51 protein-coding genes, 2 tRNA genes and 1 pseudogene (2 of these 54 only partly in view) are annotated in these 56855 nt (G+C 65.1%); 33 read left to right on the top strand and 21 right to left on the bottom strand.

The window, feature by feature from the left end; all coding sequences use genetic code 11:
* The 3 genes from P1K30_RS03480 to pdxR all read right to left on the bottom strand — a co-directional run.
* Positions 1 to 285, bottom strand: the 5' end (the start) of a protein-coding gene (locus tag P1K30_RS03480; protein WP_275631564.1) for a polyamine ABC transporter substrate-binding protein. It extends 756 nt beyond the left edge of the window; only the first 285 of its 1041 coding nucleotides appear in the window; it begins with the start codon at positions 283 to 285; the stop codon falls past the left edge of the window.
* A gap of 98 nt (positions 286 to 383) precedes the next feature.
* Complete coding sequence (locus P1K30_RS03475; protein WP_275631272.1) at positions 384 to 1700, bottom strand: NAD(P)/FAD-dependent oxidoreductase; 1317 nt, start codon at positions 1698 to 1700, stop codon at positions 384 to 386.
* A 139-nt stretch (positions 1701 to 1839) separates the two neighbouring features.
* Positions 1840 to 3315, bottom strand: a complete 1476-nt coding sequence (gene pdxR / locus P1K30_RS03470; RefSeq protein ID WP_275631271.1) for a MocR-like pyridoxine biosynthesis transcription factor PdxR — start codon at positions 3313 to 3315, stop codon at positions 1840 to 1842.
* 115 nt (positions 3316 to 3430) lie between these two features.
* Between pdxR and P1K30_RS03465 the strand changes: the two genes are divergently transcribed.
* The gene (locus tag P1K30_RS03465) at positions 3431 to 4531 is read left to right on the top strand and encodes a mandelate racemase/muconate lactonizing enzyme family protein (protein WP_275631563.1); all 1101 of its coding nucleotides are present in this window, start codon (positions 3431 to 3433) and stop codon (positions 4529 to 4531) included.
* 15 nt (positions 4532 to 4546) lie between these two features.
* On the opposite strand, the gene grxB is transcribed toward P1K30_RS03465, so the two are convergent.
* Positions 4547 to 5185, bottom strand: a complete 639-nt coding sequence (gene grxB, locus P1K30_RS03460; protein ID WP_275631270.1) for a glutaredoxin 2 — start codon at positions 5183 to 5185, stop codon at positions 4547 to 4549.
* 281 nt (positions 5186 to 5466) lie between these two features.
* Between grxB and P1K30_RS03455 the strand changes: the two genes are divergently transcribed.
* The 26 genes from P1K30_RS03455 to P1K30_RS03330 all read left to right on the top strand — a co-directional run bounded on the left by P1K30_RS03455 (position 5467) and on the right by P1K30_RS03330 (position 35190).
* Positions 5467 to 6789: a sensor histidine kinase gene (locus tag P1K30_RS03455; RefSeq protein ID WP_275631269.1), complete on the top strand. Its 1323-nt coding sequence runs from the start codon at positions 5467 to 5469 to the stop codon at positions 6787 to 6789.
* Positions 6786 to 7778 carry an NADH-quinone oxidoreductase subunit B family protein gene (locus tag P1K30_RS03450; protein ID WP_275631268.1) on the top strand — a complete coding sequence of 331 codons (993 nt, stop codon included), beginning with the start codon at positions 6786 to 6788 and terminating at the stop codon, positions 7776 to 7778. The genes P1K30_RS03455 and P1K30_RS03450 overlap by 4 nt, the downstream gene beginning before the upstream one ends.
* Positions 7775 to 9208 (top strand): nickel-dependent hydrogenase large subunit, encoded by a 1434-nt coding sequence (locus P1K30_RS03445; protein ID WP_275631267.1) that lies wholly within the window; start codon positions 7775 to 7777, stop codon positions 9206 to 9208. Before P1K30_RS03450 ends, P1K30_RS03445 begins: the two co-directional genes overlap by 4 nt.
* On the top strand, positions 9208 to 11475 hold the full coding sequence (gene hypF / locus P1K30_RS03440) for a carbamoyltransferase HypF (RefSeq protein WP_275631266.1): 2268 nt from the start codon (positions 9208 to 9210) through the stop codon (positions 11473 to 11475). Before P1K30_RS03445 ends, hypF begins: the two co-directional genes overlap by 1 nt.
* A 221-nt stretch (positions 11476 to 11696) precedes the next feature.
* Complete coding sequence (locus P1K30_RS03435) at positions 11697 to 12797, top strand: hydrogenase small subunit (RefSeq protein ID WP_275631265.1); 1101 nt, start codon at positions 11697 to 11699, stop codon at positions 12795 to 12797.
* Between the two features lie 3 nt (positions 12798 to 12800).
* Complete coding sequence (locus P1K30_RS03430) at positions 12801 to 14594, top strand: nickel-dependent hydrogenase large subunit (RefSeq protein WP_275631264.1); 1794 nt, start codon at positions 12801 to 12803, stop codon at positions 14592 to 14594.
* Positions 14595 to 14607: 13 nt separating this feature from the next.
* A complete protein-coding gene (locus P1K30_RS03425) occupies positions 14608 to 15180 on the top strand; it encodes a HupE/UreJ family protein (RefSeq protein WP_275631263.1) in 573 nt (190 codons plus the stop codon).
* Positions 15181 to 15190: 10 nt separating this feature from the next.
* Positions 15191 to 15970, top strand: coding sequence for a Ni/Fe-hydrogenase, b-type cytochrome subunit (gene cybH, locus P1K30_RS03420; protein WP_275631262.1), 780 nt, complete (start codon positions 15191 to 15193; stop codon positions 15968 to 15970).
* A gap of 289 nt (positions 15971 to 16259) precedes the next feature.
* Complete coding sequence (locus P1K30_RS03415) at positions 16260 to 16868, top strand: HyaD/HybD family hydrogenase maturation endopeptidase (protein WP_275631261.1); 609 nt, start codon at positions 16260 to 16262, stop codon at positions 16866 to 16868.
* A gap of 4 nt (positions 16869 to 16872) precedes the next feature.
* Positions 16873 to 17193, top strand: a complete 321-nt coding sequence (locus P1K30_RS03410) for a HypC/HybG/HupF family hydrogenase formation chaperone (RefSeq protein ID WP_275631260.1) — start codon at positions 16873 to 16875, stop codon at positions 17191 to 17193.
* Positions 17194 to 17206: 13 nt separating this feature from the next.
* Entirely contained in the window at positions 17207 to 17590 is a 384-nt protein-coding gene (locus P1K30_RS03405) for a thioredoxin domain-containing protein (RefSeq protein ID WP_275631259.1), read from the top strand.
* A gap of 48 nt (positions 17591 to 17638) precedes the next feature.
* Positions 17639 to 18484 carry a hydrogenase expression/formation protein gene (locus tag P1K30_RS03400; RefSeq protein ID WP_275631258.1) on the top strand — a complete coding sequence of 282 codons (846 nt, stop codon included), beginning with the start codon at positions 17639 to 17641 and terminating at the stop codon, positions 18482 to 18484.
* Positions 18481 to 19269, top strand: coding sequence for a [NiFe]-hydrogenase assembly chaperone HybE (gene hybE / locus P1K30_RS03395; RefSeq protein ID WP_275631257.1), 789 nt, complete (start codon positions 18481 to 18483; stop codon positions 19267 to 19269). Before P1K30_RS03400 ends, hybE begins: the two co-directional genes overlap by 4 nt.
* A 12-nt stretch (positions 19270 to 19281) precedes the next feature.
* Complete coding sequence (locus P1K30_RS03390; protein WP_275631256.1) at positions 19282 to 20184, top strand: hydrogenase expression/formation protein HupK; 903 nt, start codon at positions 19282 to 19284, stop codon at positions 20182 to 20184.
* Positions 20177 to 20518, top strand: coding sequence for a hydrogenase maturation nickel metallochaperone HypA (gene hypA, locus P1K30_RS03385; protein WP_275631255.1), 342 nt, complete (start codon positions 20177 to 20179; stop codon positions 20516 to 20518). Before P1K30_RS03390 ends, hypA begins: the two co-directional genes overlap by 8 nt.
* Before the next feature lies 1 nt (position 20519).
* Positions 20520 to 21368 (top strand): hydrogenase nickel incorporation protein HypB, encoded by an 849-nt coding sequence (gene hypB, locus P1K30_RS03380; protein WP_275631254.1) that lies wholly within the window; start codon positions 20520 to 20522, stop codon positions 21366 to 21368.
* Positions 21365 to 22846 carry a sigma-54-dependent transcriptional regulator gene (locus tag P1K30_RS03375; protein ID WP_275631253.1) on the top strand — a complete coding sequence of 494 codons (1482 nt, stop codon included), beginning with the start codon at positions 21365 to 21367 and terminating at the stop codon, positions 22844 to 22846. Before hypB ends, P1K30_RS03375 begins: the two co-directional genes overlap by 4 nt.
* 3 nt (positions 22847 to 22849) lie before the next feature.
* Positions 22850 to 23164, top strand: a complete 315-nt coding sequence (locus tag P1K30_RS03370; protein WP_275631252.1) for a HypC/HybG/HupF family hydrogenase formation chaperone — start codon at positions 22850 to 22852, stop codon at positions 23162 to 23164.
* Positions 23161 to 24303 carry a hydrogenase formation protein HypD gene (gene hypD / locus P1K30_RS03365; protein ID WP_275631251.1) on the top strand — a complete coding sequence of 381 codons (1143 nt, stop codon included), beginning with the start codon at positions 23161 to 23163 and terminating at the stop codon, positions 24301 to 24303. The genes P1K30_RS03370 and hypD overlap by 4 nt, the downstream gene beginning before the upstream one ends.
* A 2-nt stretch (positions 24304 to 24305) precedes the next feature.
* The gene (gene hypE / locus P1K30_RS03360; protein WP_275631562.1) at positions 24306 to 25349 is read left to right on the top strand and encodes a hydrogenase expression/formation protein HypE; all 1044 of its coding nucleotides are present in this window, start codon (positions 24306 to 24308) and stop codon (positions 25347 to 25349) included.
* Positions 25350 to 25401: 52 nt separating this feature from the next.
* Entirely contained in the window at positions 25402 to 25929 is a 528-nt protein-coding gene (locus P1K30_RS03355) for an ATP-binding protein (protein WP_275631250.1), read from the top strand.
* Between the two features lie 81 nt (positions 25930 to 26010).
* A complete protein-coding gene (locus P1K30_RS03350) occupies positions 26011 to 29016 on the top strand; it encodes a BPTD_3080 family restriction endonuclease (RefSeq protein ID WP_275631249.1) in 3006 nt (1001 codons plus the stop codon).
* A complete protein-coding gene (locus P1K30_RS03345) occupies positions 29013 to 29939 on the top strand; it encodes a hypothetical protein (RefSeq protein ID WP_275631248.1) in 927 nt (308 codons plus the stop codon). Before P1K30_RS03350 ends, P1K30_RS03345 begins: the two co-directional genes overlap by 4 nt.
* Positions 29936 to 32821 carry a site-specific DNA-methyltransferase gene (locus P1K30_RS03340; RefSeq protein WP_275631247.1) on the top strand — a complete coding sequence of 962 codons (2886 nt, stop codon included), beginning with the start codon at positions 29936 to 29938 and terminating at the stop codon, positions 32819 to 32821. Before P1K30_RS03345 ends, P1K30_RS03340 begins: the two co-directional genes overlap by 4 nt.
* 3 nt (positions 32822 to 32824) lie before the next feature.
* A complete protein-coding gene (locus tag P1K30_RS03335) occupies positions 32825 to 33172 on the top strand; it encodes a hypothetical protein (RefSeq protein WP_275631246.1) in 348 nt (115 codons plus the stop codon).
* Positions 33169 to 35190, top strand: coding sequence for a 3'-5' exonuclease (locus tag P1K30_RS03330; RefSeq protein WP_275631245.1), 2022 nt, complete (start codon positions 33169 to 33171; stop codon positions 35188 to 35190). Before P1K30_RS03335 ends, P1K30_RS03330 begins: the two co-directional genes overlap by 4 nt.
* Before the next feature lie 96 nt (positions 35191 to 35286).
* Here the strand turns inward: P1K30_RS03330 and P1K30_RS03325 are convergent.
* The 4 genes and pseudogenes from P1K30_RS03325 to P1K30_RS03310 form a co-directional block, all read right to left on the bottom strand.
* Positions 35287 to 36510 (bottom strand): annotated as a pseudogene (locus P1K30_RS03325) (IS3 family transposase).
* A gap of 45 nt (positions 36511 to 36555) precedes the next feature.
* Positions 36556 to 37083, bottom strand: a complete 528-nt coding sequence (locus P1K30_RS03320; protein WP_275631244.1) for a hypothetical protein — start codon at positions 37081 to 37083, stop codon at positions 36556 to 36558.
* Positions 37084 to 37317: 234 nt separating this feature from the next.
* Positions 37318 to 37392 (bottom strand) — tRNA-Asn (locus P1K30_RS03315).
* A 60-nt stretch (positions 37393 to 37452) separates the two neighbouring features.
* Positions 37453 to 38358, bottom strand: a complete 906-nt coding sequence (locus P1K30_RS03310; protein ID WP_275631561.1) for an MBL fold metallo-hydrolase — start codon at positions 38356 to 38358, stop codon at positions 37453 to 37455.
* Between the two features lie 55 nt (positions 38359 to 38413).
* Here P1K30_RS03310 and P1K30_RS03305 point away from each other — a divergent pair, with 55 nt between their 5' ends.
* Positions 38414 to 39739, top strand: coding sequence for an ATP-binding protein (locus P1K30_RS03305; protein WP_275631243.1), 1326 nt, complete (start codon positions 38414 to 38416; stop codon positions 39737 to 39739).
* On the opposite strand, the gene P1K30_RS03300 is transcribed toward P1K30_RS03305, so the two are convergent.
* The 5 genes from P1K30_RS03300 to P1K30_RS03280 all read right to left on the bottom strand — a co-directional run bounded on the left by P1K30_RS03300 (position 39736) and on the right by P1K30_RS03280 (position 45975).
* Complete coding sequence (locus P1K30_RS03300) at positions 39736 to 40590, bottom strand: ATP-binding cassette domain-containing protein (RefSeq protein WP_275631242.1); 855 nt, start codon at positions 40588 to 40590, stop codon at positions 39736 to 39738. The two genes, P1K30_RS03305 and P1K30_RS03300, sit on opposite strands and share 4 nt — an antisense overlap.
* On the bottom strand, positions 40587 to 41606 hold the full coding sequence (locus P1K30_RS03295) for an ABC transporter ATP-binding protein (RefSeq protein ID WP_275631241.1): 1020 nt from the start codon (positions 41604 to 41606) through the stop codon (positions 40587 to 40589). The genes P1K30_RS03300 and P1K30_RS03295 overlap by 4 nt, the downstream gene beginning before the upstream one ends.
* Positions 41603 to 42796, bottom strand: a complete 1194-nt coding sequence (locus P1K30_RS03290) for an ABC transporter permease (RefSeq protein ID WP_275631240.1) — start codon at positions 42794 to 42796, stop codon at positions 41603 to 41605. Before P1K30_RS03290 ends, P1K30_RS03295 begins: the two co-directional genes overlap by 4 nt.
* Positions 42793 to 43809 carry an ABC transporter permease gene (locus P1K30_RS03285; protein WP_275631239.1) on the bottom strand — a complete coding sequence of 339 codons (1017 nt, stop codon included), beginning with the start codon at positions 43807 to 43809 and terminating at the stop codon, positions 42793 to 42795. Before P1K30_RS03285 ends, P1K30_RS03290 begins: the two co-directional genes overlap by 4 nt.
* A gap of 126 nt (positions 43810 to 43935) precedes the next feature.
* Complete coding sequence (locus tag P1K30_RS03280) at positions 43936 to 45975, bottom strand: ABC transporter substrate-binding protein (protein WP_275631238.1); 2040 nt, start codon at positions 45973 to 45975, stop codon at positions 43936 to 43938.
* A 252-nt stretch (positions 45976 to 46227) separates the two neighbouring features.
* On the opposite strand from P1K30_RS03280, the gene P1K30_RS03275 reads away from it, so the two are divergent.
* Positions 46228 to 46944, top strand: a complete 717-nt coding sequence (locus tag P1K30_RS03275; RefSeq protein WP_275631237.1) for a YoaK family protein — start codon at positions 46228 to 46230, stop codon at positions 46942 to 46944.
* A 93-nt stretch (positions 46945 to 47037) separates the two neighbouring features.
* Complete coding sequence (locus tag P1K30_RS03270) at positions 47038 to 48456, top strand: TrkH family potassium uptake protein (protein WP_275631236.1); 1419 nt, start codon at positions 47038 to 47040, stop codon at positions 48454 to 48456.
* A 162-nt stretch (positions 48457 to 48618) separates the two neighbouring features.
* Here P1K30_RS03270 and P1K30_RS03265 read toward each other — a convergent pair.
* From P1K30_RS03265 to P1K30_RS03255, 3 genes are all read right to left on the bottom strand, one after another.
* Positions 48619 to 48695 (bottom strand) — tRNA-Ile (locus tag P1K30_RS03265).
* Between the two features lie 51 nt (positions 48696 to 48746).
* Positions 48747 to 49667 (bottom strand): DMT family transporter, encoded by a 921-nt coding sequence (locus P1K30_RS03260; protein ID WP_275631235.1) that lies wholly within the window; start codon positions 49665 to 49667, stop codon positions 48747 to 48749.
* 78 nt (positions 49668 to 49745) lie between these two features.
* Entirely contained in the window at positions 49746 to 50462 is a 717-nt protein-coding gene (locus P1K30_RS03255; RefSeq protein WP_275631234.1) for a winged helix-turn-helix transcriptional regulator, read from the bottom strand.
* Positions 50463 to 50613: 151 nt separating this feature from the next.
* Between P1K30_RS03255 and P1K30_RS03250 the strand changes: the two genes are divergently transcribed.
* The 3 genes from P1K30_RS03250 to P1K30_RS03240 all read left to right on the top strand — a co-directional run bounded on the left by P1K30_RS03250 (position 50614) and on the right by P1K30_RS03240 (position 52250).
* Positions 50614 to 50829 (top strand): tautomerase family protein, encoded by a 216-nt coding sequence (locus P1K30_RS03250; RefSeq protein WP_275631233.1) that lies wholly within the window; start codon positions 50614 to 50616, stop codon positions 50827 to 50829.
* Positions 50830 to 50904: 75 nt separating this feature from the next.
* Positions 50905 to 51423 (top strand): OsmC family protein, encoded by a 519-nt coding sequence (locus tag P1K30_RS03245; RefSeq protein ID WP_275631232.1) that lies wholly within the window; start codon positions 50905 to 50907, stop codon positions 51421 to 51423.
* Positions 51423 to 52250: a class I SAM-dependent methyltransferase gene (locus tag P1K30_RS03240; protein WP_275631231.1), complete on the top strand. Its 828-nt coding sequence runs from the start codon at positions 51423 to 51425 to the stop codon at positions 52248 to 52250. Before P1K30_RS03245 ends, P1K30_RS03240 begins: the two co-directional genes overlap by 1 nt.
* A 79-nt stretch (positions 52251 to 52329) precedes the next feature.
* Here P1K30_RS03240 and P1K30_RS03235 read toward each other — a convergent pair whose 3' ends face one another.
* The 5 genes from P1K30_RS03235 to guaA all read right to left on the bottom strand — a co-directional run.
* Positions 52330 to 53439, bottom strand: coding sequence for an OmpP1/FadL family transporter (locus P1K30_RS03235; protein ID WP_275631230.1), 1110 nt, complete (start codon positions 53437 to 53439; stop codon positions 52330 to 52332).
* A gap of 149 nt (positions 53440 to 53588) precedes the next feature.
* Positions 53589 to 54521: a DMT family transporter gene (locus P1K30_RS03230; RefSeq protein WP_338052343.1), complete on the bottom strand. Its 933-nt coding sequence runs from the start codon at positions 54519 to 54521 to the stop codon at positions 53589 to 53591.
* Between the two features lie 66 nt (positions 54522 to 54587).
* Positions 54588 to 55211, bottom strand: coding sequence for a peptide-binding protein (locus tag P1K30_RS03225; protein ID WP_275631229.1), 624 nt, complete (start codon positions 55209 to 55211; stop codon positions 54588 to 54590).
* Positions 55212 to 55307: 96 nt separating this feature from the next.
* On the bottom strand, positions 55308 to 56093 hold the full coding sequence (locus tag P1K30_RS03220; protein ID WP_275631228.1) for a hypothetical protein: 786 nt from the start codon (positions 56091 to 56093) through the stop codon (positions 55308 to 55310).
* A gap of 9 nt (positions 56094 to 56102) precedes the next feature.
* Positions 56103 to 56855, bottom strand: the 3' portion of a protein-coding gene (guaA, locus tag P1K30_RS03215) for a glutamine-hydrolyzing GMP synthase (RefSeq protein WP_275631227.1). It continues 810 nt past the right edge of the window; only the last 753 of its 1563 coding nucleotides appear in the window; the start codon falls outside the window, past its right edge; the stop codon is at positions 56103 to 56105.

Below are 56855 nucleotides of genomic sequence, written 5' to 3'. Positions count from 1 at the left end.
CAGCAGCCCCTCGGCCCCCGCGCGCGCGGCAGAGCCCGAGCCAGAGGCGACGATGTCCAGCGTCACCGCGCCGGTCGACACCTGAAGCCGCACGTCGGCCATGCCGCCATAGGTTTCCTGACTAACGTCGATCCCGGTCGCCTCGGCGGCGGGCTCGAACAGGGCCATGCTTTGCGCATCCTGATACGAGCCGCCCCACGATGCGATCGTCAGGGACTTGTCCTGCGCCGCGGCCGCGGTCGCCAGCAGCGAGACGGTCGCGATAAGTGTCGCCTTGGTCTTCATGGTCGGTACCTCCTTGTTGGTCGTGGCCGCATTGGGCGCGGCGTCTTGCCGGTTGTGCTTCGCCCCCTCGACCCGGCAGTCGCCGAAGGGGCTGTCGTTCAGGCGGACGCGGCGGCGCGTCGGCATTCGCGGGTGTCGCGCCAGCGGTACCAAGCCACCGCCGAGGGCAGGAACCACGGCGTGCCCGAGTACAACGGGCGCGTGGGGTGTGGCAGGTCATCGAAGGCGGTGCGGCCCTCGGGCCGTCCCAGCACCTTCTGCCCCGTGCGCATTCCAAGATAGCTGGCCATCGACACGCCGGACCCACAGTAACCAAGGGCGTAGTGGACCCCGTCGTGCACGCCGGTGTGGGCCATCTCGTCGAAGCTGTAGGCGACCGTGCCGCTCCATGAATGGGACAGGCCGCGGCCTTTCAGTTGCGGAAAGATCCGGCACATGGCGTCGGTGAGGCGGACAGCACTTTGCGCCGTGTCCGTCTCGCGGGCCGACACGCGGCCACCGAACAGGATGCGCGTGCGGTCTGGCGTGGCGCGGTAGTAATAGACGACTTTGCAGGTGTCGGACGCGATGCGGTCTGTCGGGAACAGTTCGTCCACCAGCGATGGCGGCAAGGGGTCGGTCGTGATGATGTAGCTGCCGATCGGAATGACCCGGCGGCGCAGCCACGGGGTCAGAGGGCCGGTATAGCCGTTGGTAGCCACGATCACGTCGCGCGCCTCGATCGGCCCGTGCGGGGTCACGACGCTGTGGCCGTTGGCGGTGCGTTCGATCGCAAGGGCAGGGCAGTCCCCCACCACCGACGCCCCCGCGTCCAGCGCCAGATCCAGCAGGCCGCGATGGTATTTCGCCGGGTGGATCGAGCAATGTTTGGGAAACACCACGCCGCCGTGATACACGTCCGACCCCATTTCGCGCCGCTGCTCGGCGCGGGGCACGGCGAAGCACTCGGCATCCTCTTCGGTGCGCAGGGTCTCTGCCTCGCGCGCCAGCGCCTCGTAGTGCTGCGGCGTGTGCGCGGCGTGATACCGGCCGCAACGGCGGAAATCGCAGTCCAGACCCTCGTCGGCGACCATCGTGCCGATCCAGTCCAGCGCGGCGCGGCCTTCGTCCCGGATCGCGCGGGCGCGGGCATCCCCGAACTTTGCGGCAAGCTTCGCGCGCGAGGGTTTGACGCTGGTGCTGATCTGGCCACCGTTGCGGGTGGAGCACCCATAGCCGGGCGCGTGCGCGTCGATGACCAGCGTGGACCGTCCGCCGCGCGCGGTCTGGATCGCCGCGTTCAGCCCGGTGTATCCGGCGCCGATCACCAGCACGTCCACCCGCGCGGGCGGCACCTTTGGCAGGGCCGGCATCGGGTCGATCTGGTCGAGCCAATAGGACTGTTGGCGAGGGCCCAATGCCACGTCGCGCGCCATCTTTCATCTCCGGTTCAGCCGCGGCAGGCGGCGGCCCGCGCGGTGGTCTGCGGAAAAGCTAAGATAGCATTGGCCTGCGCATCATATCCATTTTGGCAATCGGTCCAGACCAATTTGGCGCGCCAATGGACCCGGTGGCCTAGCGCAGGGACGGAAGGTCGCGGATCGTCTCGATCCCGCGCGCGATGTCCTCGGGCGTCGCGCTGCCGAAGCCGAACACCAGCCCCGCGCGCGGGATCGGGCGCATGCAGTAGCGCGACAGCGGGGCAAGGATGACACCCTTGGCGCCGGCCTCGTCCACCACCGCCTGTTCATCGCGCCCGTCCTCCAGATCGCCAAGGGTGTGAAAGCCGCTGCTGGTTTCCTGCAGGCGCAGACTGTCCGGCAGCGACCGCCCGGCGTCCATCAGCGCGTCATGGCGGGCCTTGTACAGCCTGCGCATCAGCCGGATGTGCGTCGCGAAATGCCCCTCGTCCATGAAGTCCGCGACGATGGCCTGTGTCGCGGTCGACGGCCCGCTGGCCCACGACTGGAACACCCGGTCGAACACGTCGACCATCCGCTCGGGCACCACGACGTAGCCCAGCCGAAGCGACGGGAACAACGTCTTGGAAAAGGTCCCCACGTACAGCACCCGACCCCCGGTATCGGTGCTGCACAGCGCAGGCTGTGGAGTGCCATCGTGGTGGAACTCTCCGTCGTAGTCGTCTTCGATCACCAGCGCGCGGGCGTCGGCGGCGGCCTGCAACAGCTCGAACCGCCGGTGCAGCGACATGACATGGCCCAGCGGCTGCTGGTGGGACGGGGTGACAAAAGCCAGCCGGAACGACGGCGACTTGGCCAGCCCGTCGGCCACCACCAACCCGTCGCTGTCGACATCGACCGGCACAAGATCGGCGCCTTCGGACAGCAGCGCGTTCCGCGCACCCGAGGCGCCGGGGTTCTCCATCCACACCCGGTCGCCAGGGGTCAGGAACAGCTTGCCGATGATGGAAAACGCCTGCTGCGCGCCGCTGGTCACGAAGACCTGCTCGGGGCTGCACCGGATGCCTTTCAGCGCGCCAAGGTGGGTGGCGATAGCCTGCCGCAGGGGCGCGAAGCCCTTGGGCTGACCATAGCCCATCACCATGCCGCGCCCGCCCCGCAGGTGCCGGGCCGACAGGCGGGCCCAGTGCGCCATCGGAAATGCGTCCAGCGCGGGCAGGGCGGTGATGAAGGCGCGCGCCTCGTGCGGCAGCCACGTCCTCCGGGCATAGTCGGGCGCGTCCAGCGACAGGGCGTCGGACAGGCGAGGTTGCGGCTCGGCCGGCTGGCCGGACGGCGCGTCCCCCGCCGCGACCCGTGCTTCCAGCGTGTCGGTGATATAGGTCCCGGCGCCGACGCGGGATTCCGCCATGCCTTCAGCCACCAGCCGGTCGACGGCGTCGATGGCGGTGGTCCGCGACACCCCGGCTTCGCGGGCGAGGATGCGGGTGGCGGGCAGTTTCTCGCCGGGGCGCAGGCCGCCCGACAGGATGATGTCGCGCAGCGCCATGTATAACTGCACGCTCAGGCTGCGCCGCGACGTCCGGTCCAGCCGGATCGCGCTCAGCAAGGCGCCCGATGCCTGCTTCATCCCGCTTCCTCCCTGGATTGGCCTGATCAAGATCAGGAAATGGATATACTCACCGGGCCAATTAATCTACAGCCTCGGCACGGCAGGAAGAAGCGGACGCCCGGCGATGAAGACGATGAAACTGACACGGCTTGAAACCTTCACCGACGAATTCGTCTGTTTCGTCCGGGCCACGGCAGAGGACGGGGAGCAGGGCTGGGGGCAGGTCGCGCCCTACAACGCCGATATCACAGCGCAGGTCCTGCACCGGCAGGTCGCACCCTTCGCGCTGGGGATGGACACGACCGACATCGACGAGATGCTGGATACCGTCCGCGACCGCGAGCACAAGTTTCCCGGCGCCTACCTGCGGCGCGCGATGGGCGGTGTCGACACGGCGATCTGGGACATGCGCGGCAAACGCGAAGGCCAGCCGGTGTGCGCGCTGATCGGCGGAACGCCGGGCCGGGTCCGGGCCTATGCGTCGTCGATGAAGCGGGACATCACCCCGGCGGATGAGGCCGACCGTTTCGCCCGGTTGCAGGACGCGCACGGCTTCGATGCCTTCAAGTTCCGCGTCGGCATGGAGGTCGGCCGCAACCGCGACGAATGGCCGGGCCGCACCGAAGAGATCGTGCCGCTGATCCGCAAGCGGCTGGGCGACAGCCCTGCGCTGCTGGTGGACGGAAATTCGTGCTATTCGCCCGACCGGGCCATCGAGGTCGGCAAGCTATTGGCCGACAACGGTATTTCCCATTTCGAGGAACCGTGCCCCTATTGGGAGTTCGACCAGACCAAGCAGGTCACTGACGCGCTGGACATCGACGTCGCCGGGGGCGAACAGGACTGCATGATGGCGAACTGGCGCCTGATGATCCGCGACCGCGTGGTCGACATCGTGCAACCCGACATCTGCTATATCGGCGGCATATCCCGCACGCTGCGCGTGGCCCGCATGGCGGCAGAGGCTGGTCTTCCCGTCACGCCCCATGCCGCGAACCTGTCGCTGGTGACGATGTTCACCATGCACCTGCTGCGGGCGATCCCGAACGCGGGCAAGTATCTGGAATTCTCGATCGAAGGCCCGGACTATTACCCGTGGCAAGAGGGGCTGTTCACCTCGAACCCCTATCCGATCGAAGACGGGTTCGCGACGGTGACCGACGCCCCGGGCTGGGGCGTCGAGGTGTCGCCGGACTGGCTGGCCCGGTCGCGTTATGCGGTCAGCGAGGTCTGAGCGAAGCGCCCCAGTTCAGGCCGCCTTGCGCAGCTCCGGCACCAACGCCAGCCCCGTGCGCTCCGACATCCGCGCGGTATAGGCCGCGACCGGCTCGGGCATCGTCAGCCCCGGCACGATGGTCAGCCCGCGCAGGATCGGGAACAGGTAGATGTCGTCGATCGACGGCGCCTCGGGGTCCGGCAAAAGCGGGATCAGCCGGTTCAGCGCGGCCTCGACCTCGCGGATCTTCTCGTCCGTCTTGGCCAGAAGCCCGTCGAAATCCCCGAAGTTCGCCTCTTTCTTCTCGGTGAAATAGGCCACGGCGTCTGGGTCGCGGAACTCGGGGTAGACGGGGTCGGGCGCACGCGGAATGACCAGCGTGTTGATCGCCGGTCCGGCCTCGCGCAGCCAGTCGGTCAGGTCCTTTCTTGGCTCGCCGTCGAACAGACGGGGCTCGGACAGACCATCCAGTTTGTGCACGATATCAAGGCTTTCGCCAAGGTGGCCGTCGCCGTCTTCAAGGATCGGCAGCATCTTCGCCCCGATCATCGAAATCGGCGTCGTCTCGTCGTGGTTATCAAGAAAGACGGTCTCTGCCTCGATCCCTTTCAGCCCCAGTGGCATCCGTGCGCGGACGCAGAAAGGGCAGTGGTCATAGACGTAAAGCTTCATGTCGGTCTCCGGTCGGTTCGGGACCTCGGCTATCGCAACCGGCCGGTGGTTGAAAGGCTGACGGCGGGAAGACCGGCGCCCGCAGCGGGGCGCGCGCGGGCAAGCGCCGCTTTTGCAGGCAGGGTGGCGCGGCGGGCGGCAGGCCATCCGGCAGACCCGCCGATGCGGTCGCGCCGCGCCGATCCGTTGGGTTCGCCGGGCGCGGTTCTGTCCGTCCGGGCGACGCGGGCTTCTTGTGTTTTCCGTTCGGGGCCTTAGCCTGCCCAAGGCAGGAGGCCAGAATGACGCCAAGCACCGTCGATGATCCACTCAAAAACCTTAGCGAAGACGCCTGGAAAGACGTCATCGACGCGATGGACCGTACCTATTCCGAATTGGTCGATTATCAGGAACGGCTGGAAAAGCAGAACCGGGAACTGGACGACATGCGCCAGTTCATGTTTTCCGTTCTGTCTTCGGTGTCGGACCTTCTGCTTGTCGTCGACAAGACCGGAACCATCGAACGCACCGGGGGTGCCATCACCAAGATCCTTGGCGCCGACACGCGGGCCGAGGCGGGCGTGCCGCTTGTGACGCTGTTGGAAAAGCCGGAAGAGAACGCGCTTCCCGTGGCCATCGAAACCGTTATGCGCACCCGCGAGCCGACAATGGTCGAGGCGGAATTCGCCACGTCAGAGGGGCCGACGCCGCTTGAGATAAGCGTCAGTCCGCGGCTGGATCAACGTGGCCGCAGCCAAAGCGTGGTGTTGCTTGGGCGTCCGCTGGGCGAGCTGCGAAGCGCCTATTCCGAACTGGAAGCCAGCCACGTCGCCCTACAGCAGGCGCAGACCCAGTTGGTCAGGACCGAAAAGCTGGCCTCGCTTGGGCGATTGGTCGCCGGTGTCGCGCACGAGCTGAACAACCCGATCAGCTTTGTCTATGCCAACACGCACGCGCTTCAGAAATACACCGAACGGTTCGAGACCTATTTCGACGCGGTTCAATCGGGCGCAAGCCGACCCGAACTGGCGGCGATGCGCGATGAATTGCGGCTGGACAAGACGGTTCGCAACCTGCGCACCGCCATCGAGGGGGCCAAGGACGGGGCCGAGCGGGTCCGCGACATCGTCGAGGATCTGCGCCGCCTGAGTTCCGAAGGGGCCGGGAAGCTGGTCAGCTTCGACTTGATGGAGACAACGCGCACGGCGGCCGACTGGGTGGTGCGCACCAGCCCGCAGCCGCTGGACATCGCGTTCGAGGACGCGTCGCACCGGCAGGCGCGCGGCAACCCGGGCCATGTGCAGCAGATCGTCATGAACCTTGTGCAGAACGCGATCGACGCTTTGGCCGACACGCCCTCGCCGTCGCTGACGCTGCGGGTGAAGGACCGGGACGATCATGTCGTGCTGCAGGTGGTCGACAACGGGCCGGGCATCGCCGACAAGGACGTCGCGGCGATCTTCGACCCGTTCTTCACGACCAAGCCCGTCGGCAAGGGCACCGGTCTGGGACTTTCGATTTCCCACAAGATCGCCGAAGAGCATGACGGCGCGCTGACGCTGGCATGGACGGGGCCGGATGGCACCTGTTTCGAGTTGAGCCTGCCGGTCGAGGAGGGGGCATGAACATACTCTGGCTGCAATCGGCGGGCTGCGGGGGCTGCACGATGTCCCTGCTGTGCGCCGAAGGCCCCGGCGTCTTCGATCTGCTGGGCGATGCCGGTCTGAACTTCCTTTGGCATCCCTCGCTGTCGGAACAGACGGGCGGCGAAGTGCGCCGCCTTCTTGCGGCGATCGAGGACGGGTCGCAGCCGCTGGATATCCTGTGCATCGAAGGCTCGATCCTGACCGGTCCGAAGGGGACGGGGAAATTCCAGATGCTGGCGGGCACCGGGCGGTCCATGCTGGACTGGGTCCGGTCTTTGGCGCCGCTGGCCGGTCACGTCGTGGCCGTGGGCACCTGTGCGACCTATGGCGGGATGACATCCGCCGGCGGCAATCCGTCGGGCGCCATCGGGGTGCAATACGACGGCAGCTATCCCGGCGGCGCCTTGCCGGCCGAGTTTCGCGGACGGGCGGGATTGCCCGTCATCAACGTGGCTGGCTGCCCGACGCATCCCGACTGGGTGACGGAAACGCTTTTGCTGATCGCCGCCGACAGCTTGGGAGCGGCCGATCTGGACGGGCTGAACAGGCCGCTGTTCTACGCCGAGAACCTTGTGCACCATGCTTGTTCGAGAAACGAGTTCTATGAATACAAGGCCAGCGCCGAAAAGCCCGGCCAACTGGGCTGTATGATGGAGCATCTTGGCTGCGTCGGCACGCAAGCGGTGGGGGATTGCAACATCCGCGGCTGGAACGGCGGCAGCTCGTGCACGAAGGCGGGGTATGCCTGCATCGACTGCACCGCCCCCGAGTTCGAAGAGCCGCATCATCCGTTCTCGCAGACGCCCAAGTTCGCGGGCATCCCCGTCGGGCTTCCGTCGGACATGCCCAAGGCGTGGTTCATGGCGCTGGCGTCGCTGTCCAAGGCCGCGACGCCCAAGCGGCTTGCCGAGAACGCGGTGGCGGACCGCGTACAGGTCACGCCCACGTTGCGGCGGGACAAGAAATGACCGAACGCAGCCTGCTGGTCGGGCCGTTCAATCGGGTCGAGGGTGACCTTGAGATCCGGCTTGCGATCGAAGATGGCCGGGTGGCGCAGGCCTATGCCAACTCGCCGATGTTTCGCGGGTTCGAGATGATGATGGTCGGCAAGGCCCAGATGGATGCGTTAACCGTCACGCCGCGGATCTGCGGCATCTGTTCGATCAGCCAGTCGGCGGCGGCCTCTGCCGCGCTTGGGGCGTTGGCCGGGCGCACGCCCGCACCGCAAGGCGCGCTTGCCGCCGCGATCCTGCACGGGGTCGAGAATCTTTGCGATCACCTGACCCATTTCAACCTGTTCTTCTGTGCCGACTTCGCGCGGGCGGCCTATAAGGGGCGCGACTGGCACGACCGCGCCGTCGCGCGGTTCACCGCGATGGAGGGGTCCGCCGTGCGCGCGGCGGTCGAAGCGCGGGCGCAGATCCTGCACATCGTCGGCCTGCTTGGCGGCAAGTGGCCCCATACGCTGGCGATCCAGCCGGGCGGCGTGACCCACGCGCCGTCGGCGCGCGATCGCATCCGGATGCAAAGCACCTTGGCGGCGTTCCGCAGGTATCTGGAAGGCACGCTGTTCGGCGCCCCGATCGAGGCGTTCGCGGATCTCACGACGGCCAGCGCGCTGACCGGCTGGGATCGTGGCGACGCGGGGCTGTTCATGGAGATCGCGGCGGATCTGGACCTTGCCGCGCTTGGCGCGGGGCCGGGGCGCTATCTTTCTTTCGGGGCCTATCCGCTGGCCGAAGGGCGCGCCCTGGCATCGGGCGTTTGGGAGAACGGCGCGTGCCGTCCGGTCGAGACCGACGCCATCCGCGAGGACATCAGCCACAGCTGGATGCTGGGCGAAGCCGCGCACCCGTCGCGGGGCCGCACCGACCCCGACGAGGATATGTCGGACCCGGCCTATAGCTGGTGCAAAGCACCGCGTCTGGCCGGGCGCACCGTCGAAACCGGCGCATTCGCGCGGCAGGTAGTCGATGGCCATCCCGCCGCGCTTGACCTTGTTGCGGGCGGGTCCAACGTTCGGGCGCGGGTGGCCGGGCGGCTGCTAGAGATTGCCCGGACGCAGTTGCTGTTAGAGCAGTGGGTGACGGCGCTTCGGCCGGAACAGCGGTTCATGGACGACGTGACCCTGCCGTCTGAAGGCACGGGCGAAGGGCTGGTCGAGGCGGCGCGCGGGGCGCTTGGCCACTGGATCAGCGTTCGCAACGGCCAGATCGAGAATTACCAGATCGTCGCGCCGACCACCTGGAATTTCAGCCCGCGCGATGCGAACGGCACACCGGGCCCCGTCGAAGCCGCGCTGGAAGGCGCGCCGGTGGGCGAGGACGAAGACACGCCGCTGTCCGTCCAGCATATCGTGCGCAGCTTCGACCCCTGCATGGTCTGCACGGTGCATTGATGCGCGGCCAACGTGTCCGGGTGCGGGGGCAGGTGCAGGGCGTCGGGTTCCGTCCCTTCGTGTGGCAACTGGCGCGGCGGTTCGACATTCGCGGCACGGTCCTGAATGACCCCGAGGGTGTGCTGATCCACGCCGTCGGCGCGCAGCTTGACGGGTTCATGGCCGCCTTGTCGGCAGAGGCGCCGCCACTGGCGCGGATCGACGCCGTCGAAAGCGCCGAGCACGCGTTTGCAGAAATCCCGGAAGGGTTCGAGATCGCGGCCAGCGAAGGCTCTGGCGCTGAAACGCGGGTGACGCCGGATGCCGCGACCTGCCCGGACTGCCTTGCCGACATCCGGGGCGAGAACCCCCGGCGGCGCGGCTATGCCTTTACCAACTGCACCCATTGCGGGCCGCGCTTCACCATTCTGCGCGGGCTGCCCTATGACCGCGCGCGCACGACGATGGCGCCGTTTAAGATGTGCGCCGATTGCGCCCGCGAATATGCCGATCCGGCAGACCGGCGGTTCCATGCCCAGCCGGTCGCCTGCGCTGTCTGCGGGCCGCGTGTCTGGATCGAGCCCGAGGCGACGGGAGATCCGATTGCCGTGGCCGCCGATCTGCTGCGCATGGGCAAGATCGTGGCGATCAAGGCGCTTGGCGGTTTCCATCTGGCGTGCGACGCCACCGACGCGGTGGCGGTCGAGACGCTGCGCCAGCGCAAGAACCGCCCGGCCAAGCCCTTCGCGCTGATGGGCACACTGGAAATGATCCGCCGGTATAGCCGCGTGTCCGAAGCCGAACAGACGCTGTTGGAAGATCCGGCGGCACCCATCGTTCTTCTTGGCAAAGCCGGGGCCAGCTTGCCCGAGGGGCTGGCGCCGGGGCAAGGCACGCTTGGCTGGATGCTGCCCTCGACACCGCTGCATCACCTGCTGATGGACGCGGTGGATCGTCCGCTGGTGATGACGTCCGGCAATCTGTCGGGCGAGCCGCAGGTGATCGGCAACGACGAGGCGCGCGTGGCGCTGGCGGAGTTTACCGATGCGTTTCTGATGCATGACCGCGACATCGCGCGCAGGCTGGACGACAGCGTCGAGCGGGCCGATCCGCCGATGGTGCTGCGCCGCGCGCGGGGGCGCGTTCCGGGGACGTTGCCGCTGCCCGAGGGGTTCGGCGACACGGCGCAGGTCGTGGCCTATGGCGGGCAGATGAAATCGGCGATCTGTCTGGTGAAGAACGGCCAGGCGCTGCTGGGGCATCACTTGGGCGAGTTGGACGAGGCTTTGACCTACGACGCCTTCCTGCAGGCCGACGCCGATTACGCCGCGCTGTTCGATCACGCGCCGGGGATCGTGGCGGTCGATGCCCACCCGGAGTTCCGCGCGACGCGTCACGGCACCGACCGCGCCATGGCCGAGGGGCTGGCACTGGTTGAGGTTCAGCATCACCACGCGCATCTGGCCGCTTGCCTTGCCGAAAACGGCTGGCCGCTGCAAGGCGGCAAGGTGGCCGGGATCATTCTGGACGGGCTCGGCCTTGGGTCGGACGGCACGATCTGGGGCGGCGAGATGCTGTTGGGCGACTACCGGGGCTTTTCGCGCGAAGGCTGGCTGCGGCCCGCGCCCCTGATCGGCGGCGACCGGGCATCGGGTCAGCCGTGGCGCAACACGGTCGCGCGGCTGGATCAGGCGGGCCTTGGGCAATGGGCAGAGGCGCGGATGGGCGATTTCGGTCCGGTAGAGCAGCTGCGTCAGGCTGCCGCGAGCGGGATCAACACGCCGCTTTCGTCCAGCGCCGGACGCCTGTTCGACGCGGTGGCGGGATGGCTGGGCCTCTGCCCGGACCGGCAAAGCTATGAAGGCGAGGCCGCGATGCGGCTAGAGGCGCTTGCCCTGACCGCCGATCGCGCGCGGGCGGCGCGCTTGGGCCGGGGCTGGGTGGCCGCGCCGGACGCGGACGGGCCGGATATCCCGACGGACGCCCTGTTCCAGAACCTTGTCGAGGCCGGGTCACAGGACCTGCCCCCGGCAGAGTGCGCCTATGCCTTTCATGTCTGGCTGGCGGCCGTCTTCGCGCACAAGGCGCGGGCTTTGGTCGCAGCGGGGGCGGCGAGGGCGGTCGTACTGTCGGGCGGGTGTTTCCAGAATGCGCTGCTGTTGGATCTGACCTGCCGCGCGCTGGACGGGGTGCCCGTCCTGACCCATCGCAAGACGCCCGCCAATGATGGCGGGCTGGCGCTTGGGCAGGCGGCGGTGGCTGCGGCGCAGAGTTTGTCCCAGCGGTAAGACACCGACCACCGGCGCAGCAAAGCGGTAAGCAGGCAACCGTCCGGTATGCCAATGTATGCGCCGAAACGCGCGCTAACATCCTGATATAAATCTTGAAATAGTTTCGCGGCCCCGCGGTCGGAATCTTGCACCCTTTCCTCGGCAACCGGGCCATCAAAAGGATGGAGACATCCGGTGCGCGACTGCGGTCGCCCGGCGCAAAGGCGGAGGAGACAGATTTGGCCGATATCGAAACCTTCTATGACGTGATGCGAAGTCAGGGGATCACCCGGCGCAGCTTCATGAAATACTGCGCGCTGACCGCCAGTGCCCTTGGCCTTGGTCCGGCCTTCGTGCCCAAGATCGCGCACGCGATGGAAACCAAGCCGCGCACGCCGGTGATCTGGGTGCACGGGCTGGAATGCACCTGCTGTTCGGAAAGCTTCATCCGCTCGGCGCATCCGCTGGCCAAGGACGTGGTGCTGTCGATGATCTCGCTCGATTACGACGACACGCTGATGGCCGCCGCCGGACATGCCGCCGAAGCGGCGTTTGAAGAAACCATCGAACGATACCGCGGCCAGTACATCCTTGCGGTCGAGGGCAACCCGCCGCTGAACGAGGACGGCATGTTCTGCATCTCGGGCGGGAAGCCGTTCGTCGAAAAGCTGAAATACGCCGCCAAGGATGCCAAGGCGATCATCAGCTGGGGTGCCTGCGCGTCCTATGGCTGCGTTCAGGCGGCCAAACCGAACCCGACGCAGGCCACGCCGGTGCACAAGGTCATCACCGACAAGCCGATCATCAAGGTGCCGGGCTGCCCGCCCATCGCCGAGGTCATGACCGGCGTCATCACCTACATGCTGACCTTCGACCGCCTGCCCGAGCTTGACCGTCAGGGCCGCCCGGCGATGTTTTACGGCCAGCGCATTCACGACAAATGCTACCGCCGCCCGCATTTCGACGCCGGTCAGTTCGTCGAAGCGTGGGACGACGAGAACGCGCGCAAGGGCTATTGCCTGTACAAGATGGGCTGCAAGGGCCCGACCACCTACAACGCCTGTTCCACCGTGCGATGGAACGAGGGCGTGTCGTTCCCCATCCAGTCCGGCCACGGCTGTATCGGCTGTTCCGAGGATGGTTTCTGGGATCAGGGCACCTTCTACGATCGCGTGACCGACCTGACCCAGTTCGGGGTCGAGGCGAACGCCGACAAGGTCGGCATCGCGGCAGCCGGGGTCGTCGGTGGCGGGGTCGCCATCCACGCCGCGATCACCGCCCTGAAAGCGGCTCAGAACAAGGCGCAGAAAAAGCCTACCCACACCAACGAGGAGGCCTGACGCATGGTCATCCAGACACCCAACGGCTTCAACCTCGACAACAGCGGCCAGCGCATCGTCGTGGACCCGGTCACCCGCATCGAAGGACACATGCGCTGCGAGGTGAACGTCGACGAGGACGGGTACATCCGCAACGCGGTTTCGACCGGGACCATGTGGCGCGGGCTTGAAGTCATCCTGAAGGGGCGCGATCCGCGCGACGCTTGGGCCTTCACCGAGCGGATCTGCGGCGTTTGCACCGGCACGCACGCGCTGACCTCTGTCCGCGCGGTCGAGGACGCCCTTGGGATCACCATCCCCGACAACGCGAACTCGATCCGCAACATCATGCAGCTGAACCTAGAGATCCACGACCACGTCGTGCATTTCTATCACCTGCATGCGCTGGACTGGGTCAACCCGGTGAACGCGCTGCGCGCCGATCCCAAGGCCACGTCCGAGTTGCAGCAGTCGGTGTCGCCGTCGCACCCGCTGTCCTCTCCGGGCTATTTCCGCGATGTGCAGAACCGCCTGAAGCAATTCGTCGAAAGCGGCCAACTGGGTCTGTTCAAGAACGGCTACTGGGACAACCCGGCCTACTTGCTGCCGCCCGAAGCCGACCTGATGGCGACGACGCATTACCTAGAGGCGCTCGACCTTCAGAAAGAGATCGTCAAGGTCCACACGATCTTCGGCGGCAAGAACCCGCACCCCAACTGGCTGGTCGGCGGGGTGCCGTGCCCGATCAACGTGCACTCGACCGGGGCGGTCGGCGCGATCAACATGGAACGCCTGAACCTTGTGTCGTCGATCATCGAGAAGTGCATCGAGTTCAACAAGAACGTCTACCTGCCGGACGTCGTGGCCATCGGCGGGTTCTACAAGAACTGGCTGTACGGCGGCGGGCTAAGCTCTCAGGCGTGTCTTGCCTACGGCGACATCCCCGAGAACCCGAACGACTTCTCGCCCGAGCAGTTGCACTTGCCGCGGGGCGCGATCATTGGCGGCGACATGTCCACCGTGCACGACGTCGACACCCGCGATCCCGAGCAGGTTCAGGAGTTCGTCGATCACTCGTGGTACGACTACGGCGAACCGGGCAAGGGTCTGCATCCGTGGGACGGCATGACCGAGGCCAAGTTCGAGCTGGGTCCGAACCTCAAGGGTACCCGCACCAACATCCAAGAGATCGACGAGGGTGCCAAATACTCGTGGATCAAGGCGCCGCGCTGGCGCGGCAACGCGATGGAGGTGGGACCGCTGGCCCGCTACATCGTCGGCTATGCCAAGGGCCACGAAGAGATCACCGATCAGGTCGACCGCTTCCTGCGCACGATGGACCTGCCGACCGAGGCGCTGTTCTCGACCCTTGGCCGCACCGCTGCGCGGGCGCTGGAAAGCGAATACTGCGGGCGGCTGCAAAAGTACTTCTTCGACAAGCTGGTCACCAACATCAAGAACGGCGACGAAAGCACGGCCAACGTGGCGAAGTGGGATCCAAGCAAGTGGCCGAAAGAGGCCAAGGGCGTCGGCATGACCGAAGCGCCGCGTGGGGCGCTGGGGCACTGGGTCCGCATCAAGGATGGCCGGATCGAGAACTACCAGTGCGTCGTGCCGACCACTTGGAACGGCTCGCCACGCGACAGTCAGGGCAACATCGGGGCCTTCGAGGCCAGCCTGATGAACACCAAGATGGAGCGCCCGGAAGAGCCGGTCGAGATCCTGCGCACGCTGCACAGCTTCGACCCGTGTCTGGCCTGTTCGACCCATGTGATGTCGCCGGACGGCGAGGAGCTGACAACCGTCAAGGTACGCTGAGGGAGGAAGAACCATGAAGAAGATTGCGATTTCAGTCGCCGCGTTGCTGTTCGCCGGTCCAGCCTTCGCGCATACCGGGGCCAGCGGCACAAGCGGTCTGGTGCACGGTCTGGCGCACCCGGTCTTGGGGCCGGACCACCTGTTGGCGATGCTGGCGGTGGGCCTGTGGTCGGGCTTCGTCCTGACCCGACGGGTCTGGGCCGGGGCGCTGACGTTCATGGCCGCCATGACGGCCGGCGCCGGACTGTCTTGGGTCGGTGTGGGGTTTGCGTTGGCGGAACCGGCCATCGTCGCCTCGGTCGTCGTTTTCGGTCTGCTGACTCTTCTGTCGCACCGGGGGCAGCCCCGCGTGTTGACGGCGGCCACGCTGGGCGGCATCGCGGTCTTCGCGCTGGCGCACGGCCATGCCCACGCGACCGAGGCGGCGGGGAACACGGTCGCCTATCTTGGCGGGTTCCTCGTCTCGACCGCGCTGCTGCACGGTCTGGGCATCGTCTTGGCGCGCGGCATCGCCTCACGCCCCGTGGTTCAGCGGTCGCTTGGGGCAGGGATCGCGGCCTCTGGCCTTCTGCTGATGGTCGGATGAGGGCGATGTCATGAACGAGCCCAACATCCATAGGCCAAATCCATCCGTCGAACCGCTGCCGACCTCTCGTCTTGCGGGTGATGCGACGTCGGCGGACATCGACAGCATCCGCAGGCGGACGTCCGTCTATGTCTACGAGGCGCCGGTGCGCCTGTGGCACTGGATCAACGCGGCGGCGATCTTCGTGCTGGTGATCACCGGCTTCTTCATCGGCTCGCCGCCGCCGTCGATGCAGATCGGAGAGGCGACGCACCAGTTCGTCTTCGGTTACATCCGCTTCGCCCATTTCGCAGCGGGCTGGATCATGACCGTGGGCTTTGCCGCACGCATCTACTGGGCCTGCGTCGGGAACCACCATTCGAGACAGCTGTTCTATCTGCCGCTTCTGAACCGCCACTGGTGGTCAGAGCTGTTCTTCGAGGTGCGCTGGTATCTGTTTCTGGAACGCGAGCCGAAGAAATACGTCGGCCACAACCCGTTGGCGCAACTGGCCATGTTCATGTTCATGACCCTTGGCATGAGCTTCATGATCGTGACCGGGCTGGCGCTGTATTCCGAAGGACTGGGGCACGACAGCACGCTGTACAAGCTGTTCGGCTGGGTGTTCACCGTTGCCGGGAACAACTCGCACTATTTGCACACGTATCATCACCTTGGCATGTGGTTCATCGTGATCTTCATGATCATCCATATCTACGTGGCGGTCCGCGAAGACATCATGAGCCGCCAGTCGATCGTGTCGACGATGATCTCGGGACATCGCACGTTCAAGGACGACCGGCCCGACTAACCGGCACGACCGGACAACCGATCCAGCGGAATCACGAAGCGGGCGCCTTGGGGCGCCCGCTGTCGTTATGGAAAGTCGGTGACCTATGATCCACAATATCGGTAGGTTATCTTTCATCGTATCCTGTTTGCGCAATCGGTATGCGCTGGTATTCCGCATAATTACATGCACTTAAGGAAATCTTCGCAAACTGCACATTTCTTCACCCTCTCTCTTGGATGGCAAGGTAACCTGCCAGAAACGCGAAACTGGACAGACGCTTTCCGGTGCGGGTTTGGGGGAGGAGCATATGTCGGCGAACCTGCTGATCATGGGAATTGGCAACGTCCTGTGGGCGGACGAGGGCTTTGGCGTGCGCTGCGTCGAGCACATCGCGCGCCACTGGTCGCTGCCGGACGGGGTGACGCTTTTGGATGGGGGGACGCAGGGGCTGTACCTGCTGCCGTTCCTCGAAGCCGCCGACACGCTGATCGTCTTCGACGCCGTGGACTACGGGCTCGAACCCGGGACTCTCAAGATCGTCGAAGGAGACGAGGTGCCGCGCTTCATGGGCGCCAAGAAGATGTCGCTGCACCAGACCGGCTTTCAGGACGTGATCGCCACGGCGCAGTTGATGGGGTACTGCCCCGAGACCCTGCTGCTGATCGGCTGTCAGCCGGAAGAGCTGGAAGACTACGGCGGCGGGTTGCGCGACGTGGTTGCGGCCCAGATCGAGCCGGCCGTTCATGTCGCCCTGACGCGGCTTGCGCAGATGGGGTTCGTGGCGCGGCCCGGACGCACGCAAAGCGACCTGCTGGCCGATCCGTCGATCATGCAGGACGCCTATGAGGCCGGACGCCCGGCAGAGGACGAGGCGTGCCGCATCGGGGACGACCGTTTCTTCCCGCGCGAGGCTTAAGCGGATGTGCGTCGGAATCCCCATGCAAATCATCGCGATCGACGGGATCGCCGCCACGGTCGGCGAGGGGGCCGAGCGCCAGCTTGTCGATCTTTCGCTGACCCCCGAGGCGCGGGTGGGCGACTGGATCCTGACGTTTCTCGGGTCTGCGCGCGACGTGATTTCCGCCGACGAGGCGGCAAAGATCTCTGCCGCGCTCGACGGGTTGCGCGCGGTCATGCAGGGCGGCGACGCAGGCGCGGCCTTTGCAGATATCGAACAGCGCGGGCCGCAGTTGCCCCCGCATCTTCAGGCCGCGCTGGACGCGGGCCAGACCACCGGTTGAAGAGGAGCAAACGATGGACCACCCCCTGATCACAAGGCTGATCACAGAGTTCGGCTATCCGAACCTTGTCACGCCGGAAGACGTGGCCGCCTTCACCGGCGCGCCGGGCGATCATGTTGTCTTCGTGCCCGGCGACGTGCGCCGGAACCTTGAGACCCCGGATGTCGCGGTGATCCTGCCGGAACTGCGCCAGGCGTTTCAGGGCCGGTTCGACTGTGCCGTCGCGGGCGACGCGGTCGAGGAAGCGGTGCGCGAGGCCGCGAAGGTGTTCAAGACGCCCAGCCTGATCTTCTACCGCGAAGGTCAGGTCATCGGCGGGATCCCGAAGGTGCGGGATTGGACCGAATACGTCGAGCGTATCGGCCAGATCCTCGCGCTTCCCGTCGCCGCCGAATAGGGACAGGCCTTGTCCTGTTCCTCCGCATAGTTTCTCAAGGACATGTCGATGACCAACCCTTTCATGATGCCGCCGACCGGGTTCGGCCCGGGCTCGCAACCGCTGGACCAGCAGGACGAGGCGCTGGAATACATGCCCATGCCGCAGGACATGCGCACCTATGCCCCCCGCATCCCCGATATCGAGGGACGCGGCGAGGATAACCTTTCGCCGGCTCTCGACCTGCTGCGCGAGGTTGCCGAGGCAGCCGCGCGGATCGCGAAGGAGGGCGGGTCGGCGCTGTTCGATCTTGGGCCGCTGGACGCGCCCAACCGCGCCCTGATCGCCGAGACGCTGGGCAGCGGTGAAGTCGCCGCCAAGGTGCGCGGCATTCCTGCGATTGCGGTGCAGGAAAGCGTCTTCGCCGGGATCTGGACGCTGAAAAGCGCCGGGGCCGAGCAGATCGAGGTGGCTGGCAGCCCCGTTTGCCTGTCGTCGGACCCGTTCCGCCCGCATCGCGCCGCCGGGGGGCAATCCACCCCGCTGGCCGCCGGTGTGGTCAACGCGCCGCCGCTTCTGGTGGAGCTGACCGACAAATCCGCAGGCTTCGACGCGAAGGCGCCGCTGCATGTCATCAACCTGTCGCTGCTGCCCCACACCGAGGAAGACCTTGTCTGGCTGGACGCGGCAGTGGGCGAAGGCGCGGTGACGATCCTGTCGCGCGGCTATGGCAATTGCCGCATCACCGCGACGGCGCTGCCGCATGTCTGGCGGGTGCAGTTCTTCAATTCGCAGGACACGCTGATCCTTGATACGTTCGAGGTCACGACCGTGCCCGAGGTGGCCTGTGCCGCCCCCGAGGACTTGGCCGACAGCGGCAAGCGGCTGGTGCAGGTGCTGGAGGCGATCCGATGAACGGCGGTTTCGAGGGCAGCTTTCTGGGCGCTTCCGACAAGATCAGCGCGCAGGCGATCATGGAGTGCAAGATCTGCTGGACCCCCTACGATCCCGCCGAGGGCGACGATTACCGGCAGGTCGATCCCGGCACGGCCTTTGTCGATCTGCCGCACGACTGGTCCTGCCCCAATTGCAGCGCGCCCAAGGAACAGTTCATGGTGCTGGAAGACCCCGGCGCGCATGAGGTGGCCGAGGCGGCGCGGCTGGACAGTCTGACCGGCCCGCTGGTGGCCGAGTTCCGCGAAATCTGGCACGCCAAGATGCGCGATGTGCCGATGGTGAACAAGCTTCTGACCGTCGAGGCCGTCGGCTTTCGCATGGTCGACGGACGCCCGCTGGGCGTGCTGATCTCGCCGTGGTTCATGAACCTGATCCAGCTTCCGGGCGAGGGCGAAGACTGGTCGGATCTTGTTGCGGGCGACAAGGAACTGATCGCGTTTCCCTCGGGCGAGTACGAATTCATTCACAACACCCGTGACATGATCGGCGGGTACAAGGCGTGTTCGCTGTTCTCGCCGATGGGGGATTTCCGCACCCAGATGCAGGCGCAGGACGTCGCGCGTGCGGTCATGGTGGCGCTGTTCGACGAGCAGAACCGCGCAGACAGCGACCGCGCCGCCGACATCCGCGCGCAGCGCGAGGCCGAGCTGGCCGAGGCAGAGGCAGAGGATGCGGCTCCGGTCCTGACCGATGCGCCCACGCGCCGCAGCGTCATCACCGGCGGCATGGCGGCCCCGGACTAAGCGATGCAGGGGGTGGCCGCATATCCCGCGCTGCGCGTCCGGTCGGCACCGCCGCTGCCTGTCGCGCAGTTGATCCTTGGCAAGCCGGTGGAAGAGGCCGCAGACCTTCTGCCGCGCCTGTTCAACCTGTGCCGCGAGGCGCAGGGAACGGCGGCGCGAGCGGCCTTTGGTTTGCCACCGAACCCCGACTGGGCCGAGGCCTTGCGGCGCGAGATCATTCGCGAACACGTTGTGAAACTTTGTCTCAAGTGGCCCGGTCTGCTGTCGATGCCGTCGCTTGCCTTGCCGCGTGACTGGCAGGCGGGCGGCCCCGACCTGCGCGCGGCGCTTTTCGGGGTGGCGGGGCGGATGCCCCGGACGCCGTCAGAGTTCCGCACCTTCCTTGCGGTGCCGCACGGCGCGGCGCCGGTCCTGTCGGCAATCGCGCAGCTATTCGCCCGGGGCGAAGCGTGCCGCCCGGTTCTGGACCACGCCACGACCGACAGCGTCTTTCACCCCGGCGCGCAAGAGAACTCTGTCGCCGCGCGGCAGGCGGGTCATCCGGTTCTGCGCGGGATCGAAACCGATCTGGGCCGTGGGCCGCTTTGGTCGGCCGTGGCGGTGGCCTATGACCTAGAGGCGTGCCTGAACGGCGATCTGGCGCCGGCCTACCTTGGCGCGGGCCGGGCCGTCGTGCCTGCGGCGCGCGGGTATTACGGCGTGTCCGCACGGGTCGAAGCGGGGCGGGTTGCCGCTTTCGACCGGATCACGCCAACCGACCACCTGCTGGCCGAGGGCGGCGCGTTGCAACACGCGCTTGCGACATTGCCAACGCACCGGGCGGCGGCGCTTGGCCCGCTGCTGCTGGCGATCCTTGATCCTTGTATTCCGGTCTCGCTTGAGCCCGCGCAGCAAAGGGAGCCGGCCCATGCATGAGATGTCGCTGTGCGAAGGGATGCGCCGGGTGATCGAGGATCAGGCCCGCATCCACAAGGTCGCCAGCATCAAGCGTGTGCGTGTCGAGATCGGCCGTTTCGCCGGGGTCGAACCCAAGGCGCTGCACTTTGCCTTTGACGTGGTGATGCGCGGGTCGGTCGCCGAGGGGGCAGAGCTTGTCACGCTCGACCTGCCGGGGCGGGCGATCTGCTATGACTGCATGAAAGAGGTGGAGATCGAAGACCGCCTCGACCCGTGCCCTGAGTGCGGTGGCGGAAAGCTGATGCCGCAGGGCGGAGATGAAATGAGAATCAAGGATCTGGAGGTCGCCTGACATGTGTACAGTTTGCGGATGCGGGGACGGGGAGACGAAGGTGCACGGCCATGCGCACGTGCATGGACATGGGCACGCGCATAGCCACGACCTTGCCCACGGCCACGATCACCATCATCATCACCACCATCACTACGGTCAGGGTCCGGCAGGCACCGAGGTGCCCGGCATGTCGCAAGAGCGGCTGATCGAGATCGAGACCGGCATTCTTGCCAAGAACGACCGCTACGCCGCCGACAACCGCGCGGTCCTTGCCGCGCGTGGCATTCTGGCCGTCAACCTCGTCTCTTCGCCGGGGTCGGGCAAGACAACGCTGTTGTGCAAGACGATCGAGGCGTTGGGCGACATGCCGCTTGGCGTGATCGAAGGCGACCAGCAAACCCAGAACGATGCCGACCGCATCCGCGCCACCGGCGTGCAGGCGGTGCAGGTCAACACCGGCAAGGGCTGTCATCTGGACGGGCACATGGTCGGTCACGCGATGGAACATCTGGACCTTGCACAAGGCAGCATCCTGTTCATCGAGAATGTCGGCAATCTGGTGTGCCCGGCGGCCTTCGATCTGGGCGAGGACGGCAAGGTCGCGATCCTGTCGGTCACCGAAGGCGAGGACAAGCCGCTGAAATACCCCGATATGTTCACCGCAGCCCGTCTTGCCATCCTGAACAAGATCGATCTTGCGCCGCATTGCGACGTCGACCTTAATCTGTACGAGACGAACCTGCGGCGGGTGAACCCGGGGATCGAGATCCTGCGCGTCTCGGCCCGGACGGGGCAGGGGATGGACGGCTGGATCGACTGGCTGCGCCGGCATCTTTCCGACAAATCCACCCCAAGGGCGGCGGAATGACGATCCTTCCGACCCTCTTGCTCGTCGACGACGAAGAGCATTCGCTGGCCGCCATGCGCATGGCGCTGGAAGATGACTTCGAATGCCTGACCGCGTCCAGCGCGGACGAGGCGATGCGGCTGATGGAAGAGAATTTCGTTCAGGCGATCTTTTGCGACCACCGCATGCCGGGCAAGACCGGGGTCGAGTTCCTGGGCGAGGTCCGGGAAAGATGGCCCGAGACCGTCCGCATCATCATCACCGGGTACACCGAAACCAACGACATGATCGCCGCGATCAACGACGCGGGGATCTACCAGTTCGTGACGAAGCCTTGGCATCCCGATCAGTTGATCATGGCGGCCAAGAACGCGGCCCAGCTGTTCCAGCTTAGCCGCGATCACGACCGGCTTTCGCTGGAAATGCGGTTCATGGGCAAGTCGGTCGAGAACAAGGTCGAGTCGCGCCGCCGGACCTTGCGCGAAGGGTTCGGTTTCGAGCGGATCCTGCGGTCGGCCAACTCGCCGATGAACGCCACGGTCGAACTGGCCCGTCAGGTGGCAAGCTTCGACGTGCCGGTCCTTCTGACCGGCGAGGCGGGCACCGGCAAGGACGTGATGGCGCGCGCGATGCACTATGCCTCGCTGCGGTCGGACCATTCGTTCTACGAGATCAACTGCGCCGGGCTGCCCGACGACGTTCTGATGGTCGAGTTGCTGGGGGCCAAGAAGGGCGCCGTCACCAACGCGCCCAGCAACCGCATCGGTCTTCTGCAAAAGGCTTCGCGCGGGACGCTGTTTCTGAACGGGGTCGATACGCTTAGCCCGCAGATGCAGTTGATCCTGCTGCGCGTGGCGACGGAAGGCAGCTTCGAACCCGTCGGCGGGACCGAGACGCTGACCACCGACACGCGCCTTATGGCGGGCAGCCACAGCGACCTGTCCGCCGAAATCGCCGAAGGTCGGTTCCGCAAGGATCTGTTCTATGCGCTGGCGGTGACCGAGCTGTCCTTGCCGCCGCTGCGCGGGCGCATGGCGGACCTAGAGGTTCTGACCCGGCACATGCTGGACGATCTGGCCGCCGAACACAGCAAGCCGGTCAGGGGGCTGTCCAATCTCGCGCTGGAATTTCTGGGCAACTACGAATGGCCCGGCAACCTGCCGGAACTGGGCAACGAACTGACCCGTATGCTGATCCTTGCGCAAGAACCGGAACTGGGGCCAGAGCTGATCTCGCGCCACATCCTGCAGGCCGACCCCTCGGTGACGGCGCGGCCCGATGCGCGCGAGACCGATGTGCTGGCGTCCGAAGGCACGCTGAAGGATCGGGTCGAGGCGATCGAGGCGCGTATCCTGCGCGAAACGCTTACCCGCCTGAAATGGAACAAAAGCCGCGCCGCCGAAGAACTGGGGCTAAGCCGGGTCGGGTTGCGCTCGAAGCTTGACCGCTATGGCGTCAAGCAGCCGGGCAAGACCAGCCGTGTCGAAGAGGAGGAGTAAGCCATGTGTCTGGGTATACCGGGACAAATCGTCGAGATCACCGATCCCGACCGGCTGATGGCGATGGCCGATATTTCGGGCGTCAGACGGGAAGTCTCGGTCGCCTGCGTGGCGCCGGCCGATCTGGCCGATCTGGTGGGAGAATGGGCGCTGATCCACGTGGGCTTTGCCATGAGCGTGATCGACGCCGAAGAGGCCGCGAAGACCCTTGAGGCGCTGCGCGGGCTGGGCGAGGCGCAGGAAACGCTGGACGCGATGGCCGAAGGCACCGCGTCGCTTCAGATGACGGGCCCCGGCCCGAGGGAGGGCGCGCTATGAGATACGTCGAGGAATTTCGCGATCCGGTGGCGGCCAAGGGTGTGCTGCGCGCCATTGCCGACGTGGTGGACCAGATCGGGGCGACGCGGGACAACCCGGTGCACATCATGGAAATCTGCGGCGGACACACGCACGCGATCTTCCGCTACGGGCTTGACCGGCTGACACCGCCGGGCATCGAGTTCATACACGGGCCGGGCTGCCCGGTTTGCGTGCTTCCCATGAGCCGGATCGACGAATGCGTCGACATCGCCCAGCGTCCCGAGGTGATCTTTACCACCTTCGGCGATGCGATGCGGGTGCCGGGGACCCGGAAATCGCTGCTTCAGGCAAAGGCCGACGGCGCGGACATCCGCATGGTCTATTCCCCGCTGGACGCGTTGGAGATCGCCCGCCGCAACCCGGACCGTCAGGTCGTGTTCTTCGGGCTGGGGTTCGAGACGACGACCCCCTCGACCGCGCTCAGCATCCAGCAGGCGGCGCGGGACGGGCTTTCCAACTTCAGCGTCTTCTGCAACCACATCACCGTGCCGCCGCCGATCAAGGCGTTGCTGGACGACCCCCACATGATCCTCAACGGCTTTGTCGGGCCGGGGCATGTGTCGATGGTCATCGGCACGCATCCCTACGACTTCATCGCGCAGGACTATGGCAAGCCGATCGTCGTGGCCGGGTTCGAGCCGCTGGACCTGCTGCAATCGGTGCTGATGGTGCTGCACCAGATCCGCGATGGCCGGGCCGAGGTCGAGAACCAATACGCCCGCGTCGTGCCGGAACACGGCAACCCGGTCTCGCTTGCGGCGATCGCCGATGTCTACGAACCGCGCCCGTCCTTCGAATGGCGCGGGCTGGGCGAGATCGACGCCAGCGGCCTGCGGATCCGCGATGCCTATAAGGCGTTCGACGCGGAAGAGAAATTCGGCGTCGGCTACGGCGCCGGGCCGCGCAGCGTGTCAGAACCCGAAGGCTGTGCCTGCGGGCAGGTCATGACCGGCCGGATCAAACCGACGCAATGTCCGCAATACGGAACCGGATGCACCCCCGAGATGCCGCTTGGGGCGCTTATGGTCAGTTCCGAGGGCGCTTGCGCGGCCTATTACCAATACGGCGCCACGGACGGGCTGGAGGCTGCGGAATGACAATGGAACGCCCCATCAAGCCCGCGCGCCTGCGCGGCGACCGCGTGACGATGGCGCACGGCGGCGGCGGCAAGGCGATGCGCGACCTGATCGAAGAGATCTTCACCGACGTCTTCGCGCCCCCCGGAACCGAGGATCAGGCGCGTCTGACGGCGCAGGCCCTGACCGAACCCGGGGCGCAACTGGCCTTCACCACCGACAGTTTCGTGGTTTCTCCGCCCGAGTTCCCGGGCGGCGATATCGGCAAGATCGCGGTCTGCGGCACGGTTAACGATCTGGCGGTCGGCGGGGCAAGACCGCTTTGGCTGTCGGCGGCGTTCATCATCGAGGAAGGCTGCGAATTCGACCTGCTGCGCCGCATCGTCGCCTCGATGCAGGCAGAGGCGGACAAGGCCGGGGTGCGCATCGTGACCGGGGACACCAAGGTGGTCGAGCGCGGATCGGCGGACAAGGTGTTCGTCACCACCTCGGGCGTGGGCGTGATCCCGGCCGGGCGCGATCTTCAGGCCGCCAACATCCGGCCCGGTGACATCGCGCTGGTCAACGGCGTTCTGGGCGATCACGGCGCGACCATTTTGGCGGCGCGGGGCGACATGGCGCTGACCACCGATATCCGCTCGGACTGTCAAAGCCTGAACGCGCTGATCGAGGCGGTGGTGGCCGCCGCTCCGGGCACCCGCGCCGCACGCGACGCCACCCGCGGCGGGCTGGCCTCGGCGCTGAACGAAATGGCGGAAGCCGCCGGCGTCGGCATCGAAGTCGCCGAAAGCGATCTGCCGCTGCGCGCCGAGGTGAAGGGCGTGTGCGAGGTGCTCGGGCTGGACCCGCTCTACCTTGCGAACGAAGGCACGCTGGTGCTGTTCGTTCCCGAAGCCGAAGCGCAGGCCGCTCTGGACGCCATGCGCGCCACCGAGGCCGGACGGAACGCCGCCATCATCGGCAAAGCCACCGCCGGCCCCTCTGGCCGCGTCACGATGAGAACCCTGTTCGGAGGCCAGCGCCTTGTGGACACACTGGTCGGAGAGCAACTTCCACGGATCTGCTGAGCGAGGGGGGGCGGGACCGGTCGGGCCACTGATCGGCACGTCGAAGGGCGGCGTGGACCAGGGGCAGTCCCGGGCAGCCCTTCTGGTAGAGCTGCGCGAGGCCGCGCGCCGTGCCGCCGAGACCCGGATCGGCCTGATGGCGGCATCCGGAGCGCTGCGCCGGCTTCGAGAGGACCGGCGCGGCCCGATGCTCGCCTCAGCCGAACGCGCCTTCGCGCGCATGACCGGCGGGGAATGGCCGCGGCTGGAGGCGCAGCCGACGGGGGCGGGCGAGCGGCTCGTCGGCATCCGCGACGACCAGCCGGTCGCCGCCGAGGCCATGTCCACCGGCAAGCGCGGCCAACTCTACCTGGCGCTGCGGGTGGCCGGCCTTGCCGATTTCACTGCCCGCTACGGCGCGCTACCGTTCCTGACCGACGACATCCTCGAAACCTTCGACGACACCCGCGCGGCCGCCGCCCTGTCTCTGACCGCGGAGATGGGGCGGACCGGACAGGCGATCATGTTCACCCATCACCGCCTCCTAGTCGACCTGGGGAGCGAGGTGATTCCTGACCTGCATGTCGTTGAAATGGAGTGAGTTGGTTGCTGATGAAACAGACGTTTTCCTTCCCCCTCCTGATTACGCTGATAGAGTGCAATTCAGAATAGGAGTCCATTGATGTCGCAGAGCTTTTTCGACGCCCCAATTCTGAATTCGCCCTACCGAGTTCCGGAGCGGAATTGGGAATTGGACAAGGATGGTCGTCCGACCGACCGCATCATCGAGCGGCGAAGAAAGTCAGATCTGATCTCGGCCATGCCAGGAGCGAAGGCGAAGGCTGGCAAACAGACGAGCCTGACTTTCGATGATCTTTCGACGGGGGACGTTGATTACAACCCGACACCCTACATCAACGAATTGCGGGATGCCGTCGACACTTGGCGCAACCTGCCCAACCCGGCGCAATGGCGCGTTTCTCCCGTCACCCAGAGGCTCTTGCAGCATTGGCGGTCGATTCAGGTAGATGAAACTGTACCGATCCGGCCCTTTTTCTGTCAGCTTGAAGCAGTAGAGGTCGCGATCTGGCTATCCGAGGTGGCCCCGAAGGACGGCAAGCGCGGTAAGCGTTTCCTCGAATGGCTGAAAGCGTCGAATGCGGCGGCCAATCCGGACCTGTTCCGTATCGCGCTCAAACTCGCAACCGGGGCAGGCAAAACCACGGTCATGGCCATGCTGATGGCTTGGCAGGTTCTCAATGCCGCGCGCTCACCGTCATCCAAGAGCTTCGGGAAGGGCTTCCTGATTGTCGCGCCGGGAATAACGATCCGTGATCGCCTGCGTGTTCTCAAGCCTTCGGAGCCGGATAATTACTATAGTCGCCTTAATCTGGTTCCGTCCGATCTGATGACGGACATGCAGACTGCGAAGATCGTCATCACGAATTATCATGCCTTCAAGCTCCGCGAGAAGGTGACCCTTGCCAAGGGAACACGGGCCGCGCTTTCCGGCCATGGCAACGGTCCGCAGACGCTCGAAACCGAAGGTCAGATGCTCGCCCGAGTGATGCCCGAACTCATGTCCTCCGGCCCGATTACAGTGATCAATGATGAGGCGCATCACTGTTATCGAGAACGTCCTGACGCGGACCAGGAGAAGTTGACCGGAGATGCGAAGAAAGAGGCTGAAGAAAACAGCGAAGCGGCGAGGCTCTGGATCTCGGGCCTCGAGGCGGCCAAGCGCCATCTGGGCATACGGACTGTCTATGATCTGTCCGCGACACCCTTTTTCCTGTCAGGTTCCGGTTGGGTGGAGGGCACGCTCTTCCCCTGGGTGGCCAGCGACTTCTCTCTCATGGACGCCATCGAATGCGGGATCGTGAAGCTGCCTCGAGTCCCGGTCGCTGACAACGTCGCAGGTCAGCCAGAACCGCTCTATCGCAACCTCTGGAGGGCCATCGGGAAAAAGATGCCCAAGAAGGCGCGCGGCGAAAAGAAGCCTGACCCTCTGAAGCTGCCTCTGGAACTACAAACGGCCATCGACGCGCTCTACGGCCACTACGAGAAGACCTACCGAGAATGGGAAAAAGCGGAGGTCGGCATTCCTCCGGTTTTCATCGTGGTCTGCAACAACACCACAAATTCAGAACTCGTCCGTGACTACATTGCGGGGTTCGAACGTGAGGACGAGAACGGAGTCATCGACACCGTTCAGGGTCGCTGTTCGCTCTTTCGTAACTACGCCGACGGCGGCGAGCGCCTCGACCGGCCGCGCACGATCCTGATCGATAGCTCCGCCATCGAATCCGGCGGCGAGGTCGACAAGGGCTTCCGCGAGGCCCATGCCGCCGAGATTGAGGCCTTTCGCCGCGAAAAGGCCGCGCGCGGCGAAGGCACGGACCAGATCGACGAGTCCGAAATCCTGCGCGAGGTGATGAACACAGTCGGCAAGAAAGGGAAGCTCGGCGAACAGGTGCGCTGCGTTGTGTCCGTCTCCATGTTGACCGAAGGCTGGGACGCCAACAACGTCACCCACATTCTGGGCCTGCGAGCTTTCGGCACGCGGCTTATCTGCGAACAGGTCGTCGGTCGCGCCCTGCGCCGCCTATCATACGATGTGAACGAAGAGGGGCTCTTCACCACCGAATACGCCGACATCATGGGCATTGATGGGCTCAACTTTTCTGACGGACCTCGCGTCGCACCGCCCACACCGCCGCGCGAGGTCGTGCAGGTCCGTGCTGTCTCGCCCGAGCGCGACCACCTCGAGATTGTTTTCCCACGGGTCGAGGGCTACCGGACAGACCTGCCCAACGACACGCTTGCCGTCGATTTCTCCAAGGTCGAACCCTACGAGTTGACCCCGGCCAAGGCCGGAGCGACCGAGGTCACCATGCAGGGCATCGTCGGGGAACCAGCCCACATTACGCTCGCGCATCTCGGCCAGATGCGACCATCCGAGATCGCGACTAAGATCGCCTCGCACCTGGTCATGCACAAGCTCCGCGACGCAGGCGAGGCACCGAAGACCCACCTTTTCCCGCGCGCCAAACGCATCGTGCGTCAGTGGCTCGACAGTGACCGCCTGATCCTCTCCGGCGGCACCCAGAAGGCGCAACTGACCTACAAGCAGATCGCCGACGAGGTCTGCGATACGATCCTTCACGCCCTCACGGTCGGTCGCGAGGGCGATGCCGTCATTCGCGCCGTTCTGGAGCCCTATAGCCCCATCGGGTCGACCATGGACGTCTCCTTCAACACCTCCAAGGCCACGCGGTTCTGGCCACGACCTGACCGGTCGCACATCAACTGGATTGTCACCGACAGCGACTGGGAGGCGAAGCTCGCAAAGGTCATCGAGGACCACCCGATGACCCGGGCCTACGGCAAGAACCATAACCTTGGTTTCGAAATTCCCTACCTCGTGGAGGGCGAGCCCAAACACTACCGCCCCGATTTCCTGGTCGCGCTGGACACACTCGAACCCACCACCCTGATCATCGAGGCCAAGGGCTTCCGCGATGCCAAGGACCGGCTGAAGGCCGAGACGACGCGACACCAGTGGGTGCCCGGCGTCAACACGCTCGGCCGATACGGTCGCTGGGCCTATGCAGAGCTTCTCGACCCCTACCGCTACGCCGAGGATCTCGACCGGCTGATCGGAGAGACCGTCGGGGTGCCTGCATGACGGATATCAAGTTCGGCCGCCTCGAAGACCTGCCTCTGCGCGAAGCCTGGAAGCACGAGGCTCTCCAGTTCACCCCGTGGCTAGCCGAGAATATCGAACACCTCTCCGAGGCCATCGGCGTCCAACTCGATCTGGCCGGCACCGAGGTCGCTGTCGAGACCTTCTCGGCCGACATCCTGGCACGCGACCTCGACGGCAACGTCGTCCTGATCGAGAACCAGCTGGAGCAGACCGACCATACTCATCTGGGCCAGATCATGACTTACCTCGCGGGCCTGGAGGCGCAGACCGTCATCTGGATCGCGCCCGCGTTCCGCGAACCGCACCTGTCTGCAATTCGCTGGCTGAACGAACATACCTCGGACGGCTTCTCATTCTTCGCGATCAAGGCTCGTGTCGTCCGTATCGGCGACAGCCCCTACGCGCCGATCTTCGAGGTGATCGAGAAGCCATCTGCATGGGAGAGGTCGCTGACCCAGACCCGGAAGGATGCAGAGACGGGAAAGGATGCGTTCAGCGACGTGAGAACCGCGTTCTGGACCCGATATCTCGAACGCCACCCCGAGGCCGAAGCCGAAGGTATCAAGGTCCAACGCGGCTGGAACGGATATACTCGACTGGCAGATGGCGACGTTCTGATATCGGTTTGGATCGGCGAAAGGACTGCCGGCATCTACGTCCGCGGCGGCTGGGGCGATCGAAAGCACGCGGCGGCGGATCGGCTTGAGTCCTACGCCGACATCCTGGCGCGGAAACTCGGCTTCGAAAGCTATAAGCCAGAGCCCAACGGGCACCTGTTCGGAGAACGCTTCCCGAAATCCTATCAAGACGAAAACAACTGGCCCGAGATCATCGACTGGATGGAAGAGCGTCGAAAGCTCTACGTCGCGGCGATCTCGGAAGCCCTCGAGGCAGAGCAATGACCGACAAGAAGACCCAGATCGACCCAATCACCCACGACGACCAGCGCGTGAACATCCCCACGCCGGAACTCGCGCCCATGATGAACCCGGACGATGCCCGGCCCATCAAGGTCGCCTACGAACAGCGCAACCCGGATCTCGACCCGCAGCTGATCTGGCGTGGCAAGGACATCGACCAGACCGAGATCACCGTCGACGCGCCACCGATCTACCTGCAGGAACAGGTCCACCCCAAGGCGATCATCGAGGATCTGCGGGCAGGGGGCCAGCGCAACGGGCAGGGCGGTGGCTCGGACCTCTTCGACCATTTCGGCATCACCGATGACGACCGCGAGGCGGAGATCGAGTTCTACCGCCATCACCGCAAGTGGTCGAACCGGATGATCCTGGGCGACGGGCTGCAGGTCATGGCGTCGCTGGCCGAGCGCGAGGGGCTCAAGGGGCAGGTGCAGGCGATCTATATCGACCCGCCCTATGGCATCAAGTTCAACTCCAACTTCCAGTGGTCCACCACCTCGCGCGATGTGAAGGACGGCAAGCTGGAGCATCTGACCCGCGAGCCCGAGCAGGTGAAGGCCTTTCGCGACACCTGGCGCGACGGCATCCATTCCTACCTGCAATACCTGCGCGACCGTCTGGTGGTGGCGCGGGAGCTGCTGACCGAGAGCGGGTCCTGCTTCGTCCAGATCGGAGACGAGAACGTCCACCGGGTGCGGGCGCTGATGGATGAGGTGTTCGGGGAAGACAATTTTGTGGTCATGATTAACTACGTGACCACGAGTGGTTTCCCGAGCAAAGCGTTGACTCGGGTGGGTGACCACATCGTTTGGTATGCCAAAAATGCTGACAAGCTCAAATACCGGCAACTCTACGAAATGAAAGGTGCTGGTGATGATAGTGCCAAGGAATACAAATGGCTCTTCATGCCGGATGGCACTACCCGAAACCTTGAACCAGAGGAATACAGCGGTCAGAAACCCATTCCGGAAGGTGGAAAGCGCTGGCGGTACGGCCCTCTAACGTCTTCCGGAGCGTCGGAATCCGGCACCGTAGATTACTATCACGAAGGCCGGGTGTTTCATCCCGGAAAAGGCAATCATTGGAAAGTGACAACACGCGGCCTGGACACAGTAAAAAAGTCAGGGCTTTTGATCGCAAGACGCAATAGCATTGCATACTATCTTTTTGCAGAAAATTATCCTGTGAAGCCAATTACCAACAATTGGGGGGACACGAAATGGGGCTTCGATGCGGCATCCAAGATGTATGTCGTTCAAACGAACACCAAGATCGTTGAGAAGTGCCTACTGATGACCTCCGACCCCGGTGACCTCGTGCTCGATCCCACCTGCGGCTCGGGCACCACGGCCACCGTAGCCGAGCAATGGGGGCGGCGCTGGATCACCATCGACACCTCCCGCGTGGCCCTCGCGCTCGCCCGCGCGCGGATCATGGGCGCGAGATACCCCTGGTATCTGCTCAAGGATTCCGACGCCGGGCAGAAGAAGGAGGCCGAGGTCACCCGCTCTGCCCCCTCGACCGCAGATACCTACAACGACATCCGCCACGGCTTCGTCTACCAGCGCGTGCCGCACATCACGCTGAAAAGCATCGCCAACAACACCGAGATCGACACGATCTGGGACCAGATGCAGCCCGCCGTCGAAGAGGCCCGCGCCGCGCTCAACGCCGCCCTGCAGGGCCATGCGACACCCTTCGAGGTCGAGACCGGCGGCCGCAAGGGCAAGAAGATCGACTTCACCGCCAGCGGAGAGGTCGAACTGCCCAGCGGAGAGATGGCCCCGGCGAACGGCTTCATGGAATGGGAGATCCCGCGCGAGGCGCCGGACGATTGGCCCGACGCGGCCAAGACGGCGTTGCACGCGTTCTGGGAGGCCCGCATCGCCCGCCAGAAGGAGATCGACGCCAGCATCGCCGCAAAGGCCGATCACGAATACCTCTACGACAAGCCCTACGAGGACAAGAAGCGCGTCCGCGTCGCCGGCCCCTTCACCGTCGAAAGCCTCTCGCCCCACCGCACCCAGGCGGTCAACGAACATGGCGAGCTGATTGACGAGCACGACGCCGCCGCTGGCCGCCGCGGCGCAGGGGAGCAGGAGGCCGAGAACTACCGCACCGCGATCCTGGAAAACCTCGCCAAGGCCGGGGTGCAGCAGGCCGGGCGCGAGGACCGCATCGACTTCACCTCGCTCTCCGCCTGGCCCGGCGAATGGCTCGCCGCCGAGGGCCGCTACATGGAGGGTGCAACCGAACGCCGCGCCGGCATCCTCATTGGCCCAGAATACGGCACCCTCCAGCGCGCCGACCTTGTGGCCGCAGCGCGCGAGGCAGCCGATGCAGGGTTCGACCTGGTCATCGCCTGCGCCTTCAACTTCGACGCCCACACCGCCGAGTTCCAGAAGCTGGGCCGCATCACGATCCTGCAAGCCCGCATGAACGCCGACCTGCACATGGCGGGCGACCTGAAGGCCGGCGGCGGCAACCTCTTCGTGGTCTTCGGCGAGCCCGACATCGAAATCGTCGAGGATGGCGACCGGCTGCGCGTGCGCCTCCTGGGCGTCGACATCTTCCGCCCCGCCACGGGCGAGGTGTCGTCCTCGGACCCCGACGAGATCGCCTGCTGGTTCATCGACACCGATTACGACGAGCAGAGCTTCTTCGTCCGCCACGCCTATTTCCCGGGCGCCGAGATCCCGTACAAGCAGCTCAAGACGACGCTGAAGGCCGAGATCGATGAGGAGGCCTGGGAGAGCCTGAAACGGACGGAGTCCCGGGCGTTCGCGCGGCCGAAATCTGGGCGGATCGCGGTGAAGGTGATCAACCACCTCGGGGACGAAGTGATGAAAGTGATTGGGGTGTAGGACATGAGCGGTGGAGGCTATCGCGGCGGTTCCACAGTGTTCCGCGCCGGAAAGAGCTCGAAGAGCCTTCCGAGAGAACGACGTGATCGGATCGAAGACGTTATAGACGACCGTCGGTCAGGTGTGAAACCTGGCGCAAAACGGAAGAAGAAAAAGGCGGCTTTTGGCAATGACGCGCCGGGTTTGCATGTATTGTCAGCCGAGGATCGTAAGAAAGTAATGCAGAAGGTTTCCCGATCCCGTCGGGAGTCGGTGGAACGTGAAAGTGCCCGGTTGCAGAATGAAGAGGAAAAGCGCCGTGAAGCATTCGCCAACTTCGTCAAGTCCGTGAAGGAACGCGGTGATCCATGACCTTCCGCATCGCCGACACCTTCTCCGACGCGCTCACCAAGCTGTCCGGCCAGGAACAGAAGGCCGCCAAGACCGCGGCCTTCGACGCGCAGATGAACCCCGACAACCCGGGCCTGCAGATGCATCGAGTCGAGCGGGCCAAGGACCCACATTTCTGGACTGCGCGGGTGAACCGCGATGTTCGGCTTGTCCTGCACAAGAAGGACGGCGCCACGCTGCTTGCCTGGGTCGGCCACCATGATGACGCCTACCGCTGGGCCGAGCGGCGCAGGATCGACGTGCATCCGAGGACGGGTGCGGCGCAGATCGTCGAAATCCGCGAGACCGTCGAAGACGTTATCATCCAGCGTTACGTCGAGGAGGCCGTGAAGAAACCTCGTCTCTTCGCGGACGAGGACGACGACACTCTGCTGTCCTGGGGGGTGCCCGAGGATTGGCTGGGAACGGTGCGCGATGCCACCGAGGATACAGTGCTGGATATCGCCGGCCACCTTCCCGCCGAGGCCGGTGAGGCACTGTTGCAAGCAGCAACGGGCGAACGGCCCGCGCCTGCGCCCCACGCCGAGGATCCCTACGAGCATCCTGATGCCGTGCGGCGTTTTCGCCTCACGACCACCGAGGCCGATCTCGCCGCCGCGCTTGAGGCGCCGTGGGAGAAGTGGGCCGTCTGGCTGCACCCGGCACAGAAAGAATTCGTGGATCGGGACTTCAACGGCCCAGCCCGAGTGATCGGCTCGGCCGGGACCGGCAAGACGGTCGCTGCCCTACACCGGGCGGCCCGGCTGGCCCGCGAGGATGCCGAGGCGCGCATCCTGCTCACCACGTTCAATCGGCGGCTCGCCGATGGCCTTTCGGCGAAACTGCCCATGCTTCTGCCGGATACGGCAGTTAGAGACCGTGTAACGACCCGCGCGTTGGGGGAACTGGCACACGATCTCTACGTCGAAGCCTTCGGCCCGGTCGAGGAGGCAACAGCCGATGATGTCGCCAAGGCCTTGGCTGGCGCCGCCGCGGCGGCAGATGTGAGCGTGGACCCTGGCTTCCTGCAGGACGAATGGCGTCTCGTCGTCGACGCTTGGGCGGTGGTCGACCGGGATGCATACCGAGATCTGCCGCGCCTAGGCCGGCTCACGCGCATGGCGGCCTCACGCCGGGATGCGCTGTGGGACGTCTTCTCCGATGCGCGCGCCGCGCTTGAGGGCCAGGGCAAGCGAACCCGCGCCCAGATGCTTCACGCTCTCGCGGGGCATTATCGTGGAAGTGCGCCGCGGCCGTTTACCCATGCGGTGGTGGACGAGGCACAAGACATTTCCGTGCCGGAACTGCATTTTCTGGCTGCCATTGCCGGAGAGCGGCCGAACGGCCTGTTCTTCGCCGGCGACATCGGCCAGCGGATCTTTCGTGCGCCATTCCCCTGGAAGGCTGCAGGGGTAGATGTGCGTGGAAGATCGCGCAGCCTGAAGGTCAACTATCGAACGTCGCAACAGATCCGTAGCCAGTCCGACCGGCTGCTGCCCCTCAGCTTGACTGAGGCAGACGGCAACGAGGACCGGCGCACTGGCGTCGTGTCGCTATTCGACGGCCCGACACCGGAAATCGCCGAATTCCCGGATGCTGATGCAGAGATCAAGGCTCTCGCCGGCTGGCTCGCCGGCTTGGCTGAGGAGGGTTTCACAGAGCGAGAGGTTGCGCTCTTGGTTCGCAGCGAGGACGAGCTTCCCCGTGCGAAGGCCGCCCGGGATTCCTTCCAATCGCTGACTGGCGGCGATGAAAGACCGGAAATTCGCATTATGCATGATGCGAAGGGGGCCGAGTATCGCGCCGTAGCAGTCATGGCATGCGACGAAGATGTGATCCCCAAGGAAGATCGCCTTCTCGAAGCGCGAGATGAGGCGATGATCGAGGAAATCATGGCGACGGAACGCCATCTTCTTTATGTTGCCACCACCCGGGCGAGGGAGCGTTTGTGGGTTTCCGGTGCAGGCCGCGTCTCGGAATTCCTCGAAGACCTCGTCTAATTGCCGGTGACCGGTCTGGCGGATGGGATTTCTGCCAGGCCGGCCCGCTTGATTTGCCCATTGTGACAGATAGCAGCATGAGGTGCCCCTAGTTTCCTAGACACCTGCCTTGTTCAGTTTCTGCTGCCAGATTTCGAAGTCAACGGGCGACAGCATGCCGTTGTTCGTGTGCTTGCGCTTCGGGTTGTAGAATAGCTCGATGTAGCCGAAAACGTCTCGCCGCGCGTCGTCGCGGGTCGGAAATGTGCGCCGTCTGATCCGCTCCCGTTTCAAGAGTTGTAAGAAGCTCTCGGCGACGGCGTTATCGTGGCAGTTCCCGCGCCGGCTCATGCTGGGTTCGAGGCCGTGCTGGCGGAGAAAGGTCTGCCATTCCCGGCTGATGAATTGGGAACCCTGGTCGGAGTGGACCATGACCCCACCTGCGGGTTTGCGCCGGCACACGGCCATCAGCAGGGCTTGCAGGGCGACGTCCGTGGTGATGCGCGATCGTGCCGACCAGCCGACGGTGAGCCATTGATGTGCCATTGGTTCGAGCACAATGGCGAACGCGCGAGAACAGATCGATGACGACGCACAGATACAGCCAGCCCTCATGGGTTTTGATATAGGTGATGTCGGTCACCCAGACCTGATCCGGCGCGGACGTCTCGAACCGCTGCTCCAGCCTGTTCTCGGCCACCACCGCTGGCTTGCCGCCATAGCGGCCGGGACGACGCCTGTAGCCGATCTGCGCAGCTATCCCGGCCAGCGACGCGAGCCGAGCAACACGATTCTCCGAGATGCGTTCGCCCTGGTCACGCAGGTCGTCGGTCAGCTTGCGATATCCATAGACCTTGCCGCTCTCAGTCGAGGCCTGCCGGATCAGCTCGGTCTGACGTGCATCCTCCCGCGCACGGTGGCTTAATGGATCCTTAAGCCATGCATAGAACCCGCTAAAATGCACCCGCAGCACTCGACACATGGCGCGGATGCCAAACTCTTCGCGATGCGCCCGGATGAAGGCGTACTTCATTGGGACTCGCGCGCGAAGTACGCGTTCGACCATTGTCCTCGGACCAATGGCGGAACATGGTCCCACCCTTTTTTGGGATGTCGCGCTCCTCGGTGACCCGCGCCAGCTCCCGCTTCAGCCGCCGGTTCTCCGCCTCGTGGTCCACCCCGGGCTTCGCGGCAAGGCTCCCCGAACAGCTTCCGCCACTTGTACAGGGAATACGTGCTGACGCCCAAACACCGGGACACCTCACGCACTGGATACCCGCGCACCGTGATCTGATGCACCGCATCCCGCTTGAACTCGTCGCTGTAATTGCTTGTACCCATGGTGGCCTCCTTGCCTCACAGTTAGGCGGCAAGGCGTCTACAAATCTAGGACCACCACAGCTGAGAGATGGAGCGCGCAGCGACCTCGCTGGTCAATGCGCGGGAGAACACAGCCGTCGACGTTGAGTAGGCGCCGTGATCCCGGCGGAAGTTCTCCTCTTTCGCATTAAGGATGATCCGCGAGGCTCGGTAGGCCAGCCTCTGCCAGTCCGGATCTGTCTCGTCGAGCGGGATGCCGAGGCGGTCGGTCACTTGCCGGAGTGGATCCCGGGCCATGTCCCGATCCCGAAGCCGGATTGCATCACGGGCGGTCACAATCGCCGCTTCGGAACACTGCAGTTCATAGGCGGCCACCTCCGGAGTGCGAATGGGGGCGACCTCGCGCGCAGCCTCGGCCACGTCGATGAGAAACCGACTGAGCCCGTCCAGGAGCCTCTCCATGATGTCCGGCGATATTGCCATCGTCCTCTCCGTCACGCTGGCGAAGGCGATATCGCTCAGAAGGGTAAGTTTCTGAGCCAGGGCCTTCGGGTCGGGGAGGACGTGGGATCGAAGCGAGAGGAGCAGTGACATTTTTTTCGGAGAGACCTCCGGACCCCAGGCCCGTAGGGCCTGGGGCCAGCGCCGACGCCAGTGGAAGCCGCTCGGGCGGTATTCGAGGTGCGGTTGCGATCCGGTCGTGAAACGCAAGTCTGCGACTCCTGTGCCAGCGTTTGTGCCACGCGGTGGGACAGGAGATGTGCCACGCCAAGAACTCTCCGAATGTAGACGAAGAAAATCCTTGGAAGTCAGTCTCTCAGGATTTGTTGGCTCCGGCGGTAGGGATCGAACCTACGACCAATTGATTAACAGTCAACTGCTCTACCGCTGAGCTACGCCGGAACAACGCGGCTCCTATAACAAGGGGGATTCCGGGCGTCCAGAGGGATTTTCGTGGAATCGTCATTTACCTGTGGGCAGCGCGAACCGCGCGTCCGGGGCGAGGGCCGGATCTGCCGTGGCAAGGTTTCTGGTCGCCAGATCAATGAGATGCGCGAAGACGTTTCGCTCTGCCATCGGAAGCAGGGCGGGCGGGGTGTCGGTGTAGATCGCGGCCGTCAGCATGGCAGGCGTTGCGGGGCCTTTGGAAAGCTGTTTCAGGATCGCCGCCTCGCGCGTCAGGCGGTGGTCGATCAGGGCGCGGCAGCGGGCGGCGGGGTCCGGGATCGGGGCGCCGTGGGCCGGGTGGAAAACGTTGAAGGGCAGGGCGGCCAGCCGCGCGGCGGTGGCCATGAACGCGGTCAGGTCGCCATCCGGGGGCGAGACCATCGTGCTGGCCCAGCCCATCACCACGTCGCCCGAGAACAAGATGTCGTCCCAGCCAAAGCACAGGTGGTTCGCGGCGTGGCCCGGTGTGTGCAGCGCGGTCAGCGTCCAGTCGCCGTCCGATACCGTGTCGCCGTCCGCCAGCGTCGCGTCGGGACGGAACGCCAGATCCAACCCTTCGCCGCCGCCGGCGCCCTGTGACGACAGCGCCTGCATCACCGGGCTGCGGCCCGCCAGCGCGTCGCCGAAGGCCAGAATCGGGGCGCCGGTGGCGGCGCGCATCGCGGGGACCAGCCCGGAATGGTCGCGGTGGGCGTGGGTCAGCAGGATGTGCGTGATCCGCTCGCCCGGGGCCAGCGCGGCCAGGATCGCGTCGCGGTGCGCGTGCTGGTCCGGGCCGGGGTCGATCAGCGCGACGCGGCCTTCGCCGACCAGAAAGCTGTTGGTGCCCCGGAACGTCATCGGCGACGGATTGGGCGCCAGCACGCGGCGCAGGCCGGGGGCCAGCACCTCGGGCACGCCGGGCTGCGGATCGAAATCCATCTCGGTCACGGAAAGTCGCTTTCTCCTGAGGGGGCTGCGGGGCTATTGCTAACGCATGAGCTTGTTCCGGGGCAAATCCTACATGCCGCGTTCGCTGTACGGGCGGGCGGCGCTGATCCTTCTGGTGCCGATCATCACGCTGCAGCTGGTGGTCTCGGTCGTCTTCATCCAACGTCATTTCGAGGGCGTGACCGAACAGATGACCCGCAACGTGGCGCTGGACCTGCGGCTGGTGCGCGACGTCATCGACGATGCGCCGGATCTTGCGGCGGCACAGGCGCAGGGCACCGCGTTGGGCGCGCCCTTGGCGCTGGAGATCACGCTTCCGGCCACCGCGCCCGAGGGCGACGCACGGCGGTTCTACGACTTTTCCGGGCTGGCGATGATCCGCACCCTGCGGGCAGAGATGGACGGCGTCGCGGCGGTGGACATGCAAAGCTCCAGCCGTCGGGCGGTGGCGTGGCTGGACACGGTGCACGGCACCATGCGGGCCGAGTTCGACCGGCGCCGCGTGTCCGCGTCGAACCCGCACCAGCTGCTGGTGCTGATGCTGGTGACCGGCGCCCTGATGTCGGTGATCGCCTATGTCTTCCTGCGCAACCAGCTGCGGCCCATCGCCCGGCTGGCCGCCGCCGCGGCCGAATTCGGGCGGGGACGGATGGTGCCCTATCGTCCCTCGGGCGCGAACGAGGTGCGGGCAGCGGGAAGTGCGTTTATCGACATGCGGTCCCGGATCGAACGCCAGATCGAGCAGCGCACGATGATGCTGTCCGGCGTCAGCCACGACATGCGCACGCCTTTGACGCGGCTGAAACTGGGTCTGACGATGCTGGACGACGAGGCCGAGGCCGCGGCGATGCTGCGCGACGTGGACGACATGGAGCGGCTGCTGGACGAGTTCCTGGCCTTCGCGCGCGAGGAATCGCTGGGCGAACCGCTGGACAGCGATCCCGTGGCGCTGGTGCGCGACGTGGCCGACCGGGCGGGCGAGAAGGTCACGCTGACCGAGGTGACGATCAGCGACGCGGTGGACGACGTCACCACCAAGCTGCGGCCGCACGCCATCGTTCGGGCACTGGAGAACCTTGTGGGCAATGCCTTGCGATACGGCCATTCCTGCGAGATGCGCATATCGGTGACCGAGCGGGCGATCCGCATTTCGGTCGAGGATGACGGACCGGGCATCCCCGAGGATCTGCGGGAAGAGGCGCTGAAGCCGTTCTCGCGCCTCGACAAGTCGCGCAATCAGGACCGGGGCACCGGCGTCGGGCTTGGGCTGGCCATCGCGCAGGACATCGCGCGGCGCCACGGCGGGTCGCTGTTCATGGGCGAAAGCGAGCGTCTGGGCGGCCTGAAGATCGACCTTGTGATGGCGCGCTAGGCGGTCTCTTCCGGGTTGTAGATCCGCACCGGGCGGCGGTCGTCCGGGTCCAGCGACGGGATCGCGGACAGAAGGCACCGAGTGTATTCGTGCTTTGGATTAGCGAACAGCTCTCGGGTCGGGGCCTGTTCCATCATCTTGCCGTGGTACATGACGGCGACGAAATCGCAGACATGGGCAACCACGCTCAGGTCGTGGCTGATGAAAAGGAACGTCAGATCAAGATCGCGCTGCAACGACTTGAGAAGGTTCAGGATGTCGGCCTGAATGGACACGTCGAGCGCCGCCACGGCCTCGTCCGCGACCACGAACTTCGGGCCCGTCACCAGCGCCCGCGCGATCGAGATACGCTGACGCTGTCCGCCTGAGAAGGCATGCGGATAGCGGCGCAGGTGTTCGAGGTTCAGGCGGCACTTGGCGGCGATCTCGCGGACCCGCTCGTCGGTTTCGGCGCGGCTTTTGGTCAGGCCCATGACTTCCAGCGGTTCCGCGATGATGTCGCGCACGGTCATCCGGGGCGACAGCGCGGCATAGGGGTCCTGAAAGATCAGCTGCGCGCGGCGGCGGTATTCCTTCAGGTCGCGCGGCTTGATGTCCTTGACGTCAAAGGTGCGCTCGCCGTCGTCATAGACGATCGACCCTTCGGTGATCGGGGCGGCCCGCAGGATGGCGCGGCCCAGCGTCGTCTTGCCCGATCCGCTTTCGCCGACCAGCCCGACGAAGCTGCCCTTGGGAATATCAAGACTGACGCCGTCCACCGCCTTCAGCACGGGCGGTTCGCCGAACATGCGACGGCCCAGAGGGAAATGGATCGACAGGTCCTTGATCTTGATCAGGGGGCGGCTGCTCATGATGTGGCCTCCTTCAGGGCCGGCACGTCCTCGGGGAACAGCGCGGCAAAGTGGCCGGGGGCGACCTCGGTCATCGGGGGGACCTCGCGTTCATAGCGCGAGCCGGGAACGTGGTTCGGGTTGCGGGTGTGGAACACGCATCCCGTGGGCCGCTCTAGCGGGCTGGGAATGTCGCCGGGGATCGGCGTCAGCGGCGCGTCGAGGTCGTCGAGCTTGGGCAGGGCGTTGATTAGGCCTTGCGTATAGGGATGCGCCGGGCGGCGGATCACGTCGCGGACGGCGCCCGTTTCCATGATCCGGCCAAGGTACATCACCGCCACCCGGTCCGCCGTCTGGGCGATCACGCCAAGGTCGTGCGTGATGAACAGGATGCCCATGCCGAATTCGGCCACCAGGTCCTTCATCAGCTCGATGATCTGCGCCTGGATCGTCACGTCCAGCGCCGTGGTCGGCTCATCCGCGATCAACAGCTTGGGCTTGGTCGACAGCGCCATCGCGATCATCGCGCGCTGCCGCATCCCGCCCGAGAACTCGAAGGCGTACTGGTCGAAGCGTTTCGCCGGTTCCTTGATGCCGACGCGGTCCAGCATCTCGATCGAGATCTGCTTGGCGCGCTTCTTGTTCATGTCGGTGTGCAGCAACAGCTGTTCGACCATCTGGTCGCCGATGGTGATCGCCGGGGCGAAGCTGGCCATCGGTTCCTGGAAGATCATGGAAATCGCGCCGCCGCGCACCGGCTTCATGTCGCGTTCGCGTTTCAGCGACAGGACATCCAGCGGGTCCGCGCCGGGCACGTTCAGGGTGATCCGGCTGGCAGGGTCATAACGCGTGTTGCCGGCGTTCAGCAGCATCAGCGACTTGGCCGTCACGGACTTGCCCGACCCGCTTTCGCCCACCAGCCCAAGCACCTCGCCGGGGGCGATCTGGAACGATACGTTCTCGACCGCCGTGATCAGGCCCTCGTCGGTGTTGAAGCGGATCGTCAGGTTGTCGACATCGATCAGGGGGGTGCTCATTTCTTCTGCCCCCCGTAAGGATCCGCCGCGTCGCGCAGGCCGTCTCCGACGAAAACGAAGGCCAGCACCAGTGCGATGAAGAAGAACACCGGGATGAAGTACCATTGGTAGTTCAGCAGAACATCCGCCGAGGTGGTGTTTTGCAGCATGACGCCCAGCGAGTTGACGGGGTCCTTCAGGCCGAGGCCGATGAAGGACAAGGCGGTTTCGGACAGCACGATGTAGGGAAAGGAAATCACGAGGTCGACGATGATGTAAGAGGTGAAGGACGGCAGCAGATGCCGCCGGATGATATGCCCGGCGGGCGCGCCGCACAGCTGCGAGGCCAACACGTACTCCTGGTTTCGTTCGACCAGCAGGTGGGTGCGGACCCGGCGGGCGAGGGTGGGCCAGTTGATGAACCCGATGATGATCGAGATAAAGAAGAACCGCATCTCGGACGACCATGTATCGGGGATGAAGGCGGCGATGGCCATGAACAGCGGGATGATCGGAATCGTACGGATCGCATCGGTCACCATCTGGATGATGCCGTCCGTTACGCCGCCGAAATACCCGGCGACGCCGCCGATGATCAGCGCCAGCACGAACGAGATCAGCACACCCAGCGTTCCCACCGCCAGCGACGTGTAAATCGCGTGCAATGTGCGGCTGAAGATGTCCTTGCCTGTGTCGTCGGTGCCGAACAGGTGGACAAAGCCTTCATCCACACCGAACAGGTGCAGGTTGCCCGGGATGAAGCCGAACAGCTTGTAGTCGTCGCCGGTCACGAAGAACTGCACATAGCGGCGGTCTTCGGTATCGACCGTGGTCACCAGCCGCAGGTTCACCGGCGAGCGTTCGGTCTTGAAGCCATATACGAAGGGCCGCGCCGAGCATCCGTTGTGGTCGCAGAACTGCGGCACTTGCGGCGCGCCGTTCAGATAATCCCGGTCCCGCCCGGCGATCGACGGATCGTAGGGCGACAGGAAGGGGGCAAACAGACCCATCAGGATCAGCAGCACAAGGATGGTCGCCGCGATCATCGCAGTGCGGTTCTTCTTGAACCGGGCCCAGATCAGCTGTCGCTGGGTGGCGGTGAAATAAGCCTCGCGGGCGCGGCGGGCGACGGCGTCCTCGGTCTCGACCACGCTGACGGCGGGGCCGGTGGTTTCGGCAAGGTTCGGCTGTGTCGGATCGGTCTGGCTCATGCCGCGCCTCCCATTACCGATTTGCGGATACGCGGGTCGATCAGCGCCAGCGCGATGTCGGTGATGAAGTTCACCGCGACAATGCTGGCGGTCAGCAGGAAGATGATCGCGCCCGCAAGCTGCTGGTCGTTGGACCTCGCAAGGGCTTCCAGAAGCAGCGCGCCCGCCTCGGTCAGGGTCAGGATCAGCGCGACGATGGGAAGCTCGTTGAAGATGCGGTTCAGGTCGAAGCCCAGCGAGTTCACGATCGGCCCCAGCGCGTGCCGGGCGGGATAGCGCCACAGCAGGCGGCGGCCGAACAGGCCACGGGCGCGGGCGGCGGTGACGTACAGCTTGGCCTGCTCGTCCAGCATCAGCGCCCGCACGGTCTGAAGCGCGAAGGCGGTGGCCGACCAGCCAAGGATGAACACCGGCAGCCACGCGCGGGACAGGAAGTCGCCGATCCGCGCCCATGACCAGTCGGCGTTGCGATATTCGTTCGAGAACAAGCCGGTCATCGAGTCGCCGAACACGACGGTCGACACCAGCATGATGATCAGCGCCAGCAGGAAGTTCGGCATGGCAAGGCCAAGGTAGGACACGAACCGCAGCGAGCCGTTCAGCATCGCGCTGTTGGACGACGCCGATATGATGCCGACGGGTATCGCTATGAGATAGGCCAGGAACAGGGCCGTCAGGCAGATCCCCAGCGAGATCAGGAACTTGTCGCCCAGAAGGTCATTGATGTTCAGGCGCAGAATACAGCTGTCGCCGAATTCTCCCTTGAGGAACACGTTGCCGACCCACGATCCCCAGCGCACAAGGAATGGCCGATCCAGACCAAGACGGCGTTCTTCCGCCTCGATATCGGCGACCGAGATGCCGGAGCCTTGGGTGTTCTTGAAGGCAAGATAGCGCTCGGCGCAGTTGCCCGGCACCAGTTCCATCAACGTGAAGACGATCAGCGACACCATCAGCAGGGTGAATAGCGCCATCGCCGCGCGCACAGTCGCGAATTGCAGGAATTGTAACATCCGTCCCCGTCGTGTTTTCCGACGATCCAACCCGGGAATCGTTCGGCCGGTCAAGAAGACGCCGGACAACTCTCGCTGCCCGGCGCCCCTTTTTCACTCAGGTGATGCGGATTGCATCACACCCGATCACTCGTCCAGCCACCACTGGGCGGGCAGGTACGGGAAGGTCCGGTAGTATTCGTAGGACTGGGTCTTGAACTCGGTGACGTTTTTCAGCGCGTTGCGGTGATAGATCACGTTCGGCGCCTGCACCGTGCCGATGAACAGCAGGTTCTTGGTCATCGTGTCCGCCATACGGGCCCCGATCTCGGCCTGTTCGTCCGATCCCGGTTCGGCGCCTTGGAAGGCGGCGATGTCGGCCATCAGCGATTTCACGTACTCCGGCGGTTCAACGCCCGAAGCGCCGTCGGTGTCGACCCATTCTGCCCACAGCATACCGACGCGGTGACCGAAGTAGTTCTCGAACGGCGGCACCCACAGTTCGTTGTTGCCCAGCACGATGGCGACCGGCTGGCCTTTTTCCCACATGCCGACGTCCAGCGCGTTGGACGACTGGGCGGACCGGTATTCGTCCGGGGTGACTTCTTTGACGGTCGTCTGCACGCCGACATCGGCCCAGTTCTGGGCGACCAGTTCGACGACTTCGCCGCCGATGCCTTGCGTGGCGAACTGCATGTTCAGCACGAAGGCAGACCCATCGGGCAGCTCGCGGAAACCGTCACCGTCGGTGTCGACCATGCCGATCTCGTCCAGCAGCGACATCGCCATCTCGGGATCGTACTGCGCCATGTAGGACGTCAGTTCCGGATCGACCCATTCAGGGGTCGGCGAGAAGCCGATGTACTGCTTCGCTTCGCCCTGTCCGAAGAACGCGACCTCGTTCAGTTCGTCGCGGTTGATGGCGACGGACATCGCCTCGCGGAACTTCAGGTTGCCGAACAGGTCGCGCTTGGCCTCGTCGTCGCTGGTGACGTTGAACGAGAAGGCGGGCATCGCGATGGTCGGTTTCAGCTGGATCGTGTAGTCGCCGGCTTCGGCGCTATCCAGCAGCAGCGGGGCAGAGCCCAGCGTCAGCGACTGTGACTTGTAGTCGGCTTCGCCGTTGACCAGCTTCAGGATCCGCACCTCGTTGTCGTTCGCGTACAGCTCGTCCTGACGGCTGATGTACGGAAGCTGCTGGCCGGTGGTGTCGACCATGAAGAAGTACGGGTTGGCGACCAGCGTCCGGCCCTCGGTGGTGTCGCTGGTGTAGATGTGGCTTTCCAGCGTAGGGTAGGTCGCCTTGTCGAGGCAGGTCAGCTTGTCGGGGTTGTTCAGCATCGGCGTGGGCGTGTCCGTCCAGTCCGAGTTGCCGAAGTAGGCGGTGATCACTTCCAGCCCGGTCTCGAACCCGCATTCCTGCGCCAGCGTATCGGCGTCCGGGTTGATGTCGGGGTGGTACTGGCCAAGGAAATGCATCGGCAGGAAGCCCTGCGCGAAGCTGGTGGCGAAGTGCGCCAGCAGACCCGGCTTGGGCGAGGGCAGCTTGAACACGACGGTGACATCGTCCGGCGTCTCGACCGTCATCGGTTCGCCCGCGACGAGGACATAATCCTTGGGCTGCTCGATCACCTTCGAATCCAGCGAGATGTTGTCGTACCAGAACTTCACGTCCGCCGAGGTGAAGGGCGCGCCGTCGGACCACTTGTGGCCTTCGCGCAGGGTGAATGTCAGCTCGGTGAAGTCATCGTTCCACGACCACGACTTGGCGACGTTGGGGACGATGGTGTTCAGGTCGTCGGAATACCGCACCAGGTTGACGTGGCGCGTCGACAGAAAGTCCGACGTGCCGGCTTCGGTCGCGTTGGACAGGGCGTGCAGCGTGCCGCCGTAGCTGCCGACGGCGTCATAGGGCACCACGACCAGCGGCTCGGCCGGCAGGCGTTCGGCCAGCGGCGGCAGCTCGGGGTTGCCCTGGATCTCGCCGTTCAGCGTCTCCATGTCCGGGTTCGCTGAAAATTCCATCTCGCATCCGGCGGCTTCCTCGAACTCGGCCAGATCGAATTGCTGCGGAAACGCACCCGCGGCCACGCCCATCATGTCGGCTTGCGTCACCGCCGGGCAGGACGCCCATGCCGACGTCGTCAGCAGCAGCAATGCGCCCGCGCTTAAAAGTCCCTGTTTCATTGTATTCCCCGTTGATCGTTTTTTGGTATGCGAATGAAGACTAGGCTTTGTTTCCCGCGTGTGACAACTGACAACTTATCCACAGAGACTTCTGATAATGTTCGGAAAACCGGATCATCCGAATGAATACGCTTTGACCGCGCGGGCCTGCCTGAAAACTGTGCGTCCGGCGGAAACCAGTGTCGGTTCCTGCGGCCATGCGCCCCGCCGGGCCATCCGGCCACATGAAATCCGGCCGGGAGCGCGTGCGGAATGCTGATCCACGTCGGAAAGAATCGCAACGTGGCCATCGACCTGCGGCTGGCCATCTGGCTGTCTTTGGTGGCCGGTGCTGTGAACGCGGCGGGCTTCCGGGCGCTTGGCTATTTCTCGGCCAACATGACGGGCAACGTGTCCACTGCGTCCGACATGCTGGCGCTGGGGCGCTGGCTGTCGGCCCTGTGGTTCCTGTCGCTGCTGGCCGCCTTCGTCGCGGGCGCGGCGGTGTCGGCGCTGTTGATCGACGCGGGCCGGGCGCGGCGCATCCACGGGGTCTATGCCCTGAGCATCGTGGCAGAGGCGGTGCTGCTACTGATCCTTGCCGCACTCGACCTTGCGTTCCCGATCGCGGTCGGGGGCCGGGTGATGATGGTGGGGCTAAGCTTTCTGATGGGAGTGCAGAACGCCGCGACGACCCGAATCTCGGACGGGCGGGTGCGCACCAGCCATGTTTCGGGCATCGCCACGGATCTGGGGATCGAACTGGCTGCCGTGCTGAGACGCGGCAACGCGCAGGGTGCGCGCGCCACGGCGATGCGGTCCCGGCTGAAGCTGCACGCCGCCACCTTGGCCGCGTTCTTCGGCGGCGGCGTGGCCGGGGTGCTGGGCTATGAACGGATCGGACCGTGGGTGTTCGTTCTTGTGGCGGTGGTACTGCTGGCGCTGGCCCTGCCGGAACTGCGCCGCGTGCACGGGGCAGGCGCGCGCTGATCCCTCTTTCACCGGCGCGGCGTTTGCGGGATACCGAGGCGGACATGGCGCCGAGTCGCGCCGTATTGGGATGTATCCTGGACGTCTGACCGGATGGGTTTCGTCATTTTCGTCAACGGGCTGGTGCTGTTGTTCTTCGCCGCCCTCATGCTGGTGGACGGGGTGCTGTTCAACGCCACCGGGCCCGTCTTCGTCGAAGGCGCCACGCTGGCGGGGTTCGTCGGCGCGGGGCTGTGCCTTGCGGCGTGGAACCGCATCTCTGGCCTGCGCCGGGTCCATGCCTTCGTCGTCACCTCGACCGTCTGGATCACGGCCGCCGTGGCCGGCGCGCTGCCGCTGTATTTCTGGCAGATGACCGGCGTCGACGCGTTCTTCGAGTCGATGTCCGGCATTACCACCACCGGATCGACCGTCATGTCCGGTCTCGACACCACCCCGCGCGGCATCATCCTGTGGCGCGCGATGTTGCAAGCGGTGGGCGGCATCGGCTTCATCGTCACGGCCATCGCGATCCTGCCGATCCTGCGGGTCGGCGGGATGGAACTGTTCCGCACCGAAAGCTCGGAAAAGGGCGACCGCGAACTTCGCAACGCGACGCTGTTCGCGACGGCGACCCTGACGACCTATCTGGTGCTGATGGCGGTCTGCGCCGGGGTCTACCTTCTGGGCGGGATGGGCGTGTTCGACGCGGTCACGCACGCGATGACCACGCTGTCGACCGGGGGGTATTCCGGCTATGACGCGTCGTTCGGCCATTTCGACAGCGGGTTCCTGCAATGGTCGGCGACGCTGTTCATGCTGATGGGGGCGCTGCCCTTCGCGTGGTACATCCGGCTGGTCCATCGCGGCACGATCCGAAGCCAGCAGGTGCGGCTGATGATCGTCAGCCTGACGGTGGTGATCCTGCCGCTGGCGCTGTGGGTGTCGACCGCCGATCACATCCCGCCGTGGGTGGCGCTGCGGCTGGTGGCGTTCAACGTGGTGTCGGTGGTCACCACCACCGGCTTCGCCACCACCGACTATACCGCGTGGGGCCCGGTGGCGGTCGTGGCGTTTTTCCTGCTGACGGCGGTGGGCGGCTGCACCGGCTCGACCGCGGGCGGCGCGAAGGCGATGCGCTGGATCCTTGTCGGCCGGTCGGTGCTGGTCCTGATCCGCCGCATCCACTTTCCCCACACGGTCGCCTTCGTCCGGTACGAAGGCCGGCGGGTGGACGAGCGTGTGATCGGCTCGGTCGTGGCCTTTTTCATGTTCTACGCGGTGACCTTTGGCGCGCTGTCGCTGGTGCTCGCGTATCTCGGACTGGACCTTGCCACCGCCACCAGCGGCGCCCTGACGGCCCTTGCCAACGTCGGCCCCGGCGTCGGCCTGCTGATCGGCCCCGCAGGCAACTTCGCCAGCCTCAGCGACCCGGTGAAGGCGGTGCTGTCGGTGGGCATGTTCCTAGGACGGCTGGAAATGATCACCGTCTTCATGCTTCTCACGCCGCTGTTCTGGCGCGAGGCCGTCTGAACGGGCTTGCATGAAGGTGGTTTGGTAGGCCCGGAGGGACCACCTCAAGTGAGCGTTTTCAAAGACTTGTCCCAAGGTTAGCCGCCCAGCACACGGCTACCCAGCACAAGGAGCGATAGCGCCGGGCTAACCGCCCCATAAAGCCTTGCAAACAAAGACTTATGGTAGGCCCGGAGGGACTTGAACCCCCAACCAAAGCGTTATGAGCGCTCTGCTCTAACCAATTGAGCTACAGGCCCGACCTGCAACGGTGATTACCAGAGATCGGGCGGTGGTCAAGCTGGGGCGGGTCACGGTCTTGGGGGGTGCGGCCTTCGCGCCATGCGCCACATCCGGCCGTCGAGGATGGCCAGTCCAAGGGCGAGGATTGCGAAGCCCGCAAGGGCGCGCGGCGGCAGGGTTTCGTCCAGCACCCACGCGCCCAGAAGGATCGCGACGGGCGGGATCAGCAACGTCGTCAGCAGTAGGTTGCCGCTGCCCGCCATTTTCAACACGCGGAAGTACAGAAGGTAGGCGACCGCCGTGCCGATCACCGCCGCATAGGCCAGTGCGGCCAGCGTCGCCGGGGCCGCAAGGCCGGTTGGCAGCCCGTCCAGCCACAGGGCGGCGGGCAGGGCAAGGGCGGCGGCCCCGGTCAGCATCCCGGCGGCGGCGGTCAGGGGCGGCAGGTGCGACAGCATCCGTCGTCCCCACGCCCCCGCCAGCGCATAGGAAAACGCGCCGCCCAGCACCGCGACCTGTCCCAGCGAACGCAGGTCGAACCGAAGCAGCGCCTCGGGGCCGATGGCCAGCACCACACCGGCGAACCCCACCGTGACTCCGGTCAGCCGCCGGGCGGTCAGGCGCTCGTCCCGAAAGGCTATGGCGGCGACGGCCACGCCGAACAGCGCCGTCGCGGCATTCAGGATCGAGGTTAGCCCGCTTTCGATATGCAGTTGCCCCCAAGCCATCAGCGCATAGGGCAGCGCGTTGTTCAAAAGGCCCATGACAAGGAAGGCACCCCAAGTCCGGGCGTCCTTGGGCACCGGAAGCCCGCGCAGCAGCACGATCCCCCACAGGATCAGCGCGGCCCAGACCACGCGATGCGCCACCACGGTGGCGACCCCAAGCTCGTCCAGCGCGATGCGCACCGACAGGAAGATCCCGCCCCAGATCAGGGCAAGGCAGGCAAGTTCGGCCCACGCGCGGGGCGATAGGGATTTCTGTGTCATGGCATCCGTCTAGCGAAGCGACGGACGCTGCCGCGACCCGGATCGTGCGGATTGATCGGGCCCGTGGTTTAGCGAGGTCTAACCGGCAACGCGGCGTGCCTCTTCCGCCGGGCCTTTGGCGATCTCGGCGAAACTGCTTCGCATCAGCCACTTGGTCAGGGTCCGTTCCATCAGGTCGTGACCCGTCAGAGAGATGCGCCCGCTGTCGATTTCCGTTTCGAAGCTTGTATGCCCCATCCACGCGGACGTCAGCGCGCGAAGCTCACAGACCACGAACAGATCGACGTCGAACTTCGGGTCGGTGTAGCACAGGTCCGTTTCTTCGCCGGGTTTGGACACAAGCCAATAGTTCGCCGTGTCATTCGGCGCGTCGTTCAGGATGAACTGGATCACGCATTTCGGCTTCGGCAGATGCAGCCGGTCGATCTTTCGGCGGATGTTCCACATCAGCACGCGGGCGTCCAAGGCCTGAAGCGACACCTCGCAGTCGATGTTGCGATGCGCCCATTCCCCAAGACCCCGGATCAGCGGCTCTAGCTCGTCCGCGAGCGGGGTCGTCAGGTACTCGGCATGGCCGCCGCCATCCCTGCGCCGCATGACAAGGCCGGTCGCCTCCATTTCCTTAAGGCGTTTCGACAGCAGTCCGGGTGACATCCCGGGCACGCCGCGCTGGATTTCGTTGAAGCGGGTCGAGCCGGACCAAAGCTCGCACAGCAGCAGCATGGTCCAGCGTGGCTCTAGCAGGCTGGCCGCCATCGCGACCGGGCAGAACTTGGGATAGAGCGAGTTGGACATGACGGCACCTCCGCCCGCAGCAAAGCATCCCGGACCCGCATGCGTCTACTTCAGAAAGTGTAGTGGGTTTGCTGCATTTGCAGAACTGGCCCGGGATGCGCCGATGGTGCGAGCCTTGTTGGACCAGACACAAACGCAACGGAGGTGCGACATGCCATTGGTGGATATCGAAGTGATCGAAGGCGTTTTCGACGAGGATCAGAAGGCGCAGATGATCGAGAAAGTGACCAACGCGATGGTCGAGGTCGAAGGAGAGGCCATGCGCGGCGTGACATGGGTGCGGGTCAAGGAAGTGCGCAGCGGTCAGTGGGGTATCGGGGGCAACACGCCCAGTGCCGCCGACATCAAGGCGATGGCCGCCGGGTGATATAGGGCCGGTCGGTGCGCCGATCCGGCGGGCCGGCCGATGCCTGTAGGTGCACATTCTCAAGGAGACGACGCTATGGATCGCAACACCCATGCCCGCGACGCACAACTGCGCGCGATTTCGGTCTTCGGGCGGTGCCCGGACCGGGCGCGGGTCGTCAATCGCGGGGCCGCCTTGGTCGAGGACGGCCTGAGTTGCGCGTTCGAGCAGGACGGGCACCGCATCAAGATCGATATGCCAACTGCGATCGGCGGAAGCGACGAAGGCCCCGCGCCGGGCTATTTCGCGCGCGCCGCGATTTGTAGCTGTATCGCGATCGGGATCAAGATGACGGCGGCGCGAGAAGGGCTGCGGCTTGACGCGGTGCGCGTCGCCATCGAACAGGACTGGGACAATCGCGGGGTGCTGGCGATGGCCGGGGCAAGCCCAGTGCCTGCCGACACCCGCATCGCGGTCGAAATCACAAGCACGGAGCCTGCGGATACGATTTCCGAAATGGTCGACCGGGCGCTTGCCAACGACCCGTGGTTCCTTGCGTTTCGGGATGCGCAGCCGGTCAGCACGGCGGTTTCGATCAATGCGGTCCAGACGTGATGGATGCGCGGCTTCAATCACGGGTCCAGCGCTATGGGTGGGATGCCGCGTCCGGCTACTATCACGACGCGTGGTCGGCCCAGCTTCGCCCCGTCCACGACAGCCTTCTGCGGATGGCCGGGATCGAACCCGGCCAAAGTATCGTCGAAACGGCCTGCGGAAGCGGGCTTTTGACCGTCCGTCTCGCCAAGCAGGTCGGGCCGTCGGGGCGTCTTCTGGCCACCGACATTTCGCAAGGGATGCTGGACGATCTGGGCGTCCGGCTGGCCGACGATGCGATCGACACGGTTCAGGCAGCACGGATGGCGGCGGACCAGCTTGCCGTGCCGGACGAAAGCTTCGACGCGGCGGTTTGCGCGTTGGGGCTGATGTATACGCCAGACCCCGCTGCTGCCCTGTCGGAAATGGTAAGGGTCACCGCGCCCGGTGGCGTCGTCGCGGCCAGCGTCTGGGGCGAGCGGCGATGCTGTGGGTGGGCCGACGTCTTTCCGATTGTCGACGCCCGTGTCGCGTCCGAAGTCTGTCCCATGTTCTTCGGCACCGGTGCGCCGGATGCGTTGACGCGTCTTTGCAAGACAGCGGGTTTGACGGACGTGGCAGAGCACCGCCAGTCCGAGACGCTGCTGTTCGCATCCGATGAAGACCTGCTGCAGGCGATCCTGTTGGGCGGACCGGTTGCGCTTGCCGTGAAACGGTTCAGCCGGGCTGTGTGGGAAGAGGTCTGTCACGAATTCCTGCAATCGGTAGCCGACTATAAGCGGTACGATTGCAGCTATGGTATTCCGGCAGAGTTCGTCACCGTTACCGGACGTCGGCCCCCACGTTGAATGTCCGGCGGCGTCCCGCCCTCCCGCAACGAAAAAGGCCCCGCCTTTCGGCAGGGCCCGTTGTCCGATTCTGGAGAGATCAGAAGGTAAAGCCGGCTTTCATACCGAAGGCCACGGCGGTGTTGTCGGTGAACTCGCCCGCCGGGGCGCCGCCAATCTGGGTGGTGCCATCGCCGAACCAGACATGCTGCAGGCCAGCCTGAAGCTTGAAGTTGTCCTGCGTGTAGGTCACCCCCATGCCGACAGCGGTGCGGCCGTCGGGCGGGAACAGGTTCGACTTGAAGCCGCCGGTGCCGGGCTCGTAGACGGCAAAGCCGGACAGCGCCCAGTTCTCGGTCAGCTGACGGCCGACGCCCAGCGTGTAGGTGATCGTGTCATCCTCGTAGGCCACCAGCGGCTGACCGCCGGTCAGCGTGCCGTAGTCGGCGGGAGAGATGTCGAACTCGGACCAGTCGACCCAGCGCACCTGACCGAAGACCAGCGTGCCGGGGGCGACGCCGCTCTGGAAGTCGAGGTTGATCGCCTGCGGGGTGTTCACCTCCATGATCGAGGTATTGCCCACGCCCAACGGCGAGGTCTCGGTGGTTTCGAGGTCGTGCGAGATGCTGGAGTAGTAGGTCAGCGCAACGCGCATCGCGAGCTCGGGGCGTTCGTACGCAGCACCGACGAGATACCCGAAGCTTTGGTCGGTATTGGTCGAACCGGTCCAGCCCGCGACGAAGGGGATGAACGCCTCTGCATCAAGGCTTTGCTGACGGATTCCGGCATAGGCGCTGAGGTTGTCGGTGAACTTGTACCGGCCGATGGCCGAGATCGCCGTCGACCGCAGGGTCGCCGTCGAGCCGCCGGCGAAATAGCCAGTGCCCATCGGATATACGATTTCCGCCCCGTAGGGCTTGTCGACGATGATGGCCGCGTCGATGTCGTCGGTCAGCGCGAACTTCAATGCCGCGCCGACGTATTCCAGACCTTCCGCAAGATCGCCCGACGCACTGCCGGTGATCGCGGGCGGGATCGTACCGACCTGCGTGCCGCTTACAGAAGGGTTGACCGAGCCAAAGCTGAACTCGATGTAATTGCCCTGTTCGAACAGCACGGCAATTGACTGGTTCGTCAACTCAGTGCCGCCCGCGTTCGCGACTGTACCGGCGGTCGCCAGAGTGATGGCGGTGCAGGTTAACTTGTTCATTATCCTCGTCCCTCGAGTTTTTCCGCTCGTCTAGTGAGTGAGGCTAGACGCGCCTTTTTAGCGCGGTCAAATTGTAACGCCACGTCATAGTGGTAGGCCGAGTATTCTACTCGCCCAGCGTCACCGAAAGGCCTCACCCATTGACGGGATCAGCGCCGGCGGGCGGTTTCACTGCGAATATTTAGCCAATTCGCTGCAAGGATCAGAATACCGCCCCCGATGACGCCCCAGCTTAGGGGTTCGAGGTAAAAGATCATGCCGACCAGACCGATGATCGGCAGTCGCGCGAAGTCCATCGGCATCACGATCCCGGCCGGGGCGACGGACAATGCTTTGGTCAGGCAAAAGTGCGCCGTCAGCCCCGCAAGCCCGACCAGCGCGAGCCACGGCAGCGATTGCGCCGTCGGCAGCGTCATGTCGCCGTCGATCCCGGCACAGACCAGACCAAAGACGGATTGCATGACGGTTAGGTAGAACAGGATGCAGGTGATCGTTTCGGTCCGGGTCAGCAGGCGGGTGAACAGCGCCGATCCCGCAAACCCGATCGCCGCCGCAGCCGCCATCGCCTGACCCGCGCCCAGTGGCGCACCGCCGAAGGGCTGCGTCACGATCAGCACGCCGATGAACCCAAGACCCGCCGCCAACACCCGCACGCGGGTCAGCATCTCTTGCAGCACCAGCGGCGCCAGCAGCGTGACCCACAGCGGAGAGGTGAATTCCAACGCTATGACCTGCGCCAGAGGGGCCACGGTGATCGCGTAGAACCACAGGTTCTGCGCCGTGAAATGGCTGATGTTCCGCGCTGCGTGGACATGCAGGCTGCGGCGCGTGATCTGCCCCAGCGTGCCCGCCAGTCCGCCGATGGCAAGGACGATGCACAGGCCGAAGACCGACCTGTAGGCCATGATCTCGAACGTATCGTGCTGCCCGGCAAGCTCGCGCCCGGCGACCGCCATCGAGGTGAAGGCAACAACCGCGCCGGTCATCCATGCGGCGGCACGCAACGGGTTGCTGTCGGGCACCGGCCGCGCGGGCGCAACGGGGCCTGCCGCGGTGGCGGCAATCGTGGTCTTTCTGGGCACGGACGTCCTCCCTCGCGCCGGGTGCCGCTCAGGCGTAGGGCATCGCGCGGGGAAGGGGAAGACCCGTCAGTTCTCAAGCACGTCCAGCGGCAACCAGCAGCAGCCGGACAGGAACCGCTGGGCACCTCCGGTGTGCAGCACAAGTGCTACGGTATAGGGGTAATCGCGGTCGCTCATCCCGTCACTGCACATCGCGGTAGAGACCACGCTGAGCGCGCCGGTGCCCTTGGCGCCGTGGCTCAGCGCGACGGGAAACGACGCGAACCCTTCTGCCACCGCGGCACCGCCGAAGCCAAGGCTAAGCGAGGTGCCGGCGACGTCGGAATACACCGCGCCCGTGTCCGAAAAGCGCATCGACCAGAACGGTTCCGTGCCGCTGCATTGCAAGGCGGCGGGCAGGGCCGTTCCGGGCAGGGTGGTCGGGGACGCCGCGGCAAGGAAACGGGTGGCGATCCATCCGTTGCCTTCCTGCCAGACAATGCGGCCCCAGTCGCCGGTGGGATCGGTCGCGATCACCTCGATCCCCGTCGCGTCGTGGGGCAGGTCGCCAATGTCGGCAGAGCTGGCGGACGGCTCGGCCCGGACGTTCAGCGTGTCGTCGGCGGCAACGCCGGTGACGTCGTAATACGCCGGGTCGGCAAGGGCGGGCGCGGCGGCGAAAAGGGCAAGGGCGGCAAGACCGGGCTTCATGACAGGCTCCCTACGGCTGACAATATGTCGCCGAGTGTAGCCGGGTCGTCGGCTGCTGTCTTGTGTGCTAAGCGGGTCGGCCGCGGGCGGGTGGGGTCAGCCGACGGGCACAGCCCTGCCGTCGTCACCGATCTCGATCAGCGGCAGGTCTTGGATCGCGTGGAACTGCGCCGCCGCATCGTTGCCGAACCGGGCGTTGCGGGACTGCTGCTCTGCATAGGCGTCGTCCGGCGAGAGGTCGGGAAATCCATCGGACAGGTCGCGGCGCAGAAAGATCAGGTTCAGGCCGCGCACGTTCCGGACAAGGGCATAGTTCTTGTGCAGAAGCCGATGAAAGGCAGTGATCGAGGCGCCGTGATACCAGCCGGTCGCCGAATACCTGTGCCTGTCGAACTGCGGATCGTAGGGCACCGTCACGGGCCGAAGGCCGAAGCTGGCGTTGTATTCGAGGATCAGCAGGTCCGGCTGACCGTGGCGCAGCAGTTCGGACAGGATCCAGAAGTCATTGCCGTCGATGTCGACGCTGAGAACGCCGAGTTGCCCGACGGCGCGGGTGAATTCCAGCACCGGATCGACGTTGTCTACGGTAAACCAGTGCTGGCAGACCTGCACATCGCGGCGGTGACGCCGCATGATCCGGTCCATGTTGCGGCAGGTGTCGCCATCGCCGTCCAGCAGCTGGCCGGTCCATCCCTCGCGGATCAGCCCGGCGGCGTTCAGTTCGTACACGCCAAAGCCGAACTCGACGAAGGTCGGCGTGATGCCCGCCGTCCGGGCGATGTCGCACAAAGCCCGGCTTTCCTCGTCATCGGATTGCGAGGCCGCCACCCGGTTCCAAGCCAAAGGGCGCAGGACCGCAGGAAGGTGGCGCAACAGCGTCACGTCAGACCCTCATTCCCACTCGATGGTTCCCGGAGGCTTCGACGTGATGTCGTAGGTCACCCGGTTGATCCCGTTCACCTCGTTGATGATCCGGCTGGCGGTTTCGCCAAGGAACTCGTGGGTGAAGGGATAGTAATCGGCGGTCATCCCGTCGACGGATGTGACGGCGCGCAGCGCGCAGGCATAGTCATAGGTGCGCCCGTCACCCATCACGCCGACAGTGCGGACCGGCAGCAGCGCCACGAAGGCCTGCCAGATCTCGTCGTACAGGCCGTGCTTGCGGATCTGGTCGATGTAGACCGCGTCAGCCTTGCGCAGGATCTCCAGCTTGTCGCGGGTGATCTCGCCGGGGCAGCGGATCGCAAGGCCGGGTCCGGGGAACGGGTGGCGTCCGATGAAGCTATCGGGCAGGCCCAGTTCGTGACCCAATGCGCGGACCTCGTCCTTGAACAGCTCGCGCAGGGGTTCAACCAGCTTCAGGCCCATCTTTTCCGGCAGGCCGCCCACGTTGTGGTGCGACTTGATGGTGACCGACGGCCCGCCCGAGAAGGACACGCTTTCGATCACGTCCGGGTACAGGGTGCCCTGTGCAAGGAACTCGGCGCCGCCGATGTCGCCCGCGTGTTTCTGGAACACGTCGATGAACAGGCGGCCGATGGTTTTTCTTTTGACTTCCGGGTCACTTACACCCTCAAGCTCACCCAAAAACAGGTCGGCCTCGTCGGCGTGGATCAGCGGGATGTTATAGTTGTCGCGGAACAT

Source organism: Psychromarinibacter halotolerans (assembly GCF_029168315.1).
GTDB lineage: Bacteria > Pseudomonadota > Alphaproteobacteria > Rhodobacterales > Rhodobacteraceae > Psychromarinibacter > Psychromarinibacter halotolerans.
This window is presented reverse-complemented; position numbering and strand designations above follow the sequence as displayed.

Bases quoted from the DNA above. Each gene is read 5' to 3' on its own strand.
- P1K30_RS03400 (WP_275631258.1), top strand. From the start codon at position 17,639: ATGACCAACCCTTTCATGATGCCGCCGACCGGGTTCGGCCCGGGCTCG.
- P1K30_RS03320 (WP_275631244.1), bottom strand. From the start codon at position 37,083: ATGTCACTGCTCCTCTCGCTTCGATCCCACGTCCTCCCCGACCCGAAG.
- P1K30_RS03430 (WP_275631264.1), top strand. From the start codon at position 12,801: ATGGTCATCCAGACACCCAACGGCTTCAACCTCGACAACAGCGGCCAG.
- P1K30_RS03455 (WP_275631269.1), top strand. From the start codon at position 5,467: ATGACGCCAAGCACCGTCGATGATCCACTCAAAAACCTTAGCGAAGAC.
- hypB (WP_275631254.1), top strand. From the start codon at position 20,520: ATGTGTACAGTTTGCGGATGCGGGGACGGGGAGACGAAGGTGCACGGC.
- P1K30_RS03250 (WP_275631233.1), top strand. From the start codon at position 50,614: ATGCCATTGGTGGATATCGAAGTGATCGAAGGCGTTTTCGACGAGGAT.
- P1K30_RS03260 (WP_275631235.1), bottom strand. From the start codon at position 49,667: ATGACACAGAAATCCCTATCGCCCCGCGCGTGGGCCGAACTTGCCTGC.
- P1K30_RS03445 (WP_275631267.1), top strand. From the start codon at position 7,775: ATGACCGAACGCAGCCTGCTGGTCGGGCCGTTCAATCGGGTCGAGGGT.
- P1K30_RS03295 (WP_275631241.1), bottom strand. From the start codon at position 41,606: ATGAGCACCCCCCTGATCGATGTCGACAACCTGACGATCCGCTTCAAC.
- grxB (WP_275631270.1), bottom strand. From the start codon at position 5,185: ATGAAGCTTTACGTCTATGACCACTGCCCTTTCTGCGTCCGCGCACGG.
- hypE (WP_275631562.1), top strand. From the start codon at position 24,306: ATGGAACGCCCCATCAAGCCCGCGCGCCTGCGCGGCGACCGCGTGACG.
- P1K30_RS03305 (WP_275631243.1), top strand. From the start codon at position 38,414: ATGAGCTTGTTCCGGGGCAAATCCTACATGCCGCGTTCGCTGTACGGG.
- P1K30_RS03345 (WP_275631248.1), top strand. From the start codon at position 29,013: ATGACGGATATCAAGTTCGGCCGCCTCGAAGACCTGCCTCTGCGCGAA.
- P1K30_RS03335 (WP_275631246.1), top strand. From the start codon at position 32,825: ATGAGCGGTGGAGGCTATCGCGGCGGTTCCACAGTGTTCCGCGCCGGA.
- P1K30_RS03340 (WP_275631247.1), top strand. From the start codon at position 29,936: ATGACCGACAAGAAGACCCAGATCGACCCAATCACCCACGACGACCAG.
- P1K30_RS03245 (WP_275631232.1), top strand. From the start codon at position 50,905: ATGGATCGCAACACCCATGCCCGCGACGCACAACTGCGCGCGATTTCG.
- P1K30_RS03350 (WP_275631249.1), top strand. From the start codon at position 26,011: ATGTCGCAGAGCTTTTTCGACGCCCCAATTCTGAATTCGCCCTACCGA.
- P1K30_RS03330 (WP_275631245.1), top strand. From the start codon at position 33,169: ATGACCTTCCGCATCGCCGACACCTTCTCCGACGCGCTCACCAAGCTG.
- P1K30_RS03410 (WP_275631260.1), top strand. From the start codon at position 16,873: ATGTGCGTCGGAATCCCCATGCAAATCATCGCGATCGACGGGATCGCC.
- hypA (WP_275631255.1), top strand. From the start codon at position 20,177: ATGCATGAGATGTCGCTGTGCGAAGGGATGCGCCGGGTGATCGAGGAT.
- P1K30_RS03450 (WP_275631268.1), top strand. From the start codon at position 6,786: ATGAACATACTCTGGCTGCAATCGGCGGGCTGCGGGGGCTGCACGATG.
- P1K30_RS03465 (WP_275631563.1), top strand. From the start codon at position 3,431: ATGAAACTGACACGGCTTGAAACCTTCACCGACGAATTCGTCTGTTTC.
- pdxR (WP_275631271.1), bottom strand. From the start codon at position 3,315: ATGAAGCAGGCATCGGGCGCCTTGCTGAGCGCGATCCGGCTGGACCGG.
- P1K30_RS03300 (WP_275631242.1), bottom strand. From the start codon at position 40,590: ATGAGCAGCCGCCCCCTGATCAAGATCAAGGACCTGTCGATCCATTTC.
- P1K30_RS03475 (WP_275631272.1), bottom strand. From the start codon at position 1,700: ATGGCGCGCGACGTGGCATTGGGCCCTCGCCAACAGTCCTATTGGCTC.
- P1K30_RS03405 (WP_275631259.1), top strand. From the start codon at position 17,207: ATGGACCACCCCCTGATCACAAGGCTGATCACAGAGTTCGGCTATCCG.
- P1K30_RS03425 (WP_275631263.1), top strand. From the start codon at position 14,608: ATGAAGAAGATTGCGATTTCAGTCGCCGCGTTGCTGTTCGCCGGTCCA.
- P1K30_RS03375 (WP_275631253.1), top strand. From the start codon at position 21,365: ATGACGATCCTTCCGACCCTCTTGCTCGTCGACGACGAAGAGCATTCG.
- hypF (WP_275631266.1), top strand. From the start codon at position 9,208: ATGCGCGGCCAACGTGTCCGGGTGCGGGGGCAGGTGCAGGGCGTCGGG.
- P1K30_RS03225 (WP_275631229.1), bottom strand. From the start codon at position 55,211: ATGAAGCCCGGTCTTGCCGCCCTTGCCCTTTTCGCCGCCGCGCCCGCC.
- P1K30_RS03310 (WP_275631561.1), bottom strand. From the start codon at position 38,358: ATGGATTTCGATCCGCAGCCCGGCGTGCCCGAGGTGCTGGCCCCCGGC.
- cybH (WP_275631262.1), top strand. From the start codon at position 15,191: ATGAACGAGCCCAACATCCATAGGCCAAATCCATCCGTCGAACCGCTG.
- P1K30_RS03370 (WP_275631252.1), top strand. From the start codon at position 22,850: ATGTGTCTGGGTATACCGGGACAAATCGTCGAGATCACCGATCCCGAC.
- P1K30_RS03270 (WP_275631236.1), top strand. From the start codon at position 47,038: ATGGGTTTCGTCATTTTCGTCAACGGGCTGGTGCTGTTGTTCTTCGCC.
- P1K30_RS03280 (WP_275631238.1), bottom strand. From the start codon at position 45,975: ATGAAACAGGGACTTTTAAGCGCGGGCGCATTGCTGCTGCTGACGACG.
- P1K30_RS03255 (WP_275631234.1), bottom strand. From the start codon at position 50,462: ATGTCCAACTCGCTCTATCCCAAGTTCTGCCCGGTCGCGATGGCGGCC.
- P1K30_RS03235 (WP_275631230.1), bottom strand. From the start codon at position 53,439: ATGAACAAGTTAACCTGCACCGCCATCACTCTGGCGACCGCCGGTACA.
- P1K30_RS03415 (WP_275631261.1), top strand. From the start codon at position 16,260: ATGTCGGCGAACCTGCTGATCATGGGAATTGGCAACGTCCTGTGGGCG.
- P1K30_RS03275 (WP_275631237.1), top strand. From the start codon at position 46,228: ATGCTGATCCACGTCGGAAAGAATCGCAACGTGGCCATCGACCTGCGG.
- P1K30_RS03285 (WP_275631239.1), bottom strand. From the start codon at position 43,809: ATGTTACAATTCCTGCAATTCGCGACTGTGCGCGCGGCGATGGCGCTA.
- hybE (WP_275631257.1), top strand. From the start codon at position 18,481: ATGAACGGCGGTTTCGAGGGCAGCTTTCTGGGCGCTTCCGACAAGATC.
- P1K30_RS03240 (WP_275631231.1), top strand. From the start codon at position 51,423: ATGGATGCGCGGCTTCAATCACGGGTCCAGCGCTATGGGTGGGATGCC.
- hypD (WP_275631251.1), top strand. From the start codon at position 23,161: ATGAGATACGTCGAGGAATTTCGCGATCCGGTGGCGGCCAAGGGTGTG.
- P1K30_RS03290 (WP_275631240.1), bottom strand. From the start codon at position 42,796: ATGAGCCAGACCGATCCGACACAGCCGAACCTTGCCGAAACCACCGGC.